Origin of the sequence: Kribbella sp. NPDC050281 (assembly GCF_040655855.1) — a bacterium.
In the GTDB taxonomy this organism is placed as follows: domain Bacteria; phylum Actinomycetota; class Actinomycetes; order Propionibacteriales; family Kribbellaceae; genus Kribbella.
Genome location: NZ_JBFAKS010000006.1, coordinates 110,891 through 164,972 on the forward strand (window position 1 = coordinate 110,891; position 54,082 = coordinate 164,972).

The window sequence follows — 54,082 nt, forward strand, 5'->3', positions numbered from 1 at the left end:
TCACGTCCGTGTCGATCGTGGTCCGGTGTTCGGCCCGGGCGACCAGGTCGCCCGAGCCGGAGTCCACCGCGATCGCCTTCGTGAACGTCGACCCGAAGTCGACGGCCACCAACAGGCCCGCCAACTACGCCATCGCGCGGTCGAGGTCCAGCAGCAGGTCGTCGATCGTCTCGATCCCGACACTGAGCCGGATCAGGTCGGCCGGCACCTCGAGCGGCGTACCGGCGACCGAGGCGTGGGTCATCTTGCCGGGGTGCTCGATCAGCGACTCGACACCGCCGAGCGACTCGCCCAGGGTGAAGACCTCGGCCTTGTTGCAGATGTCCAGCGCGTGCTGCTCTCCTCCGGTGACCCGGAAGGACACGATGCCGCCGTACCGCTTCATCTGCTTGGCGGCGGTCTCGTGACCGGGGTGACCGTCGAGGCCCGGGTACAGCACCTGGCTGACGGCCTTGTGCCGCTGGAGGAACTCGACGACCTTCTCGGCGTTGTCGCTGTGCCGGTCCATCCGGACGCCGAGGGTCTTGATCCCGCGCAGCACCAGCCAGGCGTCGAACGGGCCGGCGACCGCGCCGATCGCGTTCTGGTGGAAGGCGATCTTGTCGGCCAGCCCGGCATCGCGGACGATCAGCCCACCGCCGACAACGTCGGAGTGACCGCCCATGTACTTCGTGGTCGAGTGCACGACGACGTCCGCGCCGAGCTCCAGCGGCTGCTGCAGGTACGGCGTGGCAAAGGTGTTGTCGACCACCAGCAGGGCACCGGCGTCGTGCGCGATCTGGGCGACGATGGCGATGTCGGCGACGTTCAGCAGCGGGTTCGTCGGCGTCTCGAGCCAGACGATCTTGGTCTTGCCCGGGCGGATCGCGGCCCGGATCGCCTCCGGGTGGGTGACCGCGACCGGCGTCATCTCGACACCCCAGTTGCCCAGCACCTTGGAGAACAGCCGGAACGTGCCGCCGTACGCGTCGTCGGGGAACACCATGTGGTCGCCCGGGACGCAGAGCGAGCGGATCAGCGTGTCCTCCGCGGCCAGGCCGCTGGCGAACGCGAAGCCGCGGTTGCCCGCCTCGATCGCGGCCAGACACTCCTCCAGCGCGGTCCGGGTCGGGTTCGCCGACCGGGAGTACTCGTAGCCGTTGCGCAGCCCGCCGACGCCGTCCTGCTTGTAGGTGCTGGTCGCGTAGATCGGCGGCACCACCGAACCGGTGGTGGGGTCGGGCTCGTTCCCGGCGTGGATGGCGAGTGTCTCGAAGCCGTAGTGGTGGTCCGTGTTCACCGGACCAGCGTACGGCCTGGTCTGCTCCGTCCCGAACCGGCCGTCCAGGACCGAGACTCTTGACGCAACCGACGGGTTGCCATATGTTGGATTGCAACCAGATAGTTGCTATTCACCAGGAGGATTGTGATGGGATTTCCTGACCAGATCGCGCGGACCGTCGAGCTCGCCCACCCGCCGGCGAAGGTGTGGGCGGCGCTGACCACGGCCGAGGGTCTCGGCACCTGGTTCGGCCACCAGGCGAAGATCGACCTGCGGCCGGGCGGATCCGCGGAGATGACGTGGACCAGCGGCGACCGGGCCGAGATGCGGATCGAGCGGGTCGACGAGCCGACCACGTTCGGCTTCACCTGGCACATCTACGGCCTGCCGGCCGAGGACGAACGCCGGACGTACGTCGAGTTCACGCTGGAGCCGGTCGACGCCGGCACCCGGCTGACCGTCATCGAGTCGGGCTTCGCGCAACTGCCGGACGGCGAGTACACCAAGGCGTTCGGCGCCAGCACCGAGGGCTGGGCGTCCGAACTCGGCGAACTCGTCGACTACCTCGACGCCGCCTGACCTGCCATGCCCGCCACAGACCGGGTCGAGGCGGTGGCGGAGCAGGTGTTCGTGGCCTTGGCGGATCCGCGGCGGCGCGGCGTACTCGCCGTACTCGCGGCGAACGGGCCTTCGACCGCGACGGACCTGGCGGATCGCCTGCCGATCACCCGGCAGGCGATCGCCAAGCACCTCGCACTCCTGGCCGAGGCGGGCCTCGTCACCGCCGAGCACGGCGAACGCCGCCGTGTCCGCTACGGCCTCCGGCCCGCCCCGATGCAGCTGGCTCAGCAGTTCCTCGCCGCCCTCACCCGCGACTGGGACCACCGCCTCAACGCCCTAAAAACCCACCTGGAACGCTGACCTCCCGCCCCCGCCCCGCCGCGCGCGACCCACCTCCGCCCCGCCGCACGGTCCCCGCCGCATTCCCTCGGGTGGGTCAGCCCACGAGAAGGCGGGTTGGCCAATCGCACGCAGTGGGCCAACCCACCGTTTGGTGGGCTGACCCAGCAGAGCTAGGGCTGGTCGGGCTTCAGGCGGACCGTGAAGAGCCGCGCTACCCCCGCCGCATTCCCTCGGGTGGGTCAGCCCACGAGAAGGTGGGCTGGCCAATCGCACGCAGTGGGCCAACCCACCGTTTGGTGGGCTGACCCAGCAGAGCTAGGGCTGGTCGGGCTTCAGGCGCACTGTGAAGATCGGTAGGAGGACGTGGACGAGTGGGCCGATCGACAGGGCGTAGACGACGGTGCCGACGCCGATCACGCCGCCGAGCAGGAAGCCGATCACGAGCACGGTCAGCTCGAGCGTGGTCCGGACGAGGCGGACGCTGAGGCCGGTACGACGGACCAGGCCGGTCATCAGGCCGTCGCGGGGACCGGGGCCGAACTGCGCGCCGATGTAGAGCGCGCCGGCCAGCGCGTTCACCACGACGCCCGCGAGCATGAACACGATCCGGAGCCAGAGCGCGTCCGGCCGGTCGACCGTCGCCAGGGTCAGGTCCGTCACCAGGCCGATCACGATCGCGTTGCTGATCGTGCCGAGCCCGGGCCACTGCCGCAGCGGGATCCAGGCCAGCAGTACGACGAAGCTCATCGCGATCACCACGGTGCCGAAGCTCAGCGGAAGGTGCTTGGTGATGCCGGAGTGGAACACGTCCCACGGATCCAGGCCGAGATTGCCCTGGATCATCAGGCCCATCGAGGCGCCGTAGAGGGTGAGGCCGACGTACAACTGGACCAGGCGCCGGGGCAGGTGGCCTGCTTTCAGCTGCTGGATCGGGTTCAGGGGCGCCAGTTGGCGCGGCAGTGCGGGGGAAGTGGCGGTCACTTCTCCAGTTTGCGGAACAACTGGCCTGGTGATCGATAGCCAATTGCGCGATAGTGGACTGCATGCAGCGGCAATATCTCCCCGCCAGTACGCTCACCGGCCTGCTCGGGTCCTGGGCCGACGACTCCGGGCCGGCGTACCGGGTGCTGGCCGACCGGCTCCGATTGCTGATCGCGGACGGCCGGATCATCCCTGGCTCGCGGCTCCCGAGCGAGCGCGAGTTGACCGAAGCCCTCAGGGTGAGCCGTACGACGGTCGCCTCGGCGTACCGTGAGTTGCGCGACAGTGGCTATCTGACGAGCCGCCGCGGGTCGGGCAGTGTCACCGCCCTCCCGTCCAAGGTCGCACCTGAACTCGGGCGCCACCACGCGCCTGGGATCGACACGGACGGGCTCTACGACTTCACCTGCGCGGCGCCGTCCGCCGTACCGGGGATCAGTAGGGCGGTGGCGGAGGCTGCCGGGGACCTGCCGGTGCATCTGGCGACGCCCGGGTACCACCCGCAGGGCCTGCCGGTGCTGCGCTCGGAGATCGCGGCGGCCTATGCGGAGCGCGGGCTGCCGACGACGCCGGACCAGATCATCGTGACCGCCGGTGCGCTGGCGGCGACGTCGATCGCGATCCGCGCGATCACGCAGTTCGGCGACCGGGTGCTGACCGAGAGCCCGACGCACCCGAACTCCGTCGACGCGATCCGGCGCAGCGGCTGCCGGGTGGTGGCGGTGCCGATGAGCCCCGGCGGCTGGGACCTTCCCTTGCTGGAGGCAACGATCAGGCAGACGGCGCCGCGAGCCGCGTGGATGGTCGTGGACTTCCAGAACCCGACCGGGTGGTTGATGCCGGCCGCCGACCGGCAGCGGCTGGCGATCGCGTTCGCCCGCAGCCGGACGACGGCGATCGTGGACGAGACGCTGTTCGAGCTGTCGCTGGACGGCCAGGAGATGCCGCCGCCGTTCGCGTCGTACGACCCCGACGGCGTGATCACCGTGGGGTCGGTGAGCAAGTCGTTCTGGGGCGGGCTGCGGATCGGGTGGATGCGTGTGCCGGAGGCGCTGGTCGCGCGGATCCTGGACGCGCGGGCGTCGATGGATCTGGGCGCACCGGTGCTCGAGCAGTTGGTCGTCGCCGGGTTGCTGCGGCAGCGGTCGACGATTCTGCCGGAGCGGCGGTCGGAGCTCGCGCGGCGGCGGGATGCGTTGGCGTCGGCGGTGGCTTCCGAGTTGCCGTCGTGGCGGTTCCGGGTGCCGGGTGGCGGGTTGTCGCTGTGGTGTGAGTTGCCCGAGCCCGTTGGGTCGAGTCTGGTCGGGGTTGCGCAGCGGAACGGCGTACTGCTGGTGTCCGGTTCGCGGTTCTCGCCGGATGGTGGGTTCGAGTCGTTCATCCGGTTGCCGTTCACGCTCGACCCGGATGCGCTGCGTGACGGGGTCAGTCGGTTGGCCGCGTCGTACGCGTCGCTGACCACGGGCGGGGCGCCGGCCCGGCGTTCGGCGGCCATGATCGCTTGACGTCATCTCGCCGTAAGGGGTGTGGGGAAGGTTCGCCTTACCCCTGGCGTTGAAGGATCATGAGAGTACTTCTGCGAGAGGCGTGAGAATGTCGTTCTTCAAGCGCAATACAGCCCTGGTCGAGCCCGAGGCCGCACTGCCCGGCCGGCCGGAGCCCGGATTCGCCGTACCGGCGGACAACATCGTGCTCGGTACGCCGCAGACCGCTGCTGCCCCTGAGGGGTTCGAGGAGGTCTGGTTCGGCACCGGGTGTTTCTGGGGCACCGAGGAGATCTTCTGGCAGCAGCCTGGGGTCTACACCACGGCCGTCGGCTACGCGGGTGGCTACACCCCGAACCCGACGTACGAGGAGGTCTGCACGGGCCGCACCGGCCACACCGAGGCCGTCCGAGTCGTCTACGACCCCACGAAGACCACCTTCACCGACCTGCTGAAGGTCTTCTGGGAGACCCACGACCCGACACAGGGCATGCGCCAGGGCAACGACCTCGGCTCCCAGTACCGTTCCGCGGTCTACTACACCACCGACGCCCAGCGTGCCGAGGCCGAGCGCACCCGCGACCTCTACGCCCCCGTCATCAAGCCCCTCGGCTACGGCGACGTCACCACCGAGATCGCCCCCGCCACCACCTTCTACTACGCCGAGGGCTACCACCAGCAGTACCTGTCCGACTTCAAGAACCCCAACGGCTACCGCTGCCACAGCAACACCGGCGTACCGTTCCCGGCCTGACGCCTGACAGTCAGCGCAGAGCGCCAGGACTCCTTCGAGTCCTGGCGCTTGTGCGTGCTTGGGACCTGATCAGTACTTCCAGGCCCCAAGCTGGTGCCCGTCCAAGTCGTGCATCACCAACTGGCCGTGCCGGGAGGGGACGTCGAACACCAACCAACCGGACGCCTGCTCGCCCCGATCGAGGATCACCGGGTCCAGGGGTGGGTCGAACGCGGTCGAGGTGACGATCGCGTCGCCGGTGTACTTGCGGCCGCCCACCAGTGCAGTGATCTCCACAAGGTCCTGCCCGTCTGCGAGTGCCCGTAGCGTCACGTTCGCGCCCATGTACACACCATGCTCGGGTCCGTCGAACTCGTCGCCTGCAGAGAACTTCAGCCGCGTGACGGTGGCCTCGAGCTGGGCGGCACCAGCCTCGTCGTAGACCGTCAGCTTGTCGCCGATCTTGCCGGTCGACGGTTTCGGCGGCGTCACCGGCCACACTATGGCCGGCTCGAAATGCACCGTCCCGTCAAGGTTGTCGACCACGGTCCGTACGGCCTGGCGCTTGCTCCCCAAGGAAATCGTGCAGGGGATCGTCCCGCCGACCTCGGCGACCCGCACGCTCGGCGCGCCGCAGTCGACCCTGGCACCTGCGGCCTGCGCCGGCAGCCTCGAGCGGATCTCGGTGATGACCTTGTCGATGTCGATGAGCGCCTTGGCCAGTTTGAGCTCGTAGGTGTAATCGCCATCCTGCACATGGCTCAAGGTCACGGTTACCGGCACCTGGCTGCCCGCCACCTCGGCGGTGCACTCGAAGCTCGCACCCTCGGCGACCTTCACGTCTTCGGGACAGGTGACGCTACCAACCTGTACGTCCGGCACCGCCTCGCGCAGGTAGTTGCCGACCGCGTCCGCTGTCCGGTTCTCATCGACCGTGCCGCCCCCAATGGTGACCTCGGCCGAGCAGCCGGCCAATAGCAGGACGGCGGCTACTGAGCACACCGCGCGAACCCCAGCCGCCGCGAATCGAGATGGTCGAGGTGGTGTTGGCTCCTGGACAGCGGCGCTTCGACTGGTGATTGCTCGCACGATGACCCCCGGCGGTGTGACGCGGCGAGGGTGGCGTGCCCACGACAGACGGTTGAACTTGACGGCCGGCATACAACCGCGATCGTCCAGGCCACAGTTGCAGCGACCTCCTTGGCGACGCATCCCCGCCAGGTCAGATGGGCGGCGGCTCCCCCGCGTCACGGTCCACAATCCCCGCCTTGGACGTTACTCCTTGCCGCACCGCGGAGATAGCTCCAGCCCGACGCCTTCTATCGCCTCCACGGAGCACCTACCACCAGCAGTACCTGTCCGACTTCAAGAACCCCAACGGCTACCGCTGCCACAGCAACACGGGAGTTCCGTTCCCCGCAGACGTGTAAGCCCTCGACGACGCGTCCTTCTCATCGGTGCCGAAAACAGGCGTGGCCGGTGAGGAGGCCACCCCTTGCGCGTCACCACATCTGAGGTCTCAAATGGCTGGTGAAGCTTGGCGAACGGGCAACTCGGGGTGCGGTAGGCCGACCACTGCATCGCGGGTGCCGACATGCTGACGTTCGGTCGTCACTCCAGTGGCACGCGACCAGCATGGAGGGCAACCCATGAAGTTCACCTCTCACATGACCCGCCGTCGAGCGTTTGGTCTGGCAACTGCGTCCCTGGTCATCTCCGCCGGCCTGATCACCCCGACAACCTCGATGGGTGCGGCCGCCGCCGGAGGTACCCGCGCGATTCCCAGCGGCGGCACGACGAGTATCCAGACACGTCCGCTCGGAGTGGACGGTCTCCAGCAGCCGGAGCTGCGGCCCGGAGGCCGGGAGGAGGAGGAAGGCGACGGCGAGGCCGGTCAGTTCACCCGTCCGCGCCCGGGGTTCAAGAACGGCAAGTTCCCGAAGAAGCCGCTCGACGCACCGGTCGTCGCGTCCAGCGCCGTGGCAGGCTCCAACGCGGATGTCCAAGCCAGCGTGAACGGCCTGACCCACCGCGACCAACGGCTCGCCAACGGCGGCAACCAGTTCTCGCTCGAGCCGCCCGACCAGGCGCTGTGTGTCGGCAACGGTTTCGTCGTCGAGGCGGTCAACAGCGTGCTGCGGGTCCGCAGCTCGGCGAACGCCGCCGCGCTGAGCGGGGTACAGGATCTCAACACGTTCTTCGGCTACCCGCCCGCGATCGACCGCACGACCGGCGTGATAGGGCCGCAGGTCATCGACCCGGTGTGCCTGTACGACCCGGACCACCAGCGCTTCATGGTGGTTCTCACCACCTTGGGCAGCCTGCCGAACGGCGACTTCACCGGCAAGAACACGATCGACCTCGCCGTGTCGAACACCGGCAGCCCGCTCGGGACCTGGACCATCTACCACGTCCCGGCGCAGAACGACGGGACCGACGGAACACCCGACCACGGCTGCACCGTCGACGGGGTCGTCCACGGTCCGTGTTTCCAGGACTACCCGCACATCGGCCAGGACGCGAACGGCGTGTACGTGTCGACCAACGAGTACGACCTGTTCGGGCCGGGCTTCAACGCCGCGCAGATCTTCGCGTTCTCGAAGGCGCAGCTCGCCGGCCACCCGGCCAGCGTCAACATGACCCTGGTCGAGAACCTCGCCGTTGACGGCTCGCCGGGCTTCACCGTCTGGCCGGCCAACTCGCCGGCCGGGGAGTACTCCAGCGAACGGAACGGCACGGAGTACGCGTTGAGCACGATCGCCGGTGACGGCAGCGAGACCGGCAACCCGACCGGTACCGCGCGCCGGCTGGGCATCTGGGCGATCACCAACACCGCGTCGTTGAACTCCGCGGCACCGGCGTTGGGGATCACGAGCCGGCTGACGAACAGCCAGACGTATGTCGTCCCGCCGGAGTCGGACCAGAAGCCGGGCAACATCCCGCTGGGTGAGTGCATCAACGACACGACGATGCCGACACCGTTCGGTCCGGGGTGCTGGCAGGCGTTCTTCGAGCCCGAGGACGAGCCCGCGCACGACGAGGTGGAGTCCACGCCGGACTCGCTGGATTCCCGGATGCAGCAGACCTGGTACGTCAACGGCACTCTCTGGGGTTCGTCCGGAACCGCGGTCAGGGTGAACGGCGAGCTCAAGGCGGGCATCGCCTGGTTCGCGGTGAGCCCGAAGATCAACGGCGCCGGCAAGATCCAGGGGCGGGTCACCAAGCAGGGCTACATCGCCCTCGCGAACAACAACCTCACCATGCCGGCCATCGCCTTCACTCCGGCCGGCAAGGGCGCGATCGCGTTCTCGGTTCTCGGCGAGACCAACTTCCCGAGCGCGGGTTACGTCCGCATCGACGAACGCGGGTCGGTGGGACCGATCCACCTCGCGGCCGCAGGCGTCGGGCCGGCTGACGGATTCACCTCGTACAAGGCGTTCGTCGGGGATCCTCCACGGACCCGTTGGGGTGACTACGGCGCCGCCGTGACCGACGGCGGCAACATCTGGCTGGCGTCGGAGTACATCGGCCAGACGTGCACACTGGCGGAATACTTCCCCTCGCCGGACCTGGCCGGATTCGGAAGCTGCGGAGGCACGCGCACCAGTCTCGGAAACTGGTACACCAGGCTCACCAAGCTGAGTCAGTGACCTCGGCCGTGAGCTGACCGGCTGCGGACCGGGCGCCCCGTCCGGTCCGCAGCCGGCCCTTGGTGAACATCAAGGTGGCAGAGTCGCCGTTGCGGCACATTGAAGTCCTGGATCTCCGGAATCCTGTCGAACGGCTCAGGCTGCTGGGCTTGCTGTAGCGCGGGGGATCGGTCTGATGTGGGCGAAGGCGCTGCGGGCGTTCCAGGTGGGGAAGGCTCGCACGAGCGACGAGGGCCCGTGCAGTTGGATGCGGCCATTGCGGATGGCCTCAGCCCAGCTGAGCTGGCCGGCGTGCCATTTGACGAAGGCTTCGGCCTCCGCCGTGATGTAGAGGTCCTCGTCGAGGCCTGGGTACGTCTTGCACAGCTCGGTGTCGCCGTGCTCGATGAGCAGCCAGTACCGCTCGGGGCGCTGGCGGCCGGTGAAGTCGAAGCGGACGACGACGGGCCGGCCCGGGAGCCTGTCTCGGCGGAGCAGGTTGCACATCGACCACAGGGCCACGAAGGGATCGAGGTGCTCGGGGGCGATCTCGAGCCAGGCGGCACCCCACTCGCCGAGCGACACGCAGACCTTGAACAGGTCGCGACCCGCGGGTGCGAGCTCGTAGTGGCGTCCGCGCCCGTCGGGCTTGAGCGCCGAGCTGACGATGCCGAACCGTTCGAGCTGCTTTAGCCGCTGCGATAGCAGGGTGCGAGACAGCCCGGGCGCGCCCTCCAGGATCTCGCTGAAGCTGCCGCACCCGAGATACAGGTTGCGGACGATCAGCGGCGTCCATCGCTCGGCGAAGATCTCGGCGCCGCGAGAGATGGGGCAGTACTGGCCGTATGTCCTCACGACGCCAGTGTCTGGCCGCAGGCTTCGCGTGTGAAGTCCAGATTCTTGACTTCACGGCCGGGGGCGATCGCGATGCGATGGTGCCGTCGGCAGCGGAGGGGCCGAAGACGCCGGCCTACCCGAGCGAGGAGGCAACCGCCATGGAGATCGACGGGTTCCTGGGCCGGCTGATCACTGCCGACCACACCGACTACAACGCCGCCAGAGCGGTGTGGAACGGCGTCATCGACCGGCGCCCCCGGCTGATCGCTCGCTGCAGTGGGACCGCTGACGTGGTCGCGGCCATGCGCTTCGCCCACGACCACGACCTGGAGATCGCTGTCCGGGGCGGAGGGCACAACGTGGCCGGTACGGCGGTCTGCGACGACGGGATCGTCATCGATCTCTCGGCGATGCGGGCCGTGTGGGTCGACCCTGCCGGCCGCACCGCCTGGGTGCAGGGAGGTGCCCTCTGGAGCGACGTCGACCACGAGACGCAAGCCCACGGTCTGGCCACTACCGGCGGCATCGTGAGCCACACCGGCGTCGCCGGGCTCACCCTTGGTGGCGGCCTCGGCTGGCTCATGCGCAAACACGGGCTCGCCGTCGACAACTTGCTGGCCACCGAGGTGGTCACCGCCGAAGGCAGCATCGTTCGGGCGTCCACCGACGACCACCCCGACCTGTTCTGGGCACTACGAGGCGGCGGTGGCAACTTCGGCGTCGTCACCTCGTTCCAGTTCGCGCTGCACTCCCTCGGCCCGGACGTCGTCGCCGGCGCCGTCTTCTGGGCGGCCGAGGACACCGCGGCGGTACTGCGCTTCTACCGGGACTTCGTTGCCGAAGCCCCCGACGAACTCGGCACCGTAGTCAGGCTCGGCACGGTGCCTCCTTGGCCGGACATCCCCGATCACCTGCACTGGCGGCCGGCGATCGCTGTCGCCTGCTGCTACGCCGGAGCCGTGGAAGATGGCGAGCGTGCGGTGCGGAGCCTCCGCCGCTTCGGGACGCCGCTCGCGGACCTGGTCGCACCCACGCCGTACGTCGCGCACCAGAGCGCCATCGACGACACCGTTCCCCACGGCTGGCACTACTACTGGAAGTCCACGAACCTCGCCGGGCTCTCCGACGCCGCCATCGCTGTCATCGCCGAGCACGCCTACACCGCTGGTTCGGCCCGGTCGTACGCGGCGATGTTTCATCTCGGTGGCGCCATCGCCCGGGTCCCCCAGGACGCCACCGCATACGCCGGTCGCGATGTGCCCCACAACATCGTCATCGAAGGAGTGTGGTTGCCAGACCAAGCCGCCGAGCTGGCGGCCGCCGAGACTGCGTGGGCACGGCGGTTCCTGCAAGCCCTCGAGCCACACCGAGCAGCCGGCGTCTACATCAACTTCCTCGACGCCGACGACGACAGCCGGATCCGGGAGGCCTACGGCGATCACACCTACCGACGGCTCGTCGAGGTCAAATCCAAGTACGACCCCGAAAACACCTTCCACCACAACAAGAACATCCACCCCACCTGAACACCTCGCTCCGTGGCGCCGCCCTTCAGACGTTCTGCATCTGGGCCGCAGTCGACCACTAGGTGAGTGCCTCGGTGGCCAGGGTTTTTGGGTCTCCGGCTAGGGCGAGGTAGAAGAACTGGCGGCTTCGGGTGTTGGTGTTCTCGGCCCAGGTGAGGACCTGCTGGAGGGCGGTGGTTGCGGCCTGGTCGTCGCCCTTCGCGTGGAGGGTGGTGGCTAGGCCGACGCGGGCCAGGGCGGCGAACACCCTGCCGTCCAGCCACTCCCCTTCGCCTCAATGCCCGACCGCCTCGTGAAGGCCCTGATCCAGCGCTGACCCCCGAGATGAGGAGCCCTCGGTTGCCCCGCCTTTGGAGGCAGTGGCACCGAGGGCGTTCAGATGTGCAGGTCTGCGGGGAAGCCGGTCCAGCGGAGGTCGGTGGGGAGGTGTCGCATGTCGTTGTAGACCAGGACCGAGGAGGGGCGGCCGGGCGCGAAGCGGAGGACAGTCAGTGCCGCGTTGCAGTGGTTGAGGGCGAGCCACCGCCACTTCGGCGCGTCCAGGGTGTGTCGAACCAGCCAGCCGACCAGGAAGTTGTGGGTGATCAGCAGCTGGTGCTGTTCGTCGTTGCCGTCCACCGGCCCGGTGAACCGCTCCAGGGCCACGCGCGCCAGGTCAGCTCCGGTTTCGAGCTCCTCGGTCGTGAACTGCTGGAGGAAGCGCAGCAGGAAGTCAGCCGAGTCCGCCGGCAGCTCGTCCTCCGCCGGCACATAGGGGACAAAGTCTCCTGCCGCTTCGGAACTCTCCAGCGGGACTTCGTTCTGGAGTTCCTGCTGGACCAGGCGCGCGGTTTGGGCTGCCCGGGGGAGCGGACTGTGATGAAGAGACGAGAAAGGGACGTCCTGCAGTCGCTGACCGAGCAACACGGCCTGACGCCGGCCCTTGTCTGACAACCCACTCTGATCCGGCACCGCCTCGGCGTGCCTGACGACGTACAGATAACGGGTGGCCACTCCGTCAGCCTGGTGACTTGCCGGGCTCGATCTGTTGGGCGAGGTATTGCTGGACGCCGACGCGTTCGATGGCGTCGAGTTGGGACTCGAACCAGTCGACGTGCGTCTCCTCGTCGCGGACCATCTCCTCGAACACCGCCGCGGTGCCGTGGTCGCCGAGGTCGTGGCACTCCTTCGCGGACGCGTTGAACTGCGCCACCGCGGCGAGCTCGCCCTCGAGGCCCAGCCGGAGCATCTCCTGGGCGTCCTCGCCGACCGCCACCGCGCCGAGCTTCTGCAGATTCGGGTGGCCGTCGAACAACAGGATGCGGCTGATCAGCGCATCGGCGTCCTTCATCTCGTCGATCGACAGGTCGTAGAAGGCCTTGCCGAGCCGCCCGAATCCCCAGTTGTCGAGCATCCTGGCCTCGAGGAAGTACCCGTTGATGACCGTCAGCTCGAGGGTGAGCGCCTCGTTGAGCAGTACGACGACGCGTGGGTTAACCGGCTGCACCTGCCACCTCCGTGATTGAGGCTGCCGAGACCGACCTCCCATGCTGGCACAACAACCGCTTCAACGAGAAGACGCAGCCGCCACAGTTCCGTCCCGCCCCGGTCGCCCCGCACACCTGCGCGAGCGTCCGGGCGCCGCGGTCGATGCTCTCGACGACGTCGCGGTCGCTGACGACCTCACAGTGGCAGACAATCACACAGGTGAGGCTACCCTAACCGCCCCGCGCTCGTCACGGCCGTGTCCAAGAATGTGGCTTGTTCAGAAGCGGTAGTGCAGGACGATGGTTCCCTTCCGGGACCACGCCGTACTGCGGGCTTGGGCTCGGTAGTAGAGGCGGAGCACGGACGGGAACTGGGCGACCTCGGGTTCGCGGCTGATCAGGATCTCCTTGATCAGTTGCAGCTTCGGGTTCCAGCGTTCGAAGTCACGCGGGTCGTCGACGCCGGGGAACTTGATCAGGTCCGCGACCGTCTTGGTGCCGCGCGAGTGCCGGGCCGCCCAGACGGCGAACTTGGTGTAGCTGTTGAAGACCAGGTTGCCGCTCGGGAAGTGCTCGACCAGCCGGTCCAGCAGTCCTGTCACCTCGTCCTGGCTGAGGAACCCGAACAGACCGTCGGCCACGATGATCGCCGGCTTGTCGGAGGGTACGGCGTCCAGCCAGCCCTTGCCGGTCACGTCGGCGGCGATGTTGTGGGAGTGCGGACGCTCCGGGATCAACTCCCGGCGTGCGGTGACGACCTCCGGGAAATCGACGTCGTACCACTCGACCGTGTCCGGCGGGGCGAGCCGTTCCCGGCGGGTGTCGAGGCCGGCGCCCAGGTCGAGGCCGACGGCATCCGGGTGACGGTCGAGGAACCTCGACGCCACCTCGTCCAGCTTCTTCGCCCGGATGGTCGCGTTCAGGAGCAGGTTGGTGTCGATCTTGAGCCGCTCGTAGTCGTAGCCGGACGTACGAACGATCTGGTCAGCCATGGCATCGCCGAGGATCGGGATCGGTCTGCGGTTGTCGAGGGCGCGGCAGCACAGCGTCAACCACAGACTGTCCTCGAGCGGCGTGAAGGCCGGAAGTGTGGTCCCCATGGCGGATCCCTCCGGGGTTGACGGTGGACTTGCACCACCCTCGCCGCCGCCACGCCTGCCGACATCATCCACATCGAGTGATTTCGGGCGTCGCTGCAGGAGTTTGTAGTGCAGGTCGCCGGGTACCTGCGGTGTGGCTGGGGGCCTGATATGTGATTCAGGATCAGGGAGGCAGCGACATGGCCGGAACACGCACCGCAGGGAGATTGGTGAAGGCCTGGGGCACCGGGGTCAAGGACTTACCGCAGAACGCGACCTGGCTGCTGTCGAAGGCGTTGACGCCATTGGAAGCGACGAAGGATGCGGCCGGCAGCGCGACTCAGTCGGCTGGAAGCGGCCTGGCGGACATCGCTCGCCACGCAGGTGCATCTGTCATGGATGTACTGCCCGTGGGCGACTCGATCGAGCTGCGGCTCCAGCGAGCCAGAAGTGCGGCCGACGAGGCCAAGCAGGCCGAGGATGACGCGGTACGCGAGGCCGAGGAGGCGAAGGCGCGCAGCGACGAGGCGCGTCAGGTCGCCGAACGGTGCCGGGCGTACGTGCGTGACGTCGAGCGGGAGCAGACACAGGAGGTCAGCGACAAGGTCGCCGAGGCACGCCGCGAGGCCGATGCGCGAGTGGAGCGGGCTCGGGCCTCGGCGCAGGCAGACGCTGACCGCGTGGTGCAGCGGGCGAAGGCGGAGGCGGACGACCGGGTCGCGAAGGCCCGCGAAGAGGCGGAGGCGGCGCAGTCGAAGGCCAAGCAGGCGATGGCCGAGGCGACCGCCAGCCTGGCAGAGGCCAGGCGGCTGGCGGACGAGGCCACCGAGGCGACGAAGGCTGCGGCCGAGGAGGCACACCGACAGGCCGCGCAGCTTGCCGCGGACGCGGATCGCGAGGCCAAGAACGCCGACGAACGGGTCCGCGAGGCTGAACAGGTCCGATCTCGCGCCGCCACACAGCGCAAGGGCAACGGACGAACTCGTGCCACTGCCGACCTCAACGAGATGACCAGGACGGACCTGCTGAACCTGGCCACGGCCGAGGAGGTCAAGGGCAGGTCGGCGATGAGCAAGACCGAACTGGTGACCGCCCTCAAACGGTCGACCGGAACGAAGCGGCGATAGCCAGGAGTGGAGACGATCATGGGACTGTTGCACAGGAAAAGCCGGACGGAGCGGATTGTCGGGCAGATCGCGACCGGCACGACGAACGCGATGCGCCGTGGTGCGGTGCGCAACAGCGTCGCCGCCGCGGCTGCCGCGATCGGTGTGAGCGCGGCCAGCGCTGTGGTCTCCTCGCGGCGGCAGAAGGACAAGAAATGAAGCTGCGCAGCGTGGCGGTGTTCGGCGTGGGGTACGTGCTCGGGGCCAAGGCGGGACGTGAACGCTATGTTCAGATGGTCGAAGCGCTCCAGCGGGCGTCGCAGCGGCTCGACGAGGCTCGCCGTCAACGCGGCAAGCCTTCCCGAACCGGAAGCGACGGGCTCGACAGCTATCTGGATGAGACCAGCCAGAACTAGCACCCTGGCCGGCGGGGCCGTCGTACGCACCTCGCTCGTCGCCCGGCTGCTCGGAGTGAGGCTCTTGACCGTCGAGGGGACGGTTCTGCTGTCACCGGTCTCGTTCGGCGACCCGCCCGCGGACAGTGGCCCGACGGCCCGCGTCGACACCCCGACATCCCCCGTGGGCGCCAGAACCGGACCCAAAGGGATAGGCGCAAGGCTCGGTCCGTCGGCGCGCCTGATCGACGAAAGCATCAAGGACCTGCGCACGCTGGAACGCTGAACGAGCGGATCAGCCCATGGTTTTCTGGCCGTCGATGGTTTCGCGGATGATGTCGGCGTGGCCGGCGTGCTGCGCGGTCTCGGCGGTGATGTGCAGGAAGACACGACGTACCGTCCAGAACACGCCCGGTGGCTGCCACGGCGCGGCCGGGAGCTCGTAGGCGACGTCGAGGTCGAGAGTGCGGAGCAGGTTGTCGGTGGCGGCGGCGACCTTCTCGTACTCCGCCAGTACGCCGGCCAGCGTCTCGCCCTCGGTGAGCCGGAACTGGTTCTCCCACTCGGCGATCGCTTCCGGCGTGTACTCGGTCGCCTCGGGCGCGTCCGTGCCAGGGCCTGTCTGGGCGAAGTCGGTCCACATCCGCTCGACCGCGGTGACGTGCTTGATCAGCCCGCCGACGGTCAACGCGCTGACCGTACTGCGAGTGTTCGCCTGCTCGTCCGTGAGCCCTTCCGCGGTGTGCCGCAGGAAGTACCGGTGCTTCGCAAGAAAGTCGAGAATATCGGCCCGCTCACCAGTCAGAACCTGCTCGTTCGTCGTCATGCTTCGACCCTAGGAGAGGTAGCGGACAGGGGGTGTCCGCTACTTGGGGGCTCCTCAGATCGGCCGTCGGGGGCTAGGGTGGCGTGGGGGTGGTGAGGTCACCAAACCCGTTGCTGACAAAGGGTTTCGGGCTGACGACGATTCGGTGCCGGGCTCCTGGTCCCGTGTGCCGTTCGAGGCCGGGGCTACTTCGTCACGCACTTTGAGGGGGCAGCACAGTGGGAATGATCACGACCAGCGACGGTACCGAGATCTTCTACAAGGACTGGGGCAGCGGTCAGCCGATCGTCTTCAGTCACGGTTGGCCGCTGTCGGCCGACGACTGGGACAACCAGATGCTGTTCTTCCTGCAGCAGGGGTACCGCGTCGTCGCCCATGACCGCCGCGGTCACGGCCGGTCGACGCAGACCGGCGACGGCCACGACATGGACCACTACGCCGACGACCTCGCCGCGGTCGTCGAGCATCTCGACCTGCGCGACTGCCTCCACGTCGGCCACTCGACCGGCGGCGGCGAAGTCACGCACTACCTCGCCCGGCACGGTGAGGCCCGTGCTGCCAAGGCCGCACTGCTTTGCGCCGTACCACCGCTGATGGTGAAGACCGGCGCCAACCCGGACGGCCTGCCCAAGGAGGTCTTCGACGACCTGCAGGCCCAGCTGGCGGCGAACCGCTCGGAGTTCTACCGCGCGCTGCCGTCCGGACCGTTCTACGGGTACAACCGGCCCGGCGCGGAGGCATCCGAGGCGGTCATCCAGAACTGGTGGCGCCAGGGCATGATGGGCGGGGCCAAGGCGCACTACGACGGCATCGTCGCGTTCTCCCAGACCGACTTCACCGAGGACCTGAAGCAGATCGGCATCCCGGTGCTGGTGGTCCACAGCGAGGATGACCAGATCGTTCCGTACGTCGCCTCGGGCCCGCGGTCGGCGGAGCTGCTGAAGAACGGAGTCCTGAAGACGTACAAGGACCTCCCCCACGGCATGCCGACCACCCACGCCGACGTGGTCAACGCCGACCTGCTGGAGTTCTTCCAGTCGTAGCGCTCTGCCCCCGCACCACCACACTCATCAACTGACTTCGTCATGCTCGCGCGCCCTCCCGGCGACAGTCGCCTGACGAAAGGACCTGTCGATGAACAGGAACCGATCACCTCTCTTCCGTGTGCTAACCGTGCTCACGGCCGTCCTGGGTCTGGTGCTGACCGCGATAACCCCTGCGGCGGCGTCCCATCCCGGTGGCCCGAAACCCACCATCGTGCTCGTCCATGGCGCCTGGGCCGACGGATCCAGTTGGTCCAAGGTCACCAGCCGTCTGCTGAACGACGGCTACAACGTCCGCGTGCCACCGAACCCGTTGCGCAACCTCACCACCGACGCCGAAACCATCAGAAGCTTCCTGTCCACGTTGTCCGGACCCGTCGTGCTGGTCGGTCACTCGTACGGCGGCGCCGTCATCACCAACGCGGCGACCGGCAACCGGAACGTCAAAGCGCTCGTGTACGTCGACGCGTTCGCACCCGCAGCGGGAGAAGCGATCTTCCCGCTGGCCGGCGAGGACTCCGCACTGAACGTCGACCCCACCACCGTCTTCGACTTCGTCCCCTATCCGGGCGCGCCTCCCGGTGACGTCGACCTCTACCTCAAGCGCGGCACCTTCCTGACGTCGTTCGCGTCCGGCGTCCCACGCCACGAGGCCGAGCTCCTCTACCCGTCCCAGCGACCGCTGACCCTGAGCGCCGGAAGCACACCTTCGGGTACGCCGGCGTACCTGACCATCCCGTCCTGGTACGTCCTCGGCACCGGCGACCGCATCATCACCCCCGAGGCCCAACTCTTCATGGCCACCCGAGCCAAGTCCAAGATCACCAAGATCAAGGCCGGCCATCTAGGCCTGGTCTCCAAGCCCAGCCCGATCACCAAAGTCATCGAACAAGCAGCCCGCGCAACCCGTTGACGGATCTCCGCCACCCGGGAGCTGGTTGTGCACGAAAACCCAGCGACCGGGTGGTGGTCCTGCGGCTACGCTCCCAGGCGTGCCGGCGGAAGAGGATGTCATGAGTGGCGGGTATGGGATCCGGGTTTTGCGGGACGGGGATCCGGTGGTTATTTCGCGGGCGTTCACGGCTATCGGGTGGGACAAGCCGGTTGAGCAGTACGAGAAGTATTTGGCCGAGCAGGCGGCTGGGGTGCGGGATGTGTTGGTGGCGACGGTTGACGAGGAGTTCGTCGGCTACGTGACGGTGCGGTGGGAGTCGGCGTACTTCGACGGGTTGCCGGAGATCCAGGACTTCAACGTGCTGCCGCCGTACCGGCGCCGCGGGATCGGCAGCGGGCTGATGGACGCGGCGGAGGCATTGGTGGCGCAGCGGTCCGCGGTGGTCGGGATCGGCGTCGGTCTGTACGCCGACTACGGCCAAGCCCAGCGCATGTACGTCCGCCGCGGCTATCTCCCCGACGGCCGAGGCCTCATGTACGACAACCAACCAGTTGCCCCCGGCAACACAGTACGACTGGACGACGAAGCCACCCTGATGTTCACCAAGTCACTGGCCTGACCCGTGAAGGGGGGCGTCTCCACCCCGCATCGGGGGCGGGGTGGAGACGCGGCCGGGGGGTCAGTCGGGGATGGTGGTCAGGTTGAAGGCGTAGCGGGCGGTGGAGTCGGCGATGGCGTCGGAGTTGACGTCCAGGGCGGTGGCGTTCACGTTGGCGAGGGTGTCGCAGGCCTCGTGGTAGCAGAGGTCGTACGCGACTCCCGGCGTACCGCCGAACAGGGCTGCTTCCTCAGGTGTCTTCTCGCCTTCGGCGCCGGTGAAGATGCCGCCGGCGGGGATGCCTGCCGCGATGAACGGGCCGTAGTCGGAGCGACCGTCGAAGTCGGTGCCGACATGACCGAGGCCGCGGCTGTTGAAGAACGTCTCCAGCCGATTCTCGATCTGGGCCGAGCCGGCCGGCCCGGCCGGCGCGCCGACCGCGTCGGAGTCGTCGCCGTCGTACAGCTTGTAGGCGAAGTTCGGCGAGGCGATCATGTCGAAGTTGAGGTACAGCCGGATCCGATCCCGATCCGCCGCGGACAGCTTCGCGACGTACTGGTCGGACCCGAGCAGCCCGAGCTCCTCGGCGGCCCAGAACGCGAACCGGACCTTGTTCTTCACCGGGACCTTCGCGAGTTGCAGCGCGGTCTCCAGGATCGCCGCCGCACCTGAGCCGTTGTCGTTGATTCCTGGGCCTTCCGGCACGCTGTCGAGGTGAGCGCCGACCATGACCACGTTGTTCGGATCGCCCTTCTTGGTTTCGGCGATCACGTTGTAGTCGGTGCCGAGTTGCAGGTTCGCGTCGACCTTCAGATGAACGACCGCGCCCGGGCTCGCGGCCAGCTCGGTGCCGACGGAGAAGTCGGCGTACACCATCGGGATGCCGAGTCGCCACTCACCGAGGTCGAGCGGTCCCGCATCCGTGCGGCCCGGCTGGCCCTCGTTGAAGACGATGATCGCGCTGGCTCCGGCATCGCGAGCGTTCTGCACCTTGGCGATGAACGGGCACGTGCCGCGCTGGACCAGCGCGATCCGGCCGGCCACGAAGCCGGCGAAGTCCGACGTCTCGCATCCACTCGTCGATGTCGGGGTGGGTGTCGGCGGCAGGACCAGGTCCACGGCCTGGATCTGCGCCGTCACGTCACCGGACGGCGACGGCTGGAAGGTGACGAACTGCTCGTTCGGTACGTACGTCTGACCGCCCGTCACCGCGAGCGTCGGCGGGCTGTTCTCCGTCCAGCTCTCGACGAAGTTGGCCGGATCGAGTGTGACCTTGTACCCCGCGGCCCCGAGCCGGAGTGCGACGTAGGCAACCGAGCGGTCGTAGCCCTTGGTCCCGGCCGCACGGGTCCCGCCGGACGCGTTGGCGATCGCCTGTAACGCGTCGAGGTGTTTCTTGACGTTCTTGCCGTCGACCTTCTTGACCAACTGTTTGGCGTAGTGCTCGTCGTTCGGTACGGCGCTCGCCGGTGCCTGCTGCCCGGCGACCAGAGCGAGCACAACGGCAACGCCGATGGCGCCACGACGACGGTAGGAATGATGACGGAAAACACTCATAGCTCCCCCACGAAGCGGATAGACCAGTCCCCCAGGTCCGACGCTGCTCGCAATCTAACCCGGCCGATCAGACGCGACCAGAGCTCGCGAGTGGCTTGTTTTTCTTGGGGTTCCGGAAGAAGGGTGTCCGGAATGTGTTTTAGCTTGAAAATATGGAAAACGTGGATGCGATCGAGCGGGCTGATTTGCGCGGTGTGGTGGTTCGGGATGTTGATTTGCGCGGCGCCCGGTTCGAGCGGGTGAAACTGCGTGGTGCGGTGATGCGTGGGATGGATCTCGGGCAGGTGCGGATCGACGGCGACATCGAGGGTCTGGTGATCAACGGTGTCGATGTCGAGGGCCATGTGTCCGCCGAGTTGGACCGGCGGTACCCCGATCGCGTGAAGATGCGGCCGACCGACGTACCCGGGTTCCGGGAGGCATGGGATGTGGTCGAGCGGCTGTGGGACGGGACCGACGAGCGGGCGCGGAAGCTGCCGCCCGAGTTGCTGCACGAGAGCGTGGACGGGGAGTGGTCGTTCATCCAGACGCTGCGGCACCTCGCGTTCGCCACGGATGCGTGGATTGGCCGGGTGATCCTGGGCGACCCCGCGCCGTGGCATCCGCTGGATCTGCCGTTCGACGAGATGGGCGAAACACCCGGCGTTCCGTGGGATCGCGACGTACGCCCGTCCCTCGAGGAAGTCCTGCAGTTGCGCCGGGACCGGGTGGCTGTCGTACGCCGGTACGTCGACGACCTCACCGAGGACGCCCTGAACGCCGACACCACCCCCGTCCCCGGCCCCGGCTGGCCGCCGCCGGACAACTACTCGATCCGCGAGATCCTCCTGTTGCTCCTCAATGAGGAATGGCAACACCGCCTGTACGCCGAACGCGACCTCGCCACCCTCGAGTCCACCTAGTTGCCGAGCACAACCTCCGTGATCTCTCCTGAGCCGGGTTGAGGGGTTGCGTCGGTGGGGGTTGGGGGTCACCTTCGAGGTAGGGGGTGGGTCTGATGATGCTGGTTGTGGGTGGGACGGGTGAGTTGGGTGGGCGGGTTGTCCGGCTGTTGGTGGGGGCTGGGCAGGAGGTGGTGTGCCTGGTGCGGCCGCAGTCGGACGGGAGTCGGCTGGAAGAGGCTGGGGCGAAGGTGGTTCGGGGGGATCTGACGGACAGCGCGAGTCTTCAGAAGGCGTGTGAGGGGGTCAGCACGGTTGTCGCCACCGCGACTGCGATTGCTCGGCTGTTGGCGCGCGTACCTGGGCCGTCGTTGCACGAAGTCGACGAGGTGGGGATGGTTGCCCTGGTCGACGCGGCCCAGGCGGCCGGTGTGGAGCGATTTGTCTACGTTTCGTACGCCGGTGTCGAGGCGGGCCTCGGTCTACCGCTCGAGCGCGCCAAGCTGGCTGTCGAACGGCGATTGAAGGCCTCGAGCATGCGGGCCGTCATCGTGCGGCCGGATGCCTTCCACGAGATTCATCTGGCACCACCGGGCCGCTTCGACATCGCCAACGGCAAGGTGTCGACCATCGGGAAGGGCGACGCCAAGCAACGATGGGTGAGCACAGACGACGTCGCGGCTCTCGTCGCGGCCGTGGCGGTCGAGCCCGATCCGCCCGAGCTGATCGAATTCGGCGGACCGGAGGCGCTCAGCCGGAACGAAGCAGTCGCCATCGCCGAGCAGTTCACCGGCCGGCGCCTGAAAGTGCAGCACATGCCGCGGCCCGTCGTCCGCGTGATGGTCCGCATCCTCAGCCGCACCAACGACGGGATGGCGTCGGCGTTGGGTGTCGGCCTACTCCAGGACCTGCACGACGCACCCTGGGACGACGAACCGTTGCGCAGCCGGGGTATCACACCGCGCTCGACCACCGACTACCTCCGCGACTGCACGAGTTGAGCTAGTGTCCTGAGTCGGAAGTTCGGCGAGAGATTTCGGTGTTCAGGTGCGTGCATCGGGGTGCTTGAGCAGTGGCCTCGATGCGGAGCATCGTGGGCGCTGGGCAAGTGCCGCGAGGTGCGTGCCTGGGCGCCGAAAGCGCCGTCGAGCTTCCGACTCAGGACACTAGGTCTCCAGCGCGTCCGCGTGCCGATGGAAGACCTTCCAGGCGCCGCCTTCGCGACGGTAGAGCTGGGCCGGATGAGAGGGTGGGCGCGTGCAGTGGCTGAGGCGGCAGGCGGGGTTGTTGTTGGGGTTGGGACTCGTGTGCGGGCTGGGGTGGGCGATCGCGGTGTCGACGGCGATGCCGAGCTGGTTCGATCCGAGCGAGGCGTGTGAGAAGAAGCTCCACGGCGGCAGCACGATCGAGGTGCACACGTCATGGTTCCCGCCATCGGCCAGCTGTGACTTCGGTGGCGGCGATGTACGCCAGTACATGTCGACGACTCGATCGACGGTGCTTTCCGTTCTCGGCGTACTGATCCTTGTCGTCCTGGTGACCGGTCTTGTGCTGACGATCAAGCGGTTGTCCGGCGAGCCAGGTCCGACCCGGCGTGCGGAGGGGGTCGATCTGCGCCGACGGAGGCGCAACCAGTTGACCTTCGGAGCGTTGGACGTTCTCGTCGCCGTCGCTGTGCTGGTGTTCTTCAACGCGGTCGCGATCGTGCTCGGCGAGATCGTCGGCGGGGTCCTTTTCGTCGTCACCACGATCGCCGGACTGAGCGCGCTCTGCACCGCCCTCGATCGGCACATGGGTCCATTGCCCAGTACGGCGCTCGAGAGCCGGCGGCGGGGCACGATCACGGGCGCGACTCTGTTCGGCGTGATCTTCACGGCAACCGCGGTCACCGGCCAGCTACCGTTCTTCCGTCTGTGGGCAGCCCCGCTGGCCGCCATCACGTACGCCGCCGCCGTACACCTCCAGTGGTCCCGGCAGCGCGATCCGGTCACCGTCTAGTTGCATCTGGTCCTGAGCATTCTGAATCTCCCCGCGCCGAGGAACTGACAGACCGGGGCATTTCGACAGGAGGTGTCACGCCGAACAGGTACTCGGCACGCTCAGCAGCACCTGCACAACGCGCCGATCACTCGACACCTCCTGTCCGTTTGTCTCTTCGGCGACGTTGAGCACGGATCGACCACATCGGCGGATCGCTGGTGGTTGTTTGGTGCACGAGGTCGCGCGTTCGTCCCAATGTCACCATCGTCCTGGCCGGATGCCTTTCTAGCTCGGCCAGCCCGGCTCGATGTTCTGGTTCAGGTGGAAAACGTTCTCGGGGTCGTACTCGCACTTCACCCGGGACAGCCGCTGGTAGTTCGCCTCACCGAATCCGGCGATCACCCGGTTCTGGCCCTCGTTACCGATGAAGTTCAGGTACACGTACCCGGTCGACCACTCCTTCAGGTCGTTGCACAGATCACGGGCCCAATGGATCCCACGCTCGTCGTCGGCCGGATCCGCCCACAGGCCGAATGGATGGACCACCCAGGCGGCCTGCCGATGCGGCAGCGGCCACTTGTCCGCGGCCCGCAGTACCTCACCACCCCACGGCACGCAGATCTGCTGCGACGGCGACGGGCACGGCATGTCCACGACCCGGTCGGACAACGCCTGGATCGCCGGGTCGGGCAGCGACGACAGATGCTCGGCCGACCAGTAGTTGCGGAACCCCGGCGGATCGTCGAGCGACGACTGCAGCACGTCGTACGGCATCTCCGAGACCATCTGCACTTCCGGTGCCAGCGCGAACATCGGCGCGAGCGCGTCCCGCAGCTCCGGCTCGCCGCCGGCGTAGACCCCGGCCACCGCGACGGTGAGCTTGCCCTGCAGGTGCTGCGGCACGAAGTCCTCGGGCGGCCCGGTCAGGTAGATCGCTCCGCCACCAAGCTCCTCCGGTGCCCCCTGCTCGATCAGGTCCCGGTACGCGCGGAACACCGCCGGACCGGCGTCCGCGGGCCACATCAGCAGCCCGAGTGTGACCGCCGGCAACGGCTGCAGCTTGAACGTCATCGACGTCGCGACCCCGAAGTTCCCGCCGCCGCCGTGCAAGGCCCAGAACAGCTCGGTGTTCTTCGTCTCGTCCGCGATGACCAACCGCCCATCGGCAGTGACCAGCTCGACCGACACCAGCGCGTCGCAGGCCAGACCGAACTTGCGTTCCAGCCATCCCGATCCGCCACCGAGGGTGAGCCCGGCGACACCGGTCGTCGAGACCCGGCCGCCCGTCGTCGCCAGCCAGTACGGCCGGCAGGCCCGGTCGAAGTCACCCCACGTCGCGCCGCCGCCGACGCGCGCGAGCCGCGCCTCCGGGTCGATCTGTACGTCGTTCAGCCTGCGCAGGTCGACGACCAGACCACCCTCGGTGACCCCCGTCCCGGCCACGCCGTGACCACCGCCGCGGACGGCGAGCTCGAGGTCCTGGGCGACGCCGTACCGGACCGCCGCCTGGACGTCGGCCGCGGACTCGCACTGCGCGATCATCGCCGGCCGCTTGTCGATCATCGTGTTGAACACCGTCCGGGCGTCGTCGTACGCCGCGTCCCCGGACCGCAGGACCACTCCCCCGAATCCCTCGGGTCGCGCCCCCGGCGGCCGTTCGATCGTGTCGGACATGCTGATTTCCCCCTCGCCCTAGCTCCCGCTCCCCCAGGTGCCACCCCGATCGTGCAACGCCGCCACCCACCGGTCAACGGCTGGACCGAGGCTGAGGGCTCGGTAAGGTCGGGAGTGTGAGCACAGCGGCGGTGATCGGTGGAGTGGGCCAGGTCCTGACCGACGACGAGGTGATGAGCTTCGTCGGCGACTCGTTGGCCGGTGCCGGACTGGACGGGCGCAGTGTCTGCGTGATCGTCCCGGACGCCACCCGGAGCTGCCCGCTCCCGTTGCTGATGAAGGCGGTCCACCAGGCGCTCGACGGCCGGGTCAGCAAGCTCACCACCTTGGTTGCCCTGGGCACGCATGCGGAGATGACGCCGGACCAGCTCCGCGACCACCTCGGCGGCGAGTACGACGGCGTACTGAATCACGAGTGGTGGAAACCGGACACGTTCGTCGATCTCGGCACGATCAGCGCGGACCGGGTCGGCGAGATCTCCGACGAGATGCTGCGCGACGAGGTCCCGGTCAAACTCAATCGGGCCGTGGTCGAGCACGACGTCGCGCTGGTCGTCGGCCCGGTGTTCCCGCACGAGGTGGTCGGTTTCTCCGGCGGCAACAAGTACTTCTTCCCCGGTGTGGCCGGCCAGGAAGTGATCGACCTGTCGCACTGGCTCGGCGCCCTGATCACCAGCGCGAACATCATCGGTACGCCGGGCATCACGCCGGTGCGGGCGCTGATCGACGAGGCCGCGTCGCTGATCCCGGCGGAGAAGCTCGCGCTGTCCGTGGTCGCGCAGTCCGGCACGGACTCCCTGCACGCGATCGCCTTCGGTGACACCGCCTCCTCGTGGCGCGCGGCCGCCGACATCTCCGCCCAGACCCACATCCGTTACCTGGACCAGCCGGTCCGGCGGGTGGTCTCGATGATGCCGGCGAAGTACGCCGACATCTGGACCGCGGCGAAGGGCTTCTACAAGGTCGAGCCGATCGTCGCCGACGGCGGCGAGGTCATCCTGTACGCGCCGCACGTGACCCGGCTGGCCGCGATGCACCCGGAGATCGAGGAGATCGGGTACCACTGCCGCGACTACTTCATCGGCCAGTGGGAGAAGTTCCGCGACCTGCACTGGGGTGTGCTCGCCCACTCGACCCACCTCCGCGGCGTCGGCACCTGGGACCCGGCGACCGGCGAGCACCTCCGCGTCCAGGTCACGCTGGCCACCGGCATCCCGGAGGACGTCGTCCGCGGCGCCAACCTCGGCTACCTGGATCCGGCGAGCGTCGACCTGGCCGCCCTCGAGAACGACCCCGACACCCTGGTCATCCCGAACGCCGGCGAGATCCTGCACCGGTTGGCGGACGCCAAACACTCATCAACGTGACCGATCGGCCCGGCTCCACGCTCGAGCGCGCCCGCTGACGGCCGTTGATGAGTGCTGGAGGTCCGCGTGACTCGCCGGTAACCTTCGTCGGTATGACTGAGGTCGTGATCATCGGGGCCGGGTTCGCCGGGCTGTGTATGGGGATCAAGCTGCGGCAGGCCGGGTGCGAGGACTTCGTCATCCTCGAGAAGGCCGCCGAACTCGGTGGCACCTGGCGGGACAACACCTATCCCGGCTGCGCGTGCGACATCCCGTCGTACCTCTACTCGTTCTCGTTCGAGCAGAATCCCCACTGGACTCGCATGTTCGCGCCCTGGGACGAGATCCTCGGCTACCTCCGGCACTGCGCGGACAAGTACGGCATCACCCCGAAGATCCGGTACGGCGCCGAGGTGACCGAGGCCGCGTTCGACGAAGCCACCGGTCAGTGGACCGTGACCGTGAACGGCGACGAGACCATCCAGACCCAGGCCCTGGTGACCGGCGTCGGCAGCCTGCACGAACCCAAGCGGCCGGACCTCCCCAGCCTCGATTCCTTCGCCGGTACGACGTTCCACTCGGCGCAGTGGAATCACGACCACGACCTGCACGGCCGCAACGTCGCGGTGATCGGGACCGGCGCGTCCGCGATCCAGTTCGTCCCGCGGATCGCCGAGGAGGTCGCTCAGCTGGACGTGTACCAGCGGACCGCACCGTGGGTCATGTCCAAGCCGGACCGCGCGATCGGCCCCCGGGAACGCCGGCTGCACGAACGGTTCCCGGCCGGTCAGCGCGCGATCCGGAACGCCATTTACTGGGGTCTCGAGGGTCGCGGCGCCGGGTTCGCGGGCACCCCGAAGTTGATGAAAGGCCTGGAAATCCAGGCCAAGCGGCATCTCCGCAAGCAGGTGCCCGATCCGGATCTGCGGGCCAGGCTGACTCCGGCGTACCAGATCGGCTGCAAGCGGATCCTCTACTCCAACGACTACTACCCGGCCCTCGGCCGGTCGAATGTGGACCTCGTCACCACCCCGATCACCCGGGTCACCCCGACCGGCGTGGTCACCGCCGACGGGATCGAGCGGCCGTGCGACACGATCGTGCTCGGCACCGGGTTCGACGTGTCGGCGAACCTGACCCGGATGCCGATCCTGGGCAAGGACGGCGTCGACCTGGCCGACCACTGGAAGCGTGAGGGGATCGGCGCGCACCTCGGCATCACCGTCGCCGGCTACCCGAACCTGTTCCTGCTGGCCGGCCCGAACACGCTGCTCGGCCACTCCTCGATGGTGTTCATGATCGAGGCCCAGGTCCGCTACGTCATGCAGGCCCTGCACCTGCTCCGCCGCCGCGGAGCGTCGTACGTCGAGGTCCGCGAGGAGGCGCAGGAGCGGTTCGTCAGCGGGATCCAGGGTGAGCTCGGTGACACGGTCTGGCAGTCCGGCTGCAGCAGTTGGTACCTGGATGCGGCCGGGCGCAACTCGACGATCTGGCCAGAGTTCACGGTCTCGTACTGGCGCCGCACCCGGCGGCTCGATCCGGCCGACTTCGTCCTGGTCCACTAGGGGCGTATCACCTAGGGGTTTACCCGCACTCCCGAAGTAGGAGTAGGCAGGCTCCACCGTACGACCTTGGGATGAAGGCAAGACCGGTCCGAGGGCCGATGTCCGAACGGCCCCGCTGAAGGATTCTTGAGGTATGGAAATTCTTCAGATTGCCGGAGCGGCGGCGATCGTGATCGGCATCGTGGTCACGGTCCTGCTCGCCATCGTGCCCTCGGTCGTAGACCGATAAGTCTCCCCCACCGGGGAGTCAGCCCGCGCGGTCACACCGCGCGGAGGTCAGTCGGCGGACAGGTGGACCAGGAGGTCCTGACGGGTCAGGACGCCCACCGGTTTGCCGTCGTCCAGCACCATCAGAGCGTCGCGGTCCTCGAGCAGCTGGACCGCCCGGGCGACCGGTTCGCCGGCGCCCAGGGACGGCAGCGCGGGGTCCATGTGTAGCTCGACCATGTCGGCCAGCCGGGCGTTGCCGGAGTACAGGGCGTCCATCAGCGTCCGCTCCGACACCGCCCCGGCGACCTCGGCCGCCATCACCGGTGGCTCCGCCCGGACGACCGGCATCTGCGAGACGCCGTACTCGCGCAGGATCTCGACCGCCTCGGCGATCGTCTCGTGCGGGTGCGTGTGCACCATCGGCGGCAGGCCGCCGTCCTTGCGGGCCAGGATCTCACCGAGCGTGACGCCCTGCCGGGTGTGCGCGAGGAACCCGTACTGCGCCAGCCAGTCGTCGTTGAACACCTTCGTCAGGTAGCCGCGGCCGCCGTCCGGCAGCAGGACCACGACGACGGCTTCGGGATCGTCGAGTTCGTGCGCGAGCCGGATCGCGGCCGCCGCGGCCATGCCCGCGGAACCGCCGACCAGCATGGCTTCCTCGCGGGCCAGCCGCCGGGTCAGCGCGAACGAGTCCGCGTCCGAGACCTCGATCACCCGGTCGCAGATGTCCCGGTCGTACGTCTCCGGCCAGAAGTCCTCGCCGACACCCTCGACCAGGTAAGGCCGGCCGGTACCACCGGAGTACACCGAGCCCTCCGGGTCCGCGCCGATGATCTGCACCCGGCCGCCGGAGACCTCCTTCAGGTACTTGCCGGTGCCGCTGATCGTGCCGCCGGTGCCGACGCCCGCGACGAAGTGGGTGATCTTCCCCTCCGTCTGCTCCCACAACTCCGGACCGGTGGTCTCGTAATGGGAGCGGGGATTGTTCTGGTTGGCGTACTGGTTCGGCTTCCAGGCTCCGTCGATCTCGCGGACCAGGCGGTCGGAGACGTTGTAGTACGAGTCCGGGTGCTCCGGGGCCACCGCGGTCGGGCAGACCACGACCTCGGCGCCGTACGCCTTCAGTACGTTGCGCTTGTCCTCACTCACCTTGTCCGGGCAGACGAAGACGCACTTGTAGCCCTTCTGCTGGGCGACCATGGCCAGCCCGACCCCGGTGTTGCCGGACGTCGGCTCCACGATCGTGCCGCCCGGCTTCAGCTCGCCGGAGGCTTCCGCGGCCTCGATCATCCGGACCGCGATCCGGTCCTTCACCGAGCCGCCGGGGTTGAAGTATTCGACCTTCGCCAGCACCAGCGGCTTGGCGCCGTCGGTCGTACTCCCCAGCTTCACGAGTGGGGTGTTGCCGACCAGGTCCAGGAGTGAGTTCGCGTAGCGCACGTCCTAACTGTAGTGCTCATCCGGCCGGACGAAGTTGGGCGCGTCTTTGCCATATATCACTTGCTTGTCTGTCACAGCGTGTAATCCTGGAGGTATGACAAGAGCCCGGGCCGCGAAGCGACTGGCCCAGGCCGCAGCCTTCGGTGGCGGGGGACTCGGACTCATCGGTGCCACGTTGTACGGCGTACTGACCGCTGAGGCCGAGTACGCGAAGCGCGTGATCGGGCCGACGCGTTACTACCCCACTCCGGGCGACGGCCTGTATGGCTGGTTTCCAGGACGTCCGATCACCTTCGCCATACTCGGCGACTCCAGTGCTGCCGGGTACGGCACCGAGTCGCCGGACGAGACGCCCGGGGTGATGCTCGCCTCCGGACTCTCCGAACTGGCCAAACGGCCGGTGCGGCTGGTCGACGCGTCGAAGACCGGAGCGAAGTCGACCGACCTCGCCGGGCAGGTGGACACCGCCCTGCAGGCCGGGCCGCATGTCGCGGTCATCCTGATCGGCGTGAACGACGTGAAGGCGAAGATGCCGCCCTCGACGTCGGTCCGGCTGCTCTCGGCCGCGGTCCGCAGGTTGCGGGCCGCGAACTGTGAGGTGGTGGTGGGTACCTGCCCCGACCTGGGTGTGGTCCGGACGATCATGCCGCCGCTGCGGCAGGTCGCCCGGTCCTGGAGTCACCGGCTGGCCGCCGCTCAGACCATCGCAGTGGTCGAGGCAGGCGGCCGGACTGTGTCTTTGGGCTCTCTGCTCGGCGAGGTGTTCCGGACCAACCCGTCGATGTGGGGCCGGGACAACTTCCACCCCTCGGCCACCGGGTACGCCGCCGCGTCCGCCGCGCTGCTGCCGTCGGTCGCGGCCGCGATGGGGGTCGGGCCGGAGTCGTTCGTGCATCCGGAGCCGTTCCGGGGCGAGGCGATCCTGCCGATCGCGGAGGCCGCCGTCCAGGCCGCCCGGACGGCCGGCACCGAAGTCGCCGCGACCGAGGTCGCCGGGCGGGAGCGCGGCCCGCGAGGTCCCTGGGCCTCCTTGCGCCACCGCCGCCGCCACCCGAAGGCCGAGGTCGACCGGGTCGACGAGGACACCACCGAGACGACAGACGCCGTACCGGTCGGAAGCTAACCCTGGAAGGGGCCTGCGACGATTTCGTGCGTCCGCTGAGCGGGGACATTCATGGCGGAAGTCTTGCCTGTGGGTGTCCTCGTGGTGCACAGTCGATAACTACGCGGTACCCCGATGACGGGAGGCGAAGATGGGCTTGAGCCACTCCGAGGAGACGCATCAGCGTCTGGTGGAGAGGGTGCCCAGGTGCACCGGACGTGAGATGACCGAGTGGTTCCAGCTGATGAACGACGGACCGTCGTTCCTGCGCTTCGATGACCGAGTGAGATGGCTCTCCAGCGAGTACGCTCTCGCCCACGGGCACGCAACAGCCATCGTTCACGAGTACGACCTGGTCCGGGCGCACCGGCGAATGAGCTGACCCCGAAGGAGAACCTCACAAGACCTGCCCTTTCAGGTGGAAGGGCGGGTCTTCGCCGTTCCCGGGGGTGTTCTGGGTCAGACGATGGCCACCTCGTTGCCTTCGGGGTCTGCTAGTCGGTAGTGGTTCGGGGTTTGGGAGATCAGGCGGCCGCCGGTCGAGAGGGCCGCGTCAATGCGGGATCGGGCTTGGTCCTGGGGGACGGCCAGCTCGAGGGCGAGGCGGTTGCGTTGGTGGTGGCGGGGCTTGTCGGCTGGGTCCAGTTGCTGGAAGAAGAGGACCGGGTTGAGTCGGCGCGGGTCGTAGATGTCGGTCAGGAACAGCCGTGGGTCGTGCTGGTAGCCGAGCAGGGCTGTCCAGAACGCGCGGACCGCTGGTACGTCGACCGCGTCGAAGCCGAGCTGGACGAAACGCAAGCGCGTGGGATCGGCGGACAGTCCTAACTCACCGGCCGCCTTCTGAATCCCAGCGGCCAAGTCCACGAACGCGGGCCGAGGTGCGCCCTCGTCGTCCTCCCACTGATCCTTCCCGCTGTCGATCGTGACGCCGTCCGGGCGTACGTCGACCAGGACCGGCACACCACCGTCGTCCGCCAGCTGAGCGACCGCCGTCGCCAGACCTACCGCCTGTTCGGCCGACGTGGTCGGGTAGAACGTCATCCCGCCGAAGTTCGCCAGCCAGTCAGTGGTCTCGTTCGAGAGCTCACCACCGGGAACCAGGTCGGCCTCGTTGCCCTCATCGTCGGCGAGCGTGAGCTCGTAGGCGCCGAACGCCTCCTGACCAAGAGTGGCCTTGACCGCATCCACCGCCGCGGGATCCCGCCCGACGTCGACGTGGATCCGGTTGCGCAGCGGCCGCGGCTCATCCAGCCCGCGGAACGACACGGCCGGATCACGCCGCAGCGGATCCCGGAGACCGTCGGCACCGACCGGCTCATACGCCAGCGTGGTCTGCCAGAAGGCCTTCACCGACGGTGTGTCTGCGGCATCGATCACCAGGCGCATGACCTGCAACGCCGCCGGATCCGCCGCCAGGCCCAGCTCGCGAGCCGCCGCCGAAACCCCACTGGCCAACTCCGCGTCGGCCCCGGTCAGATCCGCCGAGGGCCTGCCGATCCGCACCCGCACACCACTGGCGCGCAGATCCACCTCCGGTAGACCGCCACCGCCCGTCAGGGCCGCGATCCGGGCGAGCAGCGCCGCACCTCCGCTCAGCGACGGCGCGTCGTACCAAGCACTCGCCCCACCATCAACCACCCGCCAGTCGGCCTGCTCGAACTCGGCGGCGGTCACTCGCTCCTCGGTCATGGCCCAAGGCTAGAACCACATCCGGACGTTTCCTGTCCGGATTCCCGAACTACTCGGGAAAGGCCGAAGGGCCGGTCCACCTGGGCCGGCCCTTCGGATGTCGTGGTGAGCGTGGGGTCAGTCGCCGCCGCGCAGGATCGCGAGGATGCGGAGCAGGTTCCAGTACAGCCAGACCAGGGTGACGGTCAGGCCGAACGCGGCCCGCCAGGCCTCGCTCTGCGGGGCGCCGTGGCGGACACCCTGCTCGATCATGTCGAAGTCGAGGATCAGGTTGAAGACCGCCAGCCCGGCACCGAGCGCGGCGAACACCAGGCCCATCACGCCGAAGCCGCCGATCCCGGAGTTGAAGCCGAACAGGCTCGCGATCAGGTTGATGACCAGTACGCCGGCGAAGCCCATCGTCGCGAGGATCACCATCTTGGTGAACCGCGGCGTGACCTTGATCTGGAAGTACTTGTACGTCGCCAGCGTCAGCGCGGCCGTCACGAGCGTGGCCAGCACGGCCTGCACGATGATGCCGGAGTCGCCGACCCAGTTCGCGATGAACTTGCTGCCGATCCCGAGGAACACGCCCTCGGCCGCGGCGTACAGCATCACCAGCACCGGGTTGACCCGGCGCGAGAAGGACAGCACCATCGCCAGCGCGAACGCGACCAGGGCACCGGCCAGGAACGCCGGGGTGACCACGCTGACCGGGATGACGTTCCAGGAAATCGCGGCGACGACCGAGACGACACCCAAGGTGGCGGCGGTCCGGACGATCACGTCGTCCATCGTCATGGGGCGGCTGTCGGCCGGCGCGCCTTGGTACTGCTGGGGCGGCATGCCGGGACCGCCGTACTGACCCGGCTGCTGGTAGGGACCCGGCTGACCGTACGGAGCTGCCCCGGGATAGGCCTGGCCTTGGCCAGGCGCGAACGCACTCGACCGGTTCAGGACCGGGTTACTGCTCTGCATGTCTGTCAATCCTCCTGGTGACCCACATCCGGGGCCGTAGCGAGATACTACGGTCCCACCCTTAACAACATCTGAGAATCACTCGTCTGTTCCCCAACCGAAATCCCCCTGGGCAAACGGTTGCACAACTCAATCGCTCCCCGATGCAACCCGCGGGATCATGGCGGAAGTCGGGCGAATCGGCCAGACGCGGCTCGGCGTCGTACCTGTATGGGCAGGTACGACGCTTTGCCGGTGGCCACCCGGGACGTCGTGCTCCCGCAGGCCGGTCAGAGGTGCGGGTGGAGGGGTTCCTGGGTGGAGAGGGCGGCGCCGACCTGGTCGGCCAGGGCCACCGCGACGAGGCGCTGCTCGAGATCGGGGCGCGCGATCCGGGCGGCGGCGGTGAGGAGGAAGCGGCCGCGGGTCGCGCCGGCGTGGTGGACGGAGAGCTCGATCTCGGAGTTGGTCGGCAGGCCGTCACGTTCGACCTTGAGCACATGCCCGCCGCGTGTCACCGTCCCGTCGGCGTTCAGCTGTGGCGCCGAGGTCTGCTTGTCCCCGGCAACGAACTTCGCCCCGTCGATCCCCAGTACGGCGGTCAGTTCCGCCCGCACGTGGTCGATCAGGTCGTCGGCGGACCCACCACTCGCAACGGCCTGGGACGTCGTGATCACACCGTCGAGGTAGCCGCGGTGCCGTGACGCCCGGGCTTGTTGCCGACGGCCCCAGATCGCGATCTCGCTGACCAGGACACCGATCAGGACCAGCAGGATCGTGGTCTCGACGTCGTCGCGACTGTCGATGGTGAACGTGTTGTAAGGCACGGTCAGGAAGAAGTCGAACCACACCGCGCTCGACACCGCGGCCAGTACGCCGGCGAGCCGGAGTCCGAAGGCGGCGACTGCCACGATCACCACAGCCAGCAACAGTGCGGCGTTGGCGTTGTCGAAGCTGTCGCGGAACGGCGTCAGCAGTGCGCAGACAGCAGGTGGCGCGAGCAGCGAGGCCGCCAGCACGGGATTGCGGTAACTCTCCACACCTCTATTGATGCTCGCCGTACCCGCCCGATCAACCCTTCTCACAGACGTCTATCAGAGTCGGATGAAATCCGGTGGCCGATCGGAGGCGCCGGACCTAGGTTGGTTTGCCATGGCGTATCGGATCCGGCCGGCCACACCGGCAGATTTTGAGTTCCTGACCGACGTGGTGCTCGAGGCGACTCGGGCGCAAGGGCGGTTGCCGGCGGACTTCGACGAGGCTGAATGGCGGGCAGGGTTCGCCGGGTGGTCCGTCGAGCAGGCCGAGGGGCCGTCGGCTTTGTGCGTGATCGAGGTCGACGGGCGTTCCGCGGGCCGGCTGCGGGTGAGCCGGACGCCGGAAGCCGTTGAGTTGAACGGGATCCAGCTCGACCCGTCGGTGCAGAACCGCGGCATCGGCACGTCGATCATCGCGGAACTGCAGTCCGAGGCGGGGGCTCGCGGCGTACCGCTGGAGCTGCATGTCGAGCGGAACAACCCGGACGCTCGGCGCCTGTACGACCGGCTCGGCTTCACGAAGGTCGGGGAGGACGGCGGGGAGGACGTGATGCGGTGGTCGAAGGAATCGCATCAGAACCAGTTGTGGAACGCGGATGCGGCGCAGCGGTACGACACCCCAGGGACGGGGATGTTCGCCGACTCGGTGCTGGGGCCGACGGTGGATCGGCTGGCCGAGCTCGCGGGTGATGGGCGGGCGCTGGAGTTGGCGATCGGCACCGGCCGGGTCGCCATTCCGCTGGCGGAGCGCGGCGTACCGGTGAGTGGGATCGAGCTGTCCACGGCGATGATCGAGCAGCTGCGGACCAAGGCCGATGAGGACACCATCCCGGTCGTCGCCGGCGACATGTCCGCCGTACGGGCGCCGGGTGAGTTCTCGCTCGTCTACCTCGTCTTCAACACGATCTCGAACCTGCTGACCCAGGAGGAGCAGGTCGCCTGCTTCCGCAACGCCGCCCGCCACCTCACCCCTGGTGGTCACTTCGTGATCGAACTGTGGGTCCCGGAACTTCGCCGTCTCCCACCCGGAACGCCCGCCACGGTCGGCGTCGCCGACTCGGGCTACATCCTCCTCGACACGTACGACGTACTGAAGCAGCACGTCGTCTCGCACCACTTCCACTTCGCCGAAGGCAGCACCCAGGCCGAGCTCTTCCGGACCCCACACCGCTACATCTGGCCGGCCGAACTCGACCTGATGGCCCAACTCGCCGGATTCACCCTCGAATCCCGCTACGCCGACTGGTCCGGCGCTGCCTTCACGGCCGACTCGCCCAGCCACGTGTCCGTCTACCGCCTGCTCACTGCAGACTGAGCCCATGTCCGCCGATCCGCTGTTCACCCGACTAGCGCCCGTACTGAACGTGTCCGACCTCGCCGCCGAACGGGAGTTCTACGAGAAGCTCGGCCTGCCGGTCATCTACGAGGGCGAGGAGTACCCGGACTTCATCGCCTTCGGCACCGACACGATCCACTTCGGCATCCAGCAGGCGAGCAGCGACAACGACCCACCCAGCGTCCTCACCTGGCAGATCGCCGTCTCCGACATCGACGCCGCCGCCGACCGCTGCAGAGCAGCCGGCCTCCAGTACGAACTCGAAGTCAACGAACCCACCCCCACCTGGAAATACCGCCGTCTCCTCCTCCAAACCCCCAGCGGCTACCGCCTGGCCCTCGAAGGCGAGTCCGAGTAGCAGTCATCAACCGGTTCGTGGCCGCCGCCTGCAAGTAGGAGCCAAGATCAACGACAACGACTACGCAATCTTCCTGAACGGTGGATTTGGAGCCGGCAAATCATCAACCCTTGACCATGTCGGGGATCTGCTCGCGGAAGCAGGTAGGCCCTTCAGCCTGATGGACGTTGACTGGTTCCACCGCTCCTGGCCGCCTGCCGATCCGGACAATGCTCTGGTCGAGGCTCACAACATCGCCGCAGTCTGGAAGTGCTATCAGTCTGTAGGCCCGCGCCAGTTGGTCATGTGTGGGGTGATCTCGACAGCCGCTGATCGAGAGCGCTACGCAGCCGCGGTCGAACGCCGAATTCGCATGGTTCGTCTCACCGCCGATGCCGGCATTATCAGGAAACGCCTGCGGGGCCGCTACAGCGCGAGCCAGCAAACGGCGCTGGACTGGCACCTGGAGCGCTGCGATGAGATCGCCGCCCGCCTCGAGGCCGCGGATCTGGAAGAGTTGGTCATCGACACGAGCACGCTCGGGCCGCACGAGGTCGCTGAGCGCACCCTGCGCCACTTCGGTCTGCTCCCCTAGCGGCGTGGGGCTTGTTTCCAGAGCGCCGCGATCGCCGCGACCTGCTCGTTGAGGTCGTGAATGCTGACATCAAGGTGATGATCCGCGGGCGGAGGATGCCGCGCGTCTTCCAGGTGAAGAGTCTCGAACTCTTCGCCAGTGAGGTACTGCGTGCGGCTCATCGCCCGTCGCCGCGCTTCATCCCTCGTCACATGGAGGCGGATGACTACGGCGTTCGGGAGCCACTGCCGGTACAGCAGCATCGTGTCTTGAGTGATCACATCCGACATCACCGTCTCGATGTCCTGCGCCACGAAGTTGCGAGCCAGGCTGCAGGCGTTCTCCACACCCAGGCGCTGCTGGCGTCGTCCGTCTTCCCCGTCCCACGGGGCTGCGTGGCCACTGACGACCATGTGGCGTACGTCGTCGACGTCAATGACGGCCGCTCCCGGACGCGATTGAGCCAGGAGTCGCGCTGTCGAACTCTTCCCGACAGCCGGCCCGCCGGTGAGAACGAGGGGTGGTCGCATAGCAGCAGTATCCCGGGTAGCGCTGCGGTTAGACTTTTCTTATATGAGTAAAGAAGCGGGGATATTCTGGATAGGCGGTCCGGCGGCGGCGGGCAAGACCACGGTGAGCCGCCTGCTCGCGCGAAAACATGGATTTCTCTGGTACAGCGTAGATGCCCATGCATTCACTCATGAGCAGCGCGCAGCCGCAGCCGGGCTTCACGTCATGGGCACCGGCCCAGGAGACTTCGACCGCAGGCCGATGATCCTGGAAGACATCCACGCACTGCCTGTGGATGCATCGGTAGTTGTCGAAGGCGCATTCGTAACCCCCGCGATGGCCGGAGTTGCCGAGAACGCAGTGTGGCTGATGCCTTCCAGAGACGAACAACTCGCAAGACTGGAACGCAGGCATCCAGGCGGCGTGCACAAAGACTATGTCTGGGGATGGAACCTCGTGCAACGCCAACTCGAGGGAACCAACGCAACCGTCATCGTGGTCGACGGTCAGACTGTCGAGCAAACACTCAAGGCGGTCGAGCAGACGTTCGGCGCGACCTTGGAGTCCTGCCCCGCAGCGTGCACCACCGAGGAGCGGCAGGTCTTGCTGCGTATCAGCAATCGCCAACTCGCCGAACAGGCGACCGAAAGACTCCGATTGGGACTCACTCAGCAGAACTGGGTCTTCGATTGTGAATGCGCACAGGCAAATTGCTCTGAGGTGGTCGAGCTCGCCGTCGAGGAGATACCAACTTTGCTCGCTCAGGCACCCCCATCAATCGTCTCACCAGCACACTCCAACTTGACCTGAAGATACTGGCCACCCGGCGAGGTCAACCTGGTACTGCAGCCGTAGATCGTTACGCCCGCGGTTCGCGGGCCGCTTGCCACAGATGATCGCAGCGTGAACTGAACTTGCCGTTGCCGACGCCAGGCGGCCGGGACCGGACCGCCTCGACGCCCCACGGGTTCGTGTCCGACGCCGGTACGCTCTGCGGCTATGGCGATCGAGACGCACGCAGACGCGATCATGTTGCGGTGGACGCCGGAGAAGGAAGACCTGCGGGAGCTGGCGCGCCGGCCGGCCTATCGGCGGCAGATGGTCAAGCCGATGGTTGTTGCCGCGATCCTGCTCGCCGTGGGCCTGGTCCTGAAGCTGACCGTCCTCGCCGTCGTGGGCGGCGTACTGCTCCTGTTGCTTGGCCTGCTGTCAGGGCGAGCCCGGCAACTGCGGTGGAACAACGACCCGTTCGTGCGGGATCCAGTCGAGTATGTGGCCGACAAGCGGGGTCTGTCCCGCCGGCAGCAGGACTTCGAGTGCTGGTGGGGATGGTCCCGGATCCGCGACGTCGAGGAGAGCAGTCGCGCATTCATCCTCAGACTGGGGATCGGGCGTCCATCCGACGGGCCCTTCCTGATCCTGCCCAAGCGTGGACTGGCCAGCGCGGCCGACGAGACCCGTCTGCGCGAGCTACTGGACGCCCAGGTACGGCGCCGCCAAACCTCCTAGCGGCACGTGTCGATCCAAAACGATCGACGGCCGTACTAGCGGCCGCATCATCCAATGCCATGCACTGCGCGGGGCGTAGCCGAGTTGGTCATTGACGCGGCGGACGCCTGCGTTGCTCTGCTCATTCGGGTAGTTGGGTCCAAGCAGATGCATGGCGTGGCGTAAGAGAGCGGCGCAAGATACTCCGGTCATCGGGCGTGCGAGCCGATCGACGTCGAGGTCACGCAGGTCCGAAGCTTCCTGTCATCGGCAGTTGAGCGCATTGTCGGCGGAAGATCCGGTAGACCGAGTCCTGGCGCGGGTGCGGCGGCTCGGAGATCAGCCGCCGCTGCCGTACGGACGGGTGATGATCTCCAGCCAGTGCCCGTCAGGACCCTCCCAGTAGAGGCCGCGGCCACCGTCCCCGTCGTTGATCTCTTGCGGTTGACGCTTGAAGGGGTCGGCCCACCACTGGCGGCCGTCGTCCCGCAAGCGACCGAGGATCAGGTCGAACTCCTCCTCACTCACAAGGAACGCGTAGTGCTGGCCGTGGATCTCGCCCTCGGTGTCCATGAAGTCCAGGCTCGCCCCGTTGTCCAGCTTCAGCTCGGCGAACGGCCCGTACGCTCCTGCCTCCGGCAGACCGAGTACCTCGCCGACATCGCGAGCAGCGGACCATCGGTCCTTCACGTGCACGATCGTGTGGTTCAGCTCGATACCCATCGGGCTCTCCTCGCGGGTCCTGTTCTCAGCTGGCGCGTAGTCACCACTCTGCACCCATGCCGACCGATCCGCGACCAAGTCCGCCAGATGATGTGCGACAGTCACGGCGTACGGCGTGCGGTGTCACCAACCGGTGGCACTTCGCCCGGGCAAAATCAGCGGCATGGACGAATCTGGGATCGATGGCGTCGCGACCACAGCGCGCGTTGCATGGATGGCCGGCGGAGCGCTGGTCATGCTGGTAGTCATAGCCGCGGCCTCGATCGTTTCTCGAATCGTCACGCACGACACCTCCACAGCGTGCAGCACGGACGGAAGGATCTGTATCACACGCCAACAGGCGCCTCGCGTGCTGCAGGTCCATCCTGTCGACCGCATCTGGGTATCTGTCGATCTGCACGATCAATGCGGCACGCTCTACCCCACTCCGTTCCAGCTCCCAGATGGCCCCCTCGATGTGAGGTTCCAATCCGGGTCTGTCGAGTTACACGGATTGGCCGACTCGCGAATCACGTACAACGCCAAGGGCTGTTGACGAAGTCGTCCGCCGGACGCTGCGCCTGGCGAATCGCACCAGAAGCGCTGGGCAGTCTGGCCTGACGGCGTTGCGGAACCGCCCTGGCATACCCGGACTGCCCATGGCCCCCTTCGCGGCTGATCTGCGTTTCTGTCACCGGCGTACGCAGCAACGCGTCAGCCAGCGCTTCCAGCGGCGATGGCCGTGAGCGTATCTTGAGAGCGTGGCATCGAGATCCTTGCCGCAACGCGCAGTCCGCGCGGTCGGCGACAGCCCGCTCTCCGAGCGGATGGCCCGCGCTCAGGAGCTGGCTTACGGGCCGCTGATCGAATGGGCACGACGCAGCCCGCTGCACACCGACGTGCTCGGTCATTCGTTGCATCCGTCGCTTACCGACGTGACCACCGGGTGCTGGCTCGGCACGTCCCTTCTCGACCTCGCCGGCGGGTCCGAGTCGCGTCGCGGGGCGACACTCCTCGCCGGGTTCGGACTGCTGGCGTCCGTGCCGACGGCTCTCGCAGGCGCCGGCGACTGGGCGGAATTGTCAGGCGCTGAACGCAGGATCGGTGCGGTCCACGCACTCGGCATGGACGCTGCAACGTTCCTGTTTGCCGGCTCGCTTGTCGCGCGTCTGCGCGGCGGGCACCGGCTCGGCACAGGACTTGCCGTAGCCGGGAACCTGGTCATGGCGGGTGCGGGCTTCCTCGGCGGGCACCTGGCTCTGCACCGCGGAACTGCTCGCCGAACTTCCATGGCTGAGCCCGACTAGAGCTCTCAGCCAACACCCATCATCGGCACGGGCGCTTTCGTAGGTCCGGGCCCACCCGAACGCGGCGGAGAGCCATAGGCCTCCTCACCAGAACGGCCACACGCCCGACTCGCGGCTACCGAGCTGATCGGGTCAGCGCACTCGGCGCGGTACTCGCTACAACGCCGGAGCGCGGGTCACGTCGTATGGGTCCCAGTCCAACGCCCAGAACGCTTCGAGCCCGCGCTCGGCAATGAACTGCCGCTCAACGGCGTAGGTCGGGTACATGCCCGCGACAACCACCGGAAGATCGTCGCCGACATCGACTCGAGCGTCATCCGGATCGAAAGCGAGGGGGCCGAACACAACGAAGCCGTCGAGACCAGACCCCTGTGCAATCGGTTCGCCGAAGTTGATGGTGTCGCCGTAGCTGAAGGGGCAGTCATGGCGAAGCTGTTCGGCCAGATACGCAATTGAGAGCACCCACGCCGGATCATCGGATCTGACGCTGATCGAGAGTTCCGGACGCCCGAGGCGCCAGTCGTCTTGACGGGCGAGCGACAGCCCATAAGTGAAGCCGAGCAGCAGTCCTGGATCAGGCATGTCGCGGTACCCGATTGCAGTCAGGCCATGGTGGCCGGGCCAAGTCGACTCGACTGGCCAAAACTGAGGCTCAACACCGCCACTCAGACCGTCCAGGTGGGCAAGGAACCGCTCGACGCGCGTGGTCACGCCAGCATTCTGCCGTCCTGACTCCTAGCCGCGAGCGCACATCGGCTATGAGCGGACTGCGGCAGATGAGGTCCTTCTACGGTTGCTCATGTGAGCATGGCGGGCGTGGAACGGTCTCGCGTGATCTTCGTCCTTCTCTACCGCAGCGAGACTGAGTGGCGCTCCACCGTGGGGACAGCAGACGAGCTCGCTTGCGGTGCTCTGCCACGGACTGCGGCGTCGGAACCGTTTGACCAGGCCGCGGAGGAGTTCGCGACGATGTTGCAGACCCAATGGCCGGTCGAGGGTCCGATCTCCTGGGAGCAGATCAAGCCGGAGTGGTGGGGAGCCGATCTCGTGCCAGGTGCCCTGGCTGCGGCAGGCGAAAGGCCGTCCTAAAGCGTCCAGCCGCAGTCCACTCATCGGCTGCCGCGCGGATCGCGGCTGCGTACGGCGTACCGGCGGGACGCTGCTGTTCTGTCAGGTGTGCCTGTAACCCTGATGCAGGGTGACCTCGAGGACCGAGTCTGGTGGCGGCGTCGTCGTCGGCTCCCATCTCTGGCTGTGCTGGTCGCCGACCACGCTGAGGCCCAGGCGGTCTCCATCCATGAGCGCGGTGCCATCAGGTGACAGAACGCGGATCTTGCTGATCGTGTGACCCCGGCGACTGACGACGAACGACCCACCATCGGCGATGACCTCGAGGTCGTGATCAGTCAGCTCGGGGGTGGTCACCTTCCCCAGCCGCCAGGGAACGGCGATAACGCGAACCCTGTCTTCGGCCAGCACCAGGAAGTCGACGACAAGCGAAGCGATCGTGCCGTTCTCGGCCACTCCCCAGTAGCACGGATATGCACCGTCGCCGTAGCCACTGGTCACCATGACCGCATCGTTCACGTCGCCGGCGAGACTGAACACCGTGCCAGCAGCGTCCAGAAGCCGTAGAGACTGTTCCTGGAACAACTCCTCGACCTGCTGAGCTTCGCACCTCACCAGCGTCGCGAGATCGAGGATCGCCACGTTGCCGGCATCAACCCCGATGATGTTCGATCCCTCGGTCACGTCGGCAGGATGCCAACTGACCGCCGCCGCCTCCGAGATGAGCACGCGCAGTGCGACGTTCGTGCCTGCGACTGTGGAGACCTCGACACGGTAGGTGCCGGCGCGCAACCTGCGGGCCAGCGGCTCCAGGGCAAAACCGCCGTAGCCGAAGTCTCGGACGGTCAGCACCCCTGAGCCGCATGTCACCTCGCCGAGCTGGATGACCTCGAGCGAGACCTTTTCACCGAAGGGGGCGACCTGGCGCCCCTGCGCGAACAGACCTGGCACGTCGAGCTCCAGGTGTGAAGGCAGCTCAGACAGCTCAGCGTCCAAGCTCGCTGAGTTCAGCATGGCCTCGGCCACGGCGGGGTCGACCAGTGGGACGCCCGGTGGGTCGAGGAAGCGCAGAAGCTGACAGATCCTCCACCGCTCGTCATCGCGCACAAGTCGGTACTCGTAGTAGGTCGGCACCGAACCGTTGGCGACGACCGAGCACACTGTCGCGCGATCGGCCTCGACCTTCACCGCAGTGATCGTCTCCAGTGAGGGATCGTGCGCCGCGCGCCCGCTGAGAACGCCCTCCTCGCCGGTGCTGGCTCCGGTCGTGAAATGCGCGCCGACAAGCACCGCCAGTTCACCAGCCCACGCCTCGACAAGCGCTTGGTCGAAGCTCAAGGAGTTCGGCGGCTTGCCGGCCCGCTCCCAACCCCGATGGAAGTCAGATACGAAGGCCTCTACACGTGCACGCACGTCATCCTGGGTCACGGAGCGACGGTACCGGCCGGGAGTTGTCGGACGGAGAGGCGCGGGCAATCGACGACGTGGTTCACCGATACGCCGCCCTCGCCGAGAGCGACCTGACCGCTGTGGTGTGTGCTACCTGGCCTTGGCAGGAGGCCATGCAGGGCGGCTGGGTCATCAGCCCTGAGGTGATCCGCGATCACTTGGAGGAGCGCGGTCCGCACGGTGATAGGCCGGAGTTCGGCGGCGGAGATCTGTTTGTGGGCCCGTTCGCAGGCCGGACCGGTTAGGCTCCGGCTTAGGGCGCCGGGGACAATCTGATTTCGAGGAAAGTACCGCCCCTGGCTTTGCTGGACACCAAAGGGGGGATCGCATGACGGAGCCGTCCACCGGCTGGCAGCTCGACACCATCACGTACTCCGGGGGCACGCAGGATGGTCCGCGCGCCAACGTGAAGCTCTCCCGGGCCGGGGAACAGGTGCACGCTGAGGGTTCTGGCACCGGGCTCATCGACGCGGTGTGCCATTCGATCTCGCAGGCGACGGGAGTGGAGGCGCGGGTCGTCGCGTTCCGGGCGTACTCGGTCGGCCCGGGCAGCGAGGCTGTCGGAGAGGTCGAGCTCGAGGTGGAGCTGCCGGGCCGCAGGGTTGCGGTGCGGGCGTCGTCCACGGATGTCGTCGAGGCCGCCGGGATTGCCCTCGCCGCGGCCCTCAACCAGTACAACGCGAAGCGGCCGGCACGAGGCTGAGTCCGATGAGATGACCGTGGTCCGTCGCACGGGCTAGGCGCGGTGGTTAGGCATCACACGAACATGTTCGCGCGGGTGGTACCAACGCACTGAGTTCGGCGTGACAGCGCAGATCGCGACGGGTTCGGGCGTTTCGGCCCGGAGATCCACGCGTACTGTCGGCTCTATGGCCAATGTCCTGCCGGACAACGCTTCTGCTGGAGGTGATCGTGACTTGTGACCAACACTGGCTGAAGCTCGACGCGGGCAGCGAGTATGACAGAGAGTGGAAGCGCTACTTCAGCCTGCGCGAGGAAGATCGTGTGACAGAGCTCGCTCAGGCCCCGGCGGCCGAGGCGGAGCTTCTCGACTCGGCTCTGAGGTGGCGCTCGGCGACCGGCGGGCAGCGGCTCTGGATTGTCTTAGTGCTCCACAACGAGCGGAGCAGACTGATCAGAGCGCCTGGACAGACAGACGACGGCAGCATGCAGTACGTCGAGACTGTGCTGCCGTGGACCCGGTTCATGGATCTCGCACTGGATCAGCAACAACGGATCATTGTCGAGCGGGTCGACCAGGTGCTCGACGAGATGGCTCGGCGCGTGCTCGACCCCAGCAAGTAGCTCGTCGCGCAACAAGACAGGCCCAGGCCTGGTCTGCGCCCATAGACAAGTGACATGCGCTCGTTGTCGGTGCCTGGCCTGTCCTCGGCATTTCAGCGCGCCTCAACTATCTGCAGCATGTCAGTGGATTCGTTGTGTCAGTCGCGGCGGAGGTGGGTGGTGTCGTTGAGTTCGACAAGGGTGCGGTTGTGGAAGTAGTCGTCCTCGCGGAGGTGGGTGATGCTGCCCGTCTCGACGCGGAAGCTGGCGTAAGCAAGCGCATCCCATGGGATCCGGAGCCAGTGCGCGATCACAGGACTGGCTGAACCGCCGTGCGTCACGACGATCGTCGTGGGGGCTGGCGCGCTCATTATCTGGTCCATGCCTCGGTACACCCGCCGTACCCATTCCAGCTTCGTCTCGGCGCCGGCAAGTCCTTCGTCGTGGTCCATGCGCTCACCAGTGGCCGGGGGTGGGATGAACCGTTCCCGGAACCAAGCGTCCGGCTGTCCCTCACCCTCGCCGTACGACTTCTCGCGCAGTTCGCTCATGCTCACTGGTTCTCGGCCGAGCCGCTGTCCGATTACCACGGCGGTCTGCGAGGTTCTCGTGAGGTCGGAGGTGAACAGCGATACCCCAGCGCCGTCGTTCACCCGCTGAGTCAACGCGTCGGCGATGAGTCCGGCGTGCACGAGACCTACTGGCGTTAGTTCGGAGTCGTACCAGCCGCCCACTCGGTCTTCCCGGTGGTGTGTGGCCTCGGGATGTGTGACGACGTACAGGTTCAGCATCTGATGGATTCTGGCATCGGCTGGCCCGAAGCGCGCACCATCCGCGGCATGAGAGTGCGTTGGCGCCCTAGTGTGTCGCCATGGTCGCCCAGATTCCGATCTCAGTCGCTGTACTTGTCCGCGACGGTCTTGTGCTCCTTGTGCATCGCCATCCATCGCGTCGGTGGTATCCCGACTCCTGGAGCTTCTCCGCCGGCGGACATGTCGAGGCGGGCGAGTTACCTCACCAAGCCGTCATTCGAGAATGCCTCGAAGAACTCGATGTCCACATCCACGACCCCCTACCCATCCCGATGACGGTCAACGACCCCACCCTCGACGTGCACGCGTTCCTCGTCACGCGCTGGGAAGGGGAACCTGTCAACGCGGCACCGGAGGAGCACGACGATCTTCGCTGGTTCCGGCCGAGCGATCTCGCAGACTTGAAGATGGCCCACCCGGAGAGCCTGTCGAGCATCCTGAGCGCCGTCCAGGTCACAACCGATCAGCCGGACTGAACTGTCCGCTCATCGGTATGAGCGTGCGGATTGCGGCTGAGTGCGCGATCGCGATGCGCCGCCCAGTGTTGTGAGCGATGTGCGCGTTGTGGGTGCTATCGCGGCGGCTCGACCTCGATCACGACGTTGCCGATCTTTTGCCCCGTCTCGACGTACCGGTAGGCCTCGACGATCTGGTCCAAGTGGTAGCGCCTGTCGATGACCGGTCTGAATGTTCCCGACTCGATCAGTTCCTTCAGGTGCCTCACGATCGCTTGGCTGTCCTTCGGAATCGGGAACCTGACCTTCTTGCCGGGAAGCAGCGGGGTGACGAGCGCGAGGACCGGGTTTTGGCAGAGCGGACCGAGATCGGAGGACAGATACGACCCGCGTCGTTTCAACAGTCGCCGGCAGCGGCCGAAGGTGCTCTTGCCGACCGCGTCGAGCACCACGTCGTACTGCTGGTTGTCCTTGGTGAAGTCCTCCGTCGTGTAGTCGATGACTCGGTCTGCTCCCAGACTCCTGACCAATTCGAGGTGGGCGGTGTCGCAGACGGCGGTCACCTGGGCTCCAAGCCCTTTGATGATCTGAACCGCCGCCGAGCCGATGGCTCCGGTTGCGCCGTTGACCAGGACGGCCTGGCCGTGGTGGATCTTGGTCTTTCTGATGGCCGCGAGGGCGTAGTGCGCAGCTTCGGTGCCCGGGGCAACCTCAACGAAGGTGAGGTTCGCTGGGATGCTGGTGATCGAACCGTTCACGGGAACGGTCAGGAGCTCGGCATGGCAGCCGAATCGGCCCTCGCTGTAGCCGAAGACGCGCTCACCGACCTTGAATGCGGTGACACCGCCGACGGCCTCGACCACTCCGGCGAACTCGGTTCCCATGATCGTCACTCGTGGCCTTCTGAGTCCCGTGAAGAACCTGGCGATGAACGGCTTGGCCGCCCGATAGCCGCAGTCGGTTCGGTTCACCGTCGTCGCGTGGACCCTCACAAGCACCTCGTTCGCCTGCGGGACCGGCTCGTCCACCTCCTCGATCCGAACGACATCGGGCGGGCCGTACCTGGTGTGAACCGCTGCCCTCATGAACCAAGGCTAACGAGTGGCACCGCCAATGGATCCAGACGCCGACCGGCCGGCACCCTGGCTGTGAGATCTCCATTCCCCCAGTGCCCAGGAGCGATCTAGGTCGCGTCAACCACACACACGCTCACCAACTGCGGCTGTTAGGTCTTGTTTCGCTGCCAGCGAGGCTTGGCGAGCGCCTCGGGTCGATAGCGGACCTCCTTGTAGCCTTCGCCCGTACCCAGGAGCCAGGCGCCGGCCGAGGGATCGGGCGGGAACCGGTTGTCCAGCAAGGCGATAAAGCCATCGGCTACCTCAAGGATCCGTGCGAGCTCCAGGATTCCATGGGCGGCCCAGCCTCCGGCGACCGGATCGCCATCGAGAATGATCCACTGCCGCATCTGTTCGGTCGACAGATCTCCGAAGGATTCGGCTGTGGCCCGTGCCGTAACTGCTATCGCGCGCAGGACGGACCGCTGCTCGTCGGATAGCTCACTCGACCCGAGCAGGACCGGCTACCTCATTTCGCGGTCCTGCTGGATGACATGCGGGCGGCTCCGCAGTCGTGCGCCCACTGGCCTGGTCGAGCGATCACACGCATACCACGAGGTGCACACACCTCGGCATGACCGCCCACCCCTGACAGCGGCATGTCCGAGCGTGGAGCCGTTCTGCTTGAGCTGGACGGGATCCTCGCCTGCCGGAAGAAAGCCGCGGCCCGCGAGGTTGTGCGTGGCATGACTTCACTTGTCGACCGCGCCGTCGCAGCGCTGCGCGCCAACCACGAAACCCTCGCCGCACTGGTGCCGAACTTGACCGAGCAACAGCTGAGGGGGCGCAGTGGGGCGGCGGAGTGGACCGTCGCGCAGGCGCTCTCGCACCTCGGCAGCGGTGCCGAGATCTCCCGCAAGCCGATCGCCACCGCCGCAGGCGAGCAGGTCGAGACCGAGGACAACCAGGCGATCTGGGCCCGGTGGAACGCCGCGTCTCCGGCCGACCAAGCGGCCGGGTTCGTCAAACACAACGCGGCTTACCTCGACACCGTCGAGGCGCTCAGCGCCGAGCAGCGCGAGCGCCAGATCGACCTGGGCATCCTGCCCCAGCCGGTGCCGCTGGTGGTCGCGCTCGGCATGCGGCTCACCGAGGTCGCCAACCACGCCTGGGACGTGCGCGTCGGCGTCGACCCGTCGGCGACCGTGGATCCGGACTCGGCCGAGCTACTCGTCGAGCTCTTCGGCGGGCCGCTGGCCTTCCTTCTGGGCTTTGCCGGCAAGGCCGACCAGGTCGACCAGGAGGTTCGCCTGGCGATCCCGGGCGGCGGCATCCGGATCACCGACACGGTCACCGTGACCGACGCGGTCGATGACCCGACGGCCAGGTTCGAGGGTCCAGCAGAGGCCGTGGTGCGGCTGCTGAGCGGACGCCTCGGCGCCGAGCACGCCGCCGGCGTGAGCGTGACCGGCAACGTCACGCTGGACGAGCTCCGGAAGGTCTTCCCCGGCTACTAGGCCGCGGGGCCGCTGAGGCCGCGCCAGACCTCGGACTGTTCCGGAGTCCTGTCGTCCGGAGCGGCGTCCTCGGCGATGTCGACTCACCGGACGGGCGGGGTGACGGCGACCACCACCCGGGCCACTGGGCCCGGGTGATCGCCTCGCTCACTCGCTCTGGAAGGACGCACATGGGCCGTGCGTTGGCCTGGCCCTGGAGGCATGGGTCAGGGCCTCGCCGTACAAGGCGGGGCCGTGGACAGACAGCAGATGCTGCCTCGACGGGTCTCAGTCGATCTCCGGGTCGTACATGAACTTGCGGACGTCTTGCGCACAGCGGCAGGCGGTCGCGTTCTTGGCGGCCCACATCAGGGCCTCCTCCCGGGTGGGTACGTCGACGATCATCACGCCGCCGATGAGCTCCTTGCTCTCCGGGTACGGGCCGTCGGTGACCATCCCGTCGACGGCCACCACGGCGGCCTCCACGTCGTCGTTCACGTAGTCCAGCCCGCCGGCGAAGACGAACACGCCGGCCTCCTTGGCCTCCTGTTCCACCGCGACGGAGGCCTTGCCCACCTCGGGCCAGTCCTCCTCGGTGAAGTGGTCCATCGCACCCTTCTCGAACGAGATCAGGTACTTCGCCATCTCATCACTCCTTGTCCGGGCGGCCTTCCTCCGGCCGCCTCTCACCCCAGCTACGAACGCCTCGCCCCGGATCCGACAGGCTACCGGCAGAGATTTCACGATCTATCGATCAAGTCGTCGCTGTTCCGACCAGTGGGGCATCGAGGCGAGCGCCTGGGTCGCCGATCTCATGCGCGCATCCTCGCCTCCAGATGCAGCGTCGATGGCGAACGCCGCTTCGCGAACTACTGAACAGACGCCCATCGATCTCCTTCAGGTGCGGAACGGTGGGCGGAAACACGTTCTTATCTGCACACTCGGAACGAGAAAGCGGGACCACGGGGCGGTCGCTCGCGCGGTAGCGCGCATCGCGGGCGGCAGCCCGCAGACGCCGGCGTTAGCCGGCAGGAGAAGGGACGGCGCTGAGCCGGGGATGGGTACATCAACTCGTGCCCGGGACGGGATTTGAACCCGTATGCCTGTGAAGGCCGCGAGGTTTAAGTTTGATTAGCTATGGTTTGCTCGCGTTCGGAGCGGTCCAACTTACGCTCTTCACTGCTCTTGTGAGGCCGTTCGGACCGGCCCGGACGTCGATGAACTGCAACTACTGGTGCAACTACGTGGCCCTCGTCGCGAACGGGTCCCGGGCTAGGCTGGATCTGAGGAATCGCCGGTGCCGGAGGGATCTGGCAGACCGTCTCGGCGGCGAGTGTGTTTCTCGGCGCCGAAGCTGCAACGGCAGGAGTCTTCATGAGTATGACACCGGGCGAACCCGAGTCCGCCAACTCCGACGAGCCGCTCGATGCCCACGCGGAGCAGATGCTGTACGCCAGGTTCGCGGCCTGCGGCTCACGCATCGCGATGCAACCGAACACCCGCCGACCACTGCACCTCGCCGCGTCCCTGCCGACCACACCGCTGAGAGGCACCGAGAATCCGGCCTTCACACGGGTAGACATGTCAGTGCGGAACCTTTCCGACTCTGCGGTTACGGTCCTGACACTCAGGAGTGGTGCGCGCATGGCCATCACCAAGGACGGCATCGTCGTCGCGGGCCCTGGTGGCGTGCGCCCCGCCGGATCTGTGTACACGATCGCCGCGGGCGCAACCCACGAGTACAAGTCGACGGTCAGTCTCGTCACCTGCGACACCAACTCAGGACTAGCGCCCGGCCAATATCAGTTGCACGCCTTGCAGAGATTCAGGTTCGGCTTCCTCGACAAAGACTTGAGCAACGCGCGCACGATCCTTGTGTACGGCGGCCCCTGGAACGTCGAAGTTGGTTGACCCGCTCGACGGGCTGACGATTACGTGTCAACCGTGGCCAGTCCGCCGGATCGTCCCGATAGCTGCCGACCTCAGGTTCGGACCGGTGGGTGTCCAGGGGCGAGCTTGCTCGATCGCGAAGCGACGCCGCAGGCGCCCTTGACGCGTGCCGGGCCGGACCGCACTTCCCCATGATTGCTAGCGGGACGATCCGGTAGCCCACGGCCAGACGGCAGGCGAGACCAGCCACATGGGCCGGTTGCCGGCCGCTTTGTGCATGCGCCCACAGACAGGGGGTGTCGATCGTTGATGGCGAGATCTGCTGTCTTCGACCCGGCACCGTGTTGGCACGTGCGCGCCAAGCCAAGGGCCGCGCCCAGAGCGAAGCGGAGCTGAGTGGCGGGCAGGCGGCCCGACCCCCTGTGGTGGCGGCGCGCTTTCGGGCCCTCTGGGCCCGCCTTGAAGACGTAGAGAAACTTGTCAGGCGGATGCACGAGGGTCACGAGGGTCACAGGGAAGCCGGGCTGTGTGTCCTCCGTCGACTGATGCGCGACACTCATCCGCCAGGTGATCTGCGACAGTGGCTGGTTCGGTCAGTCTGGGCTTGACGTCTCCGTGGGGCGTCGGGACTCAGGAGGCCGGGATTGGCACTGGTTGTCTTGCCGGTGGTGGAGCAACGTCTGGATGCTGTCCGTGGCCAGGCTGCCGAGCCGGCAGCGGATCGTTGTCGACTGTTCTACTTAGCCGACTTGTCGATCGCCGAAACCGCGATGGTCATGGGTTGCTCGGAAGGTACGGTCAAGTCCACGCTGTCCGACGCGCGCGCCCGTCTGCGCTCGGAACTGGAGGATTCAGGATGAGCACATCGGATCATCGCGACGAGGTCGATAAGCTGCTGCACGCCGCCGGCGCGGCCAGGCGCGCCAAGCAGGCCGCTCCACCGCAACCTGACCCCGCGCGGTTTCGGTCGAACCGGCCACGTGTGCTGTGGGTGCCGCTGGCGGCTGCCAGTGTCGCTGCCATCGCTGCGGCCACTATCGTGCTGCTGCCCGACCGACCGGGCTCGTCGGGGTCGGTGGCGGGCGATAGCGTCGAGGCGAAGTACCTGGTCCGCGATGGTGATCGGGTCGAGGTCACAGGGTTGGTGGTCGCTGCACCTGGCCGACCGGTGGTCTACCGTCCACCTTTGCCGAAGCCGTCCGACGGATCCGAACCTCCCGGCTGTACCGACAACTTCGCGGTGACGCTGACCGGGGTCGATCTCGACAGGCTGGCCGAGCCGGCCTCCAAGGACGGCGTCAGCTTTGGTTACGCCAGGCTGCGCGGGATCTGGCATGACCGCAGGATCGCGGTCGACGAACAGTCGATGCCTCCCGCGGACGCGTTGTACGGACCGCCGGACATCGACCCGGTGCCGTGTCCGGAGCCATCGGGGGGATGGCCGGTACCCGATCCACCTCGTCACGATCTGCCCAGCACAGTGGCGGTACAGCGTTACGTCGAGCAGCACCCAGAACGCTTCGGCGCGACCTGGATCGCATTCCCGAACGGCAGGGCACGGCCCGCACGGGCCTGGACGGTGCCGGTGGTGCTAGTCGTCAACCTGCTCGACAGCGACGTGGACCAAGCCCGCCGCGACCTCCAGCCCCTGTACGACGGCACATTGTGCATCAGCCAGGGAGCGGTCACCAGGAGCCGGCTGATACAGGCGGCCCACGCCGCGCAATCATTGTGGCTCGACCTTCGCAACGGAATCTGGGAAAGCTCCGGGGTTGGACCCACCGAAGCGACGACCGCCACCGAGGGACCGATAAGAGTACGCCTTGTCGTCGTGGACGAGCGACTGTACGGCGAGTTCCAGAAGATCGGCCTCGATCTGCTCTCGCTGTACCCTGCGGTTCAACCGATCCGCTAGTCGCCGAGGTCTCAACGACCCACTTCCATCGCACCAGCAGTCTGGATCTAGTTGCTAATGGCAACCGACCTGGGCAATGGCTCGTCACTGAAGACTCGCCATCTGATGCCAACACAGCCAGTGCGTAGCATCAAAGGCCAGCGGCCGCGGACGACCGCTATCTCAATTTCCTAGCCCACATGTCGCACATCAGTTGGCGGATCACAGGGAAGCCGGGCTGTCACAGGCTCTGCGCGACAGCGAGGGACGCTGCCGGATCCACCCACGGCAGCGGATCAGTTTCGCCCTCCCATCGGTTGAGATTCAGGCGAGATACATACTCACCTTCATAGCCGAGGATGCGCAGGATCGATGCCTCTAGATACCAGGTGGCGAGGTGCCATGTTTCAAGAAGCTCCCCACGCGAGGGCCACTCAGGGTCTGTCGTATCTTTAGGCGGGTGCACTAGGGCATTGCGAACGTCAAACACGAGTTCTGGCCCCGCGAGGTCGGCTTGATTCTTTCGCTTATGACGGGATTGCAACGCAGTGTACGCAGGCGGAAGCTCGACGGGCAATCCCGCCCAATGCAGGAGAAAACGGAGTCTCGCTGGCGAGGTCAGCCTTCTCATCGTGTCGGTCGTCATCCACGTCTTACGCTGAATCACAGCCCAGGCGAGCAACTCCAAACCTGAGCAGGCGTTCGGCACCTTGGTGTCAAGAACACCGGGCTCATTCACCGAGAGCAAAAGGCTAATAGAGCGTTCGACACATGCCTCAAGCCCTGGATCCTCCGCCAGAGCGATGATGCCTTGGGCAATCTCGGGCAGGGCAGTATTGATCACCCTTCTTGGGCACCATCGTGGACCCGACTTTTCCATTCGACCTGCACCCCACGCGGCCCAGACCACAGCGTTATCCGAGTCGAACCCGACACTGGCCCCGACAGTTATGCCGCCGCTCGCTATGAATCGCAAGAGCATGAATATTCGGCGAGTGAGAAGTTTTACACTCTCACGGTCGCAAGTATCTGAGCGGAGAGTCGCCTCCACTACAAACGAGAAGGAATGTTCATCCGTTTGTGAGCCGACCTCGGCAAGAGTCAGATCCCAGTCGGGCAAGCGGAAGCGCAGCGCGCCCTGACTGCCACCGTCGGCGGTCATGCGTTGCGGGAGCGGAAGGTTTGCCAGACGCCCATTTACGTGCAGGATCATTCGGTTAATGCGATCAGGTTTTCCGGCTTCAAGTTCGTTCATAGGTATCTCATACTCAAGCCAAGAGGAAGTCGATGTGGGCGCCTCAGGCACTGCTGAGTCTATGGGCGGCATCCTGAGGACTGCACTCTCTGGTATAGACACCACAGGATCCTTGGCGCGGAACGCATGATCTGCAATCCACGGTTGCTCGCCTCCGAAACGAGCAAACAGAGGAAATCCGGCATCCAGTCGGAGAACGATGTCGCCGACGGCGGTCCACGTATCCTCACCACTGCTTAACTGGAGGTCTCCGGAATAAACTCGAATTCCGGCATCCCCCGAAGCGTCATACATCGCATTGATACGCGGCCAGTGATTCTCGATAGGCTCTTTTGGCAGATTCACCGCTAACCACACTCCCGCCCTAATCCCCTAAATCGTGCACACCCCTGACCCAACCGCAAACCAGGGCCCTGTAAGCTCTAGCGACCGGGAATCAGCAGGCGATATGAGAGAATATACCGCTCTGACGAGATAACGATATCGGCTGTTTCGACCGGACGGTCGCGCTCGTAGTAGGTGCGTTCAATGACGAGTACCGGCACCCCGGCCGGAACGACCAAGGTTTCAGCCTCGTATGGGCGGGCTGCGCGGCCCGTAACATCCTCCCCGACATGGGTGATATGCACCCCGATAGTGTCCATCCTGGGGATTACGCCCGTGATCGAGCCACCTCGGCTTCGGCGGCCACTTCTCCACCAAGTCCCGCCAGTACTCCACCACCCTCAAAGCACTCCGCGAAGCCCGCGCCAACTGGCGCCGCGAACGACACCGCACCTCCGAACACACCCGCGACACCGAAACCACCCTCATCGTCGGCAACTTCACCTACGCCAACACCGGCTGGCGAACCATCGGCGACGCACTCCTCGCCAACACCGCCGCCGCCAAAGCACGCGAACACCGACGCCTCGTCAAGGAACAGATCGATGAGATGGCCAGCAAGTGACACGTAACCGTCAACGAGAGGAGGGACCCAATGACTGACTTG

63 protein-coding genes and 1 pseudogene (2 of these 64 cut by a window edge) are annotated in these 54,082 nt (G+C 66.9%); 36 read left to right on the top strand and 28 right to left on the bottom strand.

Annotated elements, in window-relative coordinates; genetic code table 11:
- Both AB0I34_RS08870 and AB0I34_RS08875 read right to left on the bottom strand, forming a co-directional pair.
- Positions 1-124, bottom strand: partial view of a glutamate mutase L gene (locus tag AB0I34_RS08870; RefSeq protein ID WP_360441815.1) — the 5' end (the start) only. 1,250 nt of this gene lie to the left of the window's left edge; only the first 124 of its 1,374 coding nucleotides appear in the window; the start codon lies at positions 122-124; its stop codon lies beyond the left edge, outside the window.
- Positions 125-1,279, bottom strand: coding sequence for a cystathionine gamma-synthase (locus AB0I34_RS08875; RefSeq protein WP_360441818.1), 1,155 nt, complete (start codon positions 1,277-1,279; stop codon positions 125-127).
- Between the two features lie 129 nt (positions 1,280-1,408).
- Here AB0I34_RS08875 and AB0I34_RS08880 point away from each other — a divergent pair, with 129 nt between their 5' ends.
- Together AB0I34_RS08880 and AB0I34_RS08885 are read left to right on the top strand one after the other, a co-directional pair.
- Entirely contained in the window at positions 1,409-1,840 is a 432-nt protein-coding gene (locus AB0I34_RS08880; RefSeq protein ID WP_360441821.1) for an SRPBCC domain-containing protein, read from the top strand.
- A gap of 6 nt (positions 1,841-1,846) precedes the next feature.
- Positions 1,847-2,182, top strand: coding sequence for a metalloregulator ArsR/SmtB family transcription factor (locus tag AB0I34_RS08885; RefSeq protein WP_360441824.1), 336 nt, complete (start codon positions 1,847-1,849; stop codon positions 2,180-2,182).
- Positions 2,183-2,479: 297 nt separating this feature from the next.
- Here the strand turns inward: AB0I34_RS08885 and AB0I34_RS08890 are convergent, their stop codons facing one another.
- Positions 2,480-3,145 (bottom strand): hypothetical protein, encoded by a 666-nt coding sequence (locus AB0I34_RS08890; protein WP_360441827.1) that lies wholly within the window; start codon positions 3,143-3,145, stop codon positions 2,480-2,482.
- A gap of 62 nt (positions 3,146-3,207) precedes the next feature.
- On the opposite strand from AB0I34_RS08890, the gene AB0I34_RS08895 reads away from it, so the two are divergent.
- Both AB0I34_RS08895 and msrA read left to right on the top strand, forming a co-directional pair.
- Positions 3,208-4,650 (top strand): PLP-dependent aminotransferase family protein, encoded by a 1,443-nt coding sequence (locus AB0I34_RS08895; protein WP_360441830.1) that lies wholly within the window; start codon positions 3,208-3,210, stop codon positions 4,648-4,650.
- A gap of 88 nt (positions 4,651-4,738) precedes the next feature.
- Positions 4,739-5,383, top strand: a complete 645-nt coding sequence (gene msrA / locus AB0I34_RS08900; RefSeq protein WP_360441833.1) for a peptide-methionine (S)-S-oxide reductase MsrA — start codon at positions 4,739-4,741, stop codon at positions 5,381-5,383.
- Between the two features lie 69 nt (positions 5,384-5,452).
- On the opposite strand, the gene AB0I34_RS08905 is transcribed toward msrA, so the two are convergent.
- Positions 5,453-6,523, bottom strand: a complete 1,071-nt coding sequence (locus tag AB0I34_RS08905; RefSeq protein ID WP_360441836.1) for a DUF4333 domain-containing protein — start codon at positions 6,521-6,523, stop codon at positions 5,453-5,455.
- A 488-nt stretch (positions 6,524-7,011) separates the two neighbouring features.
- Between AB0I34_RS08905 and AB0I34_RS08910 the strand changes: the two genes are divergently transcribed.
- Positions 7,012-9,012: a hypothetical protein gene (locus AB0I34_RS08910; protein WP_360441839.1), complete on the top strand. Its 2,001-nt coding sequence runs from the start codon at positions 7,012-7,014 to the stop codon at positions 9,010-9,012.
- A gap of 135 nt (positions 9,013-9,147) precedes the next feature.
- Here AB0I34_RS08910 and AB0I34_RS08915 read toward each other — a convergent pair whose 3' ends face one another.
- A complete protein-coding gene (locus AB0I34_RS08915; protein WP_360441842.1) occupies positions 9,148-9,846 on the bottom strand; it encodes a helix-turn-helix domain-containing protein in 699 nt (232 codons plus the stop codon).
- Between the two features lie 140 nt (positions 9,847-9,986).
- On the opposite strand from AB0I34_RS08915, the gene AB0I34_RS08920 reads away from it, so the two are divergent.
- Entirely contained in the window at positions 9,987-11,354 is a 1,368-nt protein-coding gene (locus AB0I34_RS08920; RefSeq protein WP_360441845.1) for an FAD-binding oxidoreductase, read from the top strand.
- 58 nt (positions 11,355-11,412) lie between these two features.
- On the opposite strand, the gene AB0I34_RS08925 is transcribed toward AB0I34_RS08920, so the two are convergent.
- From AB0I34_RS08925 to AB0I34_RS08945, 5 genes are all read right to left on the bottom strand, one after another.
- A complete protein-coding gene (locus tag AB0I34_RS08925; protein ID WP_360441848.1) occupies positions 11,413-11,601 on the bottom strand; it encodes a hypothetical protein in 189 nt (62 codons plus the stop codon).
- Between the two features lie 128 nt (positions 11,602-11,729).
- Positions 11,730-12,347: a histidine phosphatase family protein gene (locus tag AB0I34_RS08930; RefSeq protein ID WP_360441851.1), complete on the bottom strand. Its 618-nt coding sequence runs from the start codon at positions 12,345-12,347 to the stop codon at positions 11,730-11,732.
- Positions 12,348-12,351: 4 nt separating this feature from the next.
- Positions 12,352-12,840, bottom strand: a complete 489-nt coding sequence (gene bfr / locus AB0I34_RS08935) for a bacterioferritin (protein WP_360441854.1) — start codon at positions 12,838-12,840, stop codon at positions 12,352-12,354.
- Positions 12,827-13,036 carry a (2Fe-2S)-binding protein gene (locus tag AB0I34_RS08940; RefSeq protein ID WP_131363115.1) on the bottom strand — a complete coding sequence of 70 codons (210 nt, stop codon included), beginning with the start codon at positions 13,034-13,036 and terminating at the stop codon, positions 12,827-12,829. Before AB0I34_RS08940 ends, bfr begins: the two co-directional genes overlap by 14 nt.
- A 62-nt stretch (positions 13,037-13,098) precedes the next feature.
- Positions 13,099-13,920, bottom strand: a complete 822-nt coding sequence (locus AB0I34_RS08945) for a class I SAM-dependent methyltransferase (RefSeq protein ID WP_360441858.1) — start codon at positions 13,918-13,920, stop codon at positions 13,099-13,101.
- A 179-nt stretch (positions 13,921-14,099) separates the two neighbouring features.
- Here AB0I34_RS08945 and AB0I34_RS08950 point away from each other — a divergent pair, with 179 nt between their 5' ends.
- The 4 genes from AB0I34_RS08950 (at position 14,100) to AB0I34_RS08965 (ending at position 15,686) form a co-directional block, all read left to right on the top strand.
- Positions 14,100-15,026: a hypothetical protein gene (locus AB0I34_RS08950; RefSeq protein ID WP_360441861.1), complete on the top strand. Its 927-nt coding sequence runs from the start codon at positions 14,100-14,102 to the stop codon at positions 15,024-15,026.
- Positions 15,027-15,044: 18 nt separating this feature from the next.
- Positions 15,045-15,224, top strand: coding sequence for a hypothetical protein (locus AB0I34_RS08955; protein ID WP_360441864.1), 180 nt, complete (start codon positions 15,045-15,047; stop codon positions 15,222-15,224).
- Positions 15,221-15,421, top strand: a complete 201-nt coding sequence (locus AB0I34_RS08960) for a hypothetical protein (RefSeq protein WP_360441867.1) — start codon at positions 15,221-15,223, stop codon at positions 15,419-15,421. Before AB0I34_RS08955 ends, AB0I34_RS08960 begins: the two co-directional genes overlap by 4 nt.
- A gap of 64 nt (positions 15,422-15,485) precedes the next feature.
- On the top strand, positions 15,486-15,686 hold the full coding sequence (locus AB0I34_RS08965) for a hypothetical protein (RefSeq protein WP_360441870.1): 201 nt from the start codon (positions 15,486-15,488) through the stop codon (positions 15,684-15,686).
- Between the two features lie 9 nt (positions 15,687-15,695).
- Here AB0I34_RS08965 and AB0I34_RS08970 read toward each other — a convergent pair whose 3' ends face one another.
- Complete coding sequence (locus AB0I34_RS08970; RefSeq protein WP_360441873.1) at positions 15,696-16,226, bottom strand: DinB family protein; 531 nt, start codon at positions 16,224-16,226, stop codon at positions 15,696-15,698.
- A gap of 218 nt (positions 16,227-16,444) precedes the next feature.
- Between AB0I34_RS08970 and AB0I34_RS08975 the strand changes: the two genes are divergently transcribed.
- From AB0I34_RS08975 to AB0I34_RS08985, 3 genes are all read left to right on the top strand, one after another.
- Complete coding sequence (locus AB0I34_RS08975) at positions 16,445-17,269, top strand: alpha/beta hydrolase (RefSeq protein WP_360441876.1); 825 nt, start codon at positions 16,445-16,447, stop codon at positions 17,267-17,269.
- 130 nt (positions 17,270-17,399) lie between these two features.
- Positions 17,400-18,182: an alpha/beta hydrolase gene (locus AB0I34_RS08980; RefSeq protein WP_360441879.1), complete on the top strand. Its 783-nt coding sequence runs from the start codon at positions 17,400-17,402 to the stop codon at positions 18,180-18,182.
- Between the two features lie 100 nt (positions 18,183-18,282).
- Positions 18,283-18,783: a GNAT family N-acetyltransferase gene (locus AB0I34_RS08985; protein WP_360441882.1), complete on the top strand. Its 501-nt coding sequence runs from the start codon at positions 18,283-18,285 to the stop codon at positions 18,781-18,783.
- 60 nt (positions 18,784-18,843) lie between these two features.
- Here the strand turns inward: AB0I34_RS08985 and AB0I34_RS08990 are convergent, their stop codons facing one another.
- Complete coding sequence (locus AB0I34_RS08990; RefSeq protein ID WP_360441885.1) at positions 18,844-20,319, bottom strand: M28 family peptidase; 1,476 nt, start codon at positions 20,317-20,319, stop codon at positions 18,844-18,846.
- A gap of 152 nt (positions 20,320-20,471) precedes the next feature.
- On the opposite strand from AB0I34_RS08990, the gene AB0I34_RS08995 reads away from it, so the two are divergent.
- Positions 20,472-21,221, top strand: coding sequence for a DinB family protein (locus AB0I34_RS08995; RefSeq protein WP_360441888.1), 750 nt, complete (start codon positions 20,472-20,474; stop codon positions 21,219-21,221).
- Positions 21,222-21,316: 95 nt separating this feature from the next.
- Positions 21,317-22,201, top strand: coding sequence for an NAD(P)H-binding protein (locus AB0I34_RS09000; RefSeq protein WP_360441891.1), 885 nt, complete (start codon positions 21,317-21,319; stop codon positions 22,199-22,201).
- Between the two features lie 165 nt (positions 22,202-22,366).
- Here AB0I34_RS09000 and AB0I34_RS09005 read toward each other — a convergent pair whose 3' ends face one another.
- The gene (locus AB0I34_RS09005) at positions 22,367-22,678 is read right to left on the bottom strand and encodes a hypothetical protein (protein ID WP_360441894.1); all 312 of its coding nucleotides are present in this window, start codon (positions 22,676-22,678) and stop codon (positions 22,367-22,369) included.
- Between AB0I34_RS09005 and AB0I34_RS09010 the strand changes: the two genes are divergently transcribed.
- Positions 22,677-23,198 carry a hypothetical protein gene (locus AB0I34_RS09010; protein WP_360441897.1) on the top strand — a complete coding sequence of 174 codons (522 nt, stop codon included), beginning with the start codon at positions 22,677-22,679 and terminating at the stop codon, positions 23,196-23,198. The genes AB0I34_RS09005 and AB0I34_RS09010 overlap by 2 nt on opposite strands.
- A gap of 267 nt (positions 23,199-23,465) precedes the next feature.
- Here AB0I34_RS09010 and AB0I34_RS09015 read toward each other — a convergent pair whose 3' ends face one another.
- The gene (locus AB0I34_RS09015; protein WP_360441900.1) at positions 23,466-24,854 is read right to left on the bottom strand and encodes an FAD-binding oxidoreductase; all 1,389 of its coding nucleotides are present in this window, start codon (positions 24,852-24,854) and stop codon (positions 23,466-23,468) included.
- Between the two features lie 116 nt (positions 24,855-24,970).
- Here AB0I34_RS09015 and AB0I34_RS09020 point away from each other — a divergent pair, with 116 nt between their 5' ends.
- Positions 24,971-26,221: a lactate racemase domain-containing protein gene (locus AB0I34_RS09020; protein ID WP_360441902.1), complete on the top strand. Its 1,251-nt coding sequence runs from the start codon at positions 24,971-24,973 to the stop codon at positions 26,219-26,221.
- A 92-nt stretch (positions 26,222-26,313) separates the two neighbouring features.
- Positions 26,314-27,765 carry an NAD(P)/FAD-dependent oxidoreductase gene (locus AB0I34_RS09025; protein WP_360441905.1) on the top strand — a complete coding sequence of 484 codons (1,452 nt, stop codon included), beginning with the start codon at positions 26,314-26,316 and terminating at the stop codon, positions 27,763-27,765.
- 276 nt (positions 27,766-28,041) lie between these two features.
- On the opposite strand, the gene AB0I34_RS09030 is transcribed toward AB0I34_RS09025, so the two are convergent.
- Complete coding sequence (locus AB0I34_RS09030; protein ID WP_360441908.1) at positions 28,042-29,415, bottom strand: cystathionine beta-synthase; 1,374 nt, start codon at positions 29,413-29,415, stop codon at positions 28,042-28,044.
- 94 nt (positions 29,416-29,509) lie between these two features.
- On the opposite strand from AB0I34_RS09030, the gene AB0I34_RS09035 reads away from it, so the two are divergent.
- The gene (locus tag AB0I34_RS09035; protein WP_360441911.1) at positions 29,510-30,538 is read left to right on the top strand and encodes an SGNH/GDSL hydrolase family protein; all 1,029 of its coding nucleotides are present in this window, start codon (positions 29,510-29,512) and stop codon (positions 30,536-30,538) included.
- A gap of 130 nt (positions 30,539-30,668) precedes the next feature.
- A complete protein-coding gene (locus AB0I34_RS09040; protein ID WP_131363087.1) occupies positions 30,669-30,899 on the top strand; it encodes a DUF4287 domain-containing protein in 231 nt (76 codons plus the stop codon).
- Between the two features lie 77 nt (positions 30,900-30,976).
- Here AB0I34_RS09040 and AB0I34_RS09045 read toward each other — a convergent pair whose 3' ends face one another.
- From AB0I34_RS09045 to AB0I34_RS09055, 3 genes are all read right to left on the bottom strand, one after another.
- Positions 30,977-32,206, bottom strand: a complete 1,230-nt coding sequence (locus AB0I34_RS09045) for a VOC family protein (protein WP_360441915.1) — start codon at positions 32,204-32,206, stop codon at positions 30,977-30,979.
- Between the two features lie 117 nt (positions 32,207-32,323).
- Positions 32,324-33,163: a Bax inhibitor-1/YccA family protein gene (locus AB0I34_RS09050; protein WP_360441918.1), complete on the bottom strand. Its 840-nt coding sequence runs from the start codon at positions 33,161-33,163 to the stop codon at positions 32,324-32,326.
- A gap of 269 nt (positions 33,164-33,432) precedes the next feature.
- A complete protein-coding gene (locus AB0I34_RS09055; RefSeq protein ID WP_360441921.1) occupies positions 33,433-34,182 on the bottom strand; it encodes a DUF4118 domain-containing protein in 750 nt (249 codons plus the stop codon).
- 112 nt (positions 34,183-34,294) lie between these two features.
- Here AB0I34_RS09055 and AB0I34_RS09060 point away from each other — a divergent pair, with 112 nt between their 5' ends.
- The 3 genes from AB0I34_RS09060 to AB0I34_RS09070 all read left to right on the top strand — a co-directional run bounded on the left by AB0I34_RS09060 (position 34,295) and on the right by AB0I34_RS09070 (position 36,447).
- Positions 34,295-35,494: a GNAT family N-acetyltransferase gene (locus AB0I34_RS09060; RefSeq protein ID WP_360441924.1), complete on the top strand. Its 1,200-nt coding sequence runs from the start codon at positions 34,295-34,297 to the stop codon at positions 35,492-35,494.
- Positions 35,495-35,498: 4 nt separating this feature from the next.
- A complete protein-coding gene (locus AB0I34_RS09065) occupies positions 35,499-35,873 on the top strand; it encodes a VOC family protein (protein ID WP_360441927.1) in 375 nt (124 codons plus the stop codon).
- A gap of 160 nt (positions 35,874-36,033) precedes the next feature.
- Entirely contained in the window at positions 36,034-36,447 is a 414-nt protein-coding gene (locus AB0I34_RS09070; RefSeq protein ID WP_360441930.1) for a hypothetical protein, read from the top strand.
- Here AB0I34_RS09070 and AB0I34_RS09075 read toward each other — a convergent pair.
- Positions 36,444-36,839 carry a hypothetical protein gene (locus tag AB0I34_RS09075; RefSeq protein WP_360441933.1) on the bottom strand — a complete coding sequence of 132 codons (396 nt, stop codon included), beginning with the start codon at positions 36,837-36,839 and terminating at the stop codon, positions 36,444-36,446. The genes AB0I34_RS09070 and AB0I34_RS09075 overlap by 4 nt on opposite strands.
- Before the next feature lie 160 nt (positions 36,840-36,999).
- On the opposite strand from AB0I34_RS09075, the gene AB0I34_RS09080 reads away from it, so the two are divergent.
- Positions 37,000-37,746, top strand: coding sequence for a hypothetical protein (locus AB0I34_RS09080; protein WP_360441936.1), 747 nt, complete (start codon positions 37,000-37,002; stop codon positions 37,744-37,746).
- A 189-nt stretch (positions 37,747-37,935) separates the two neighbouring features.
- Positions 37,936-38,445 (top strand): YcxB family protein, encoded by a 510-nt coding sequence (locus AB0I34_RS09085; RefSeq protein WP_360441939.1) that lies wholly within the window; start codon positions 37,936-37,938, stop codon positions 38,443-38,445.
- 318 nt (positions 38,446-38,763) lie between these two features.
- Here AB0I34_RS09085 and AB0I34_RS09090 read toward each other — a convergent pair whose 3' ends face one another.
- Positions 38,764-39,147, bottom strand: coding sequence for a VOC family protein (locus tag AB0I34_RS09090; protein WP_360441942.1), 384 nt, complete (start codon positions 39,145-39,147; stop codon positions 38,764-38,766).
- A 740-nt stretch (positions 39,148-39,887) separates the two neighbouring features.
- On the opposite strand from AB0I34_RS09090, the gene AB0I34_RS09095 reads away from it, so the two are divergent.
- Complete coding sequence (locus tag AB0I34_RS09095; protein ID WP_360441945.1) at positions 39,888-40,433, top strand: hypothetical protein; 546 nt, start codon at positions 39,888-39,890, stop codon at positions 40,431-40,433.
- Positions 40,434-40,589: 156 nt separating this feature from the next.
- Here AB0I34_RS09095 and AB0I34_RS09100 read toward each other — a convergent pair whose 3' ends face one another.
- Together AB0I34_RS09100 and AB0I34_RS09105 are read right to left on the bottom strand one after the other, a co-directional pair.
- Positions 40,590-41,144, bottom strand: a complete 555-nt coding sequence (locus AB0I34_RS09100; protein ID WP_360441947.1) for a suppressor of fused domain protein — start codon at positions 41,142-41,144, stop codon at positions 40,590-40,592.
- 459 nt (positions 41,145-41,603) lie between these two features.
- Complete coding sequence (locus AB0I34_RS09105; RefSeq protein WP_360441950.1) at positions 41,604-42,929, bottom strand: DUF4241 domain-containing protein; 1,326 nt, start codon at positions 42,927-42,929, stop codon at positions 41,604-41,606.
- Between the two features lie 56 nt (positions 42,930-42,985).
- On the opposite strand from AB0I34_RS09105, the gene AB0I34_RS09110 reads away from it, so the two are divergent.
- The 3 genes from AB0I34_RS09110 to AB0I34_RS09120 all read left to right on the top strand — a co-directional run bounded on the left by AB0I34_RS09110 (position 42,986) and on the right by AB0I34_RS09120 (position 44,255).
- Entirely contained in the window at positions 42,986-43,195 is a 210-nt protein-coding gene (locus tag AB0I34_RS09110; protein ID WP_360441953.1) for a hypothetical protein, read from the top strand.
- A gap of 83 nt (positions 43,196-43,278) precedes the next feature.
- Complete coding sequence (locus AB0I34_RS09115; protein WP_360441956.1) at positions 43,279-43,653, top strand: alpha-isopropylmalate synthase regulatory domain-containing protein; 375 nt, start codon at positions 43,279-43,281, stop codon at positions 43,651-43,653.
- A 209-nt stretch (positions 43,654-43,862) separates the two neighbouring features.
- On the top strand, positions 43,863-44,255 hold the full coding sequence (locus tag AB0I34_RS09120; RefSeq protein ID WP_360441959.1) for a hypothetical protein: 393 nt from the start codon (positions 43,863-43,865) through the stop codon (positions 44,253-44,255).
- A gap of 137 nt (positions 44,256-44,392) precedes the next feature.
- On the opposite strand, the gene AB0I34_RS09125 is transcribed toward AB0I34_RS09120, so the two are convergent.
- Positions 44,393-45,025, bottom strand: a complete 633-nt coding sequence (locus AB0I34_RS09125) for a histidine phosphatase family protein (RefSeq protein WP_360441962.1) — start codon at positions 45,023-45,025, stop codon at positions 44,393-44,395.
- Positions 45,026-45,105: 80 nt separating this feature from the next.
- On the opposite strand from AB0I34_RS09125, the gene AB0I34_RS09130 reads away from it, so the two are divergent.
- On the top strand, positions 45,106-45,522 hold the full coding sequence (locus AB0I34_RS09130) for an NUDIX domain-containing protein (protein ID WP_360441965.1): 417 nt from the start codon (positions 45,106-45,108) through the stop codon (positions 45,520-45,522).
- Between the two features lie 95 nt (positions 45,523-45,617).
- Here AB0I34_RS09130 and AB0I34_RS09135 read toward each other — a convergent pair whose 3' ends face one another.
- Both AB0I34_RS09135 and AB0I34_RS09140 read right to left on the bottom strand, forming a co-directional pair.
- Positions 45,618-46,586 carry an NAD(P)-dependent alcohol dehydrogenase gene (locus tag AB0I34_RS09135; RefSeq protein ID WP_360441968.1) on the bottom strand — a complete coding sequence of 323 codons (969 nt, stop codon included), beginning with the start codon at positions 46,584-46,586 and terminating at the stop codon, positions 45,618-45,620.
- A 140-nt stretch (positions 46,587-46,726) separates the two neighbouring features.
- A complete protein-coding gene (locus AB0I34_RS09140) occupies positions 46,727-46,966 on the bottom strand; it encodes a hypothetical protein (protein WP_360441971.1) in 240 nt (79 codons plus the stop codon).
- Positions 46,967-47,302: 336 nt separating this feature from the next.
- Between AB0I34_RS09140 and AB0I34_RS09145 the strand changes: the two genes are divergently transcribed.
- On the top strand, positions 47,303-48,073 hold the full coding sequence (locus tag AB0I34_RS09145) for a maleylpyruvate isomerase family mycothiol-dependent enzyme (RefSeq protein WP_360441973.1): 771 nt from the start codon (positions 47,303-47,305) through the stop codon (positions 48,071-48,073).
- Positions 48,074-48,340: 267 nt separating this feature from the next.
- Here AB0I34_RS09145 and AB0I34_RS09150 read toward each other — a convergent pair whose 3' ends face one another.
- A complete protein-coding gene (locus AB0I34_RS09150; RefSeq protein WP_360441975.1) occupies positions 48,341-48,697 on the bottom strand; it encodes a YciI family protein in 357 nt (118 codons plus the stop codon).
- A gap of 999 nt (positions 48,698-49,696) precedes the next feature.
- On the opposite strand from AB0I34_RS09150, the gene AB0I34_RS09155 reads away from it, so the two are divergent.
- The 3 genes from AB0I34_RS09155 (at position 49,697) to AB0I34_RS09165 (ending at position 51,857) form a co-directional block, all read left to right on the top strand.
- Positions 49,697-49,963 (top strand): hypothetical protein, encoded by a 267-nt coding sequence (locus tag AB0I34_RS09155; RefSeq protein WP_360441978.1) that lies wholly within the window; start codon positions 49,697-49,699, stop codon positions 49,961-49,963.
- Between the two features lie 623 nt (positions 49,964-50,586).
- On the top strand, positions 50,587-50,802 hold the full coding sequence (locus tag AB0I34_RS09160) for a sigma factor-like helix-turn-helix DNA-binding protein (protein ID WP_360441981.1): 216 nt from the start codon (positions 50,587-50,589) through the stop codon (positions 50,800-50,802).
- On the top strand, positions 50,799-51,857 hold the full coding sequence (locus AB0I34_RS09165) for a hypothetical protein (protein WP_360441984.1): 1,059 nt from the start codon (positions 50,799-50,801) through the stop codon (positions 51,855-51,857). Before AB0I34_RS09160 ends, AB0I34_RS09165 begins: the two co-directional genes overlap by 4 nt.
- A gap of 220 nt (positions 51,858-52,077) precedes the next feature.
- Here AB0I34_RS09165 and AB0I34_RS09170 read toward each other — a convergent pair whose 3' ends face one another.
- Positions 52,078-53,436, bottom strand: coding sequence for a hypothetical protein (locus AB0I34_RS09170; RefSeq protein WP_360441987.1), 1,359 nt, complete (start codon positions 53,434-53,436; stop codon positions 52,078-52,080).
- A gap of 77 nt (positions 53,437-53,513) precedes the next feature.
- The gene (locus AB0I34_RS09175) at positions 53,514-53,735 is read right to left on the bottom strand and encodes a UTRA domain-containing protein (protein ID WP_360441990.1); all 222 of its coding nucleotides are present in this window, start codon (positions 53,733-53,735) and stop codon (positions 53,514-53,516) included.
- 35 nt (positions 53,736-53,770) lie between these two features.
- Here AB0I34_RS09175 and AB0I34_RS09180 point away from each other — a divergent pair.
- Positions 53,771-54,040 (top strand): annotated as a pseudogene (locus AB0I34_RS09180) (replication initiator); the annotation flags it as partial.
- 30 nt (positions 54,041-54,070) lie between these two features.
- A protein-coding gene (locus AB0I34_RS09185) for an excisionase family DNA-binding protein (RefSeq protein ID WP_360441993.1) crosses the window boundary here: on the top strand, positions 54,071-54,082 show its beginning. 174 nt of this gene lie beyond the right edge of the window; 12 of the gene's 186 nt are visible here — the first part of the coding sequence; the start codon lies at positions 54,071-54,073; its stop codon lies beyond the right edge, outside the window.

Coding starts and splice junctions, on each gene's coding strand:
- AB0I34_RS09145 (WP_360441973.1), top strand. CDS start 47,303: ATGACTTCACTTGTCGACCGCGCCGTCGCAGCGCTGCGCGCCAACCAC.
- AB0I34_RS08920 (WP_360441845.1), top strand. CDS start 9,987: ATGGAGATCGACGGGTTCCTGGGCCGGCTGATCACTGCCGACCACACC.
- AB0I34_RS08880 (WP_360441821.1), top strand. CDS start 1,409: ATGGGATTTCCTGACCAGATCGCGCGGACCGTCGAGCTCGCCCACCCG.
- AB0I34_RS08970 (WP_360441873.1), bottom strand. CDS start 16,226: ATGACGACGAACGAGCAGGTTCTGACTGGTGAGCGGGCCGATATTCTC.
- AB0I34_RS09085 (WP_360441939.1), top strand. CDS start 37,936: ATGGCGATCGAGACGCACGCAGACGCGATCATGTTGCGGTGGACGCCG.
- AB0I34_RS08985 (WP_360441882.1), top strand. CDS start 18,283: ATGAGTGGCGGGTATGGGATCCGGGTTTTGCGGGACGGGGATCCGGTG.
- AB0I34_RS08885 (WP_360441824.1), top strand. CDS start 1,847: ATGCCCGCCACAGACCGGGTCGAGGCGGTGGCGGAGCAGGTGTTCGTG.
- AB0I34_RS09115 (WP_360441956.1), top strand. CDS start 43,279: ATGACGGAGCCGTCCACCGGCTGGCAGCTCGACACCATCACGTACTCC.
- AB0I34_RS09090 (WP_360441942.1), bottom strand. CDS start 39,147: ATGGGTATCGAGCTGAACCACACGATCGTGCACGTGAAGGACCGATGG.
- AB0I34_RS09010 (WP_360441897.1), top strand. CDS start 22,677: ATGTCGACGACTCGATCGACGGTGCTTTCCGTTCTCGGCGTACTGATC.
- AB0I34_RS09015 (WP_360441900.1), bottom strand. CDS start 24,854: ATGTCCGACACGATCGAACGGCCGCCGGGGGCGCGACCCGAGGGATTC.
- AB0I34_RS09130 (WP_360441965.1), top strand. CDS start 45,106: ATGGTCGCCCAGATTCCGATCTCAGTCGCTGTACTTGTCCGCGACGGT.
- AB0I34_RS08910 (WP_360441839.1), top strand. CDS start 7,012: ATGAAGTTCACCTCTCACATGACCCGCCGTCGAGCGTTTGGTCTGGCA.
- AB0I34_RS09005 (WP_360441894.1), bottom strand. CDS start 22,678: ATGTACTGGCGTACATCGCCGCCACCGAAGTCACAGCTGGCCGATGGC.
- AB0I34_RS09045 (WP_360441915.1), bottom strand. CDS start 32,206: ATGACCGAGGAGCGAGTGACCGCCGCCGAGTTCGAGCAGGCCGACTGG.
- AB0I34_RS08955 (WP_360441864.1), top strand. CDS start 15,045: ATGGGACTGTTGCACAGGAAAAGCCGGACGGAGCGGATTGTCGGGCAG.
- AB0I34_RS08905 (WP_360441836.1), bottom strand. CDS start 6,523: ATGCCGGCCGTCAAGTTCAACCGTCTGTCGTGGGCACGCCACCCTCGC.
- AB0I34_RS09040 (WP_131363087.1), top strand. CDS start 30,669: ATGGGCTTGAGCCACTCCGAGGAGACGCATCAGCGTCTGGTGGAGAGG.
- AB0I34_RS08950 (WP_360441861.1), top strand. CDS start 14,100: ATGGCCGGAACACGCACCGCAGGGAGATTGGTGAAGGCCTGGGGCACC.
- AB0I34_RS09175 (WP_360441990.1), bottom strand. CDS start 53,735: ATGGACACTATCGGGGTGCATATCACCCATGTCGGGGAGGATGTTACG.
- AB0I34_RS08990 (WP_360441885.1), bottom strand. CDS start 20,319: ATGAGTGTTTTCCGTCATCATTCCTACCGTCGTCGTGGCGCCATCGGC.
- AB0I34_RS09075 (WP_360441933.1), bottom strand. CDS start 36,839: ATGGTCGTCAGTGGCCACGCAGCCCCGTGGGACGGGGAAGACGGACGA.
- AB0I34_RS09065 (WP_360441927.1), top strand. CDS start 35,499: ATGTCCGCCGATCCGCTGTTCACCCGACTAGCGCCCGTACTGAACGTG.
- AB0I34_RS09070 (WP_360441930.1), top strand. CDS start 36,034: ATGGACGTTGACTGGTTCCACCGCTCCTGGCCGCCTGCCGATCCGGAC.
- AB0I34_RS08895 (WP_360441830.1), top strand. CDS start 3,208: ATGCAGCGGCAATATCTCCCCGCCAGTACGCTCACCGGCCTGCTCGGG.
- AB0I34_RS09135 (WP_360441968.1), bottom strand. CDS start 46,586: ATGAGGGCAGCGGTTCACACCAGGTACGGCCCGCCCGATGTCGTTCGG.
- AB0I34_RS09140 (WP_360441971.1), bottom strand. CDS start 46,966: ATGCGGCAGTGGATCATTCTCGATGGCGATCCGGTCGCCGGAGGCTGG.
- msrA (WP_360441833.1), top strand. CDS start 4,739: ATGTCGTTCTTCAAGCGCAATACAGCCCTGGTCGAGCCCGAGGCCGCA.
- AB0I34_RS09025 (WP_360441905.1), top strand. CDS start 26,314: ATGACTGAGGTCGTGATCATCGGGGCCGGGTTCGCCGGGCTGTGTATG.
- AB0I34_RS08995 (WP_360441888.1), top strand. CDS start 20,472: ATGGAAAACGTGGATGCGATCGAGCGGGCTGATTTGCGCGGTGTGGTG.
- AB0I34_RS09150 (WP_360441975.1), bottom strand. CDS start 48,697: ATGGCGAAGTACCTGATCTCGTTCGAGAAGGGTGCGATGGACCACTTC.
- AB0I34_RS09035 (WP_360441911.1), top strand. CDS start 29,510: ATGACAAGAGCCCGGGCCGCGAAGCGACTGGCCCAGGCCGCAGCCTTC.
- AB0I34_RS09050 (WP_360441918.1), bottom strand. CDS start 33,163: ATGCAGAGCAGTAACCCGGTCCTGAACCGGTCGAGTGCGTTCGCGCCT.
- AB0I34_RS09165 (WP_360441984.1), top strand. CDS start 50,799: ATGAGCACATCGGATCATCGCGACGAGGTCGATAAGCTGCTGCACGCC.
- AB0I34_RS09155 (WP_360441978.1), top strand. CDS start 49,697: ATGGCCATCACCAAGGACGGCATCGTCGTCGCGGGCCCTGGTGGCGTG.
- AB0I34_RS09060 (WP_360441924.1), top strand. CDS start 34,295: ATGGCGTATCGGATCCGGCCGGCCACACCGGCAGATTTTGAGTTCCTG.
- AB0I34_RS09000 (WP_360441891.1), top strand. CDS start 21,317: ATGATGCTGGTTGTGGGTGGGACGGGTGAGTTGGGTGGGCGGGTTGTC.
- AB0I34_RS08960 (WP_360441867.1), top strand. CDS start 15,221: ATGAAGCTGCGCAGCGTGGCGGTGTTCGGCGTGGGGTACGTGCTCGGG.
- AB0I34_RS09125 (WP_360441962.1), bottom strand. CDS start 45,025: ATGCTGAACCTGTACGTCGTCACACATCCCGAGGCCACACACCACCGG.
- AB0I34_RS09080 (WP_360441936.1), top strand. CDS start 37,000: ATGAGTAAAGAAGCGGGGATATTCTGGATAGGCGGTCCGGCGGCGGCG.
- AB0I34_RS08945 (WP_360441858.1), bottom strand. CDS start 13,920: ATGGGGACCACACTTCCGGCCTTCACGCCGCTCGAGGACAGTCTGTGG.